The organism is Vibrio sp. B1-2 (assembly GCF_963888445.1).
Taxonomy (GTDB): Bacteria; Pseudomonadota; Gammaproteobacteria; order Enterobacterales; family Vibrionaceae; genus Vibrio; species Vibrio anguillarum.
Genome location: NZ_CAWPJH010000045.1, coordinates 1 through 57,671 on the forward strand (window position 1 = coordinate 1; position 57,671 = coordinate 57,671).

The 57,671-nt window shown below is 44.0% G+C and carries 48 protein-coding genes and 1 other annotated feature (1 of these 49 running past the window's edge); of the genes, 19 read left to right on the top strand and 29 right to left on the bottom strand.

What is annotated here, in order from left to right:
* Window positions 1–416: 416 nt before the first annotated feature.
* From clpB to rluD, 3 genes are all read right to left on the bottom strand, one after another.
* Entirely contained in the window at window positions 417–2,993 is a 2,577-nt protein-coding gene (gene clpB / locus AACQ75_RS17500) for an ATP-dependent chaperone ClpB (protein WP_170889148.1), read from the bottom strand.
* A gap of 107 nt (window positions 2,994–3,100) precedes the next feature.
* Complete coding sequence (pgeF, locus tag AACQ75_RS17505; RefSeq protein ID WP_094164101.1) at window positions 3,101–3,826, bottom strand: peptidoglycan editing factor PgeF; 726 nt, start codon at window positions 3,824–3,826, stop codon at window positions 3,101–3,103.
* Window positions 3,826–4,800, bottom strand: coding sequence for a 23S rRNA pseudouridine(1911/1915/1917) synthase RluD (gene rluD, locus AACQ75_RS17510; protein ID WP_013857530.1), 975 nt, complete (start codon window positions 4,798–4,800; stop codon window positions 3,826–3,828). The genes pgeF and rluD overlap by 1 nt, the downstream gene beginning before the upstream one ends.
* A 155-nt stretch (window positions 4,801–4,955) precedes the next feature.
* Between rluD and bamD the strand changes: the two genes are divergently transcribed.
* From bamD to yjjX, 6 genes are all read left to right on the top strand, one after another.
* Complete coding sequence (gene bamD / locus AACQ75_RS17515; RefSeq protein ID WP_013857531.1) at window positions 4,956–5,681, top strand: outer membrane protein assembly factor BamD; 726 nt, start codon at window positions 4,956–4,958, stop codon at window positions 5,679–5,681.
* A 448-nt stretch (window positions 5,682–6,129) separates the two neighbouring features.
* A complete protein-coding gene (gene hpf / locus AACQ75_RS17520) occupies window positions 6,130–6,456 on the top strand; it encodes a ribosome hibernation-promoting factor, HPF/YfiA family (protein ID WP_026027341.1) in 327 nt (108 codons plus the stop codon).
* 109 nt (window positions 6,457–6,565) lie between these two features.
* Window positions 6,566–6,684: a sequence feature (Phe leader region), on the top strand.
* 12 nt (window positions 6,685–6,696) lie between these two features.
* A complete protein-coding gene (pheA, locus tag AACQ75_RS17525; protein ID WP_026028348.1) occupies window positions 6,697–7,875 on the top strand; it encodes a prephenate dehydratase in 1,179 nt (392 codons plus the stop codon).
* Between the two features lie 215 nt (window positions 7,876–8,090).
* Complete coding sequence (locus AACQ75_RS17530) at window positions 8,091–9,137, top strand: polyamine ABC transporter substrate-binding protein (protein WP_047690217.1); 1,047 nt, start codon at window positions 8,091–8,093, stop codon at window positions 9,135–9,137.
* Window positions 9,121–11,475 (top strand): putative bifunctional diguanylate cyclase/phosphodiesterase, encoded by a 2,355-nt coding sequence (locus tag AACQ75_RS17535; protein ID WP_115339561.1) that lies wholly within the window; start codon window positions 9,121–9,123, stop codon window positions 11,473–11,475. Before AACQ75_RS17530 ends, AACQ75_RS17535 begins: the two co-directional genes overlap by 17 nt.
* Window positions 11,447–11,974, top strand: a complete 528-nt coding sequence (yjjX, locus tag AACQ75_RS17540; protein ID WP_170889178.1) for an inosine/xanthosine triphosphatase — start codon at window positions 11,447–11,449, stop codon at window positions 11,972–11,974. Before AACQ75_RS17535 ends, yjjX begins: the two co-directional genes overlap by 29 nt.
* A 24-nt stretch (window positions 11,975–11,998) precedes the next feature.
* Here yjjX and trpR read toward each other — a convergent pair whose 3' ends face one another.
* Both trpR and AACQ75_RS17550 read right to left on the bottom strand, forming a co-directional pair.
* The gene (gene trpR, locus AACQ75_RS17545; protein ID WP_013857539.1) at window positions 11,999–12,298 is read right to left on the bottom strand and encodes a trp operon repressor; all 300 of its coding nucleotides are present in this window, start codon (window positions 12,296–12,298) and stop codon (window positions 11,999–12,001) included.
* A 58-nt stretch (window positions 12,299–12,356) separates the two neighbouring features.
* The gene (locus tag AACQ75_RS17550; protein WP_170889149.1) at window positions 12,357–14,306 is read right to left on the bottom strand and encodes a transglycosylase SLT domain-containing protein; all 1,950 of its coding nucleotides are present in this window, start codon (window positions 14,304–14,306) and stop codon (window positions 12,357–12,359) included.
* 259 nt (window positions 14,307–14,565) lie between these two features.
* On the opposite strand from AACQ75_RS17550, the gene ettA reads away from it, so the two are divergent.
* Both ettA and AACQ75_RS17560 read left to right on the top strand, forming a co-directional pair.
* Window positions 14,566–16,233 (top strand): energy-dependent translational throttle protein EttA, encoded by a 1,668-nt coding sequence (ettA, locus tag AACQ75_RS17555; protein ID WP_010319161.1) that lies wholly within the window; start codon window positions 14,566–14,568, stop codon window positions 16,231–16,233.
* Between the two features lie 190 nt (window positions 16,234–16,423).
* Window positions 16,424–16,801, top strand: a complete 378-nt coding sequence (locus AACQ75_RS17560) for a PilZ domain-containing protein (RefSeq protein ID WP_115339558.1) — start codon at window positions 16,424–16,426, stop codon at window positions 16,799–16,801.
* Between the two features lie 45 nt (window positions 16,802–16,846).
* Here the strand turns inward: AACQ75_RS17560 and tyrA are convergent, their stop codons facing one another.
* Both tyrA and AACQ75_RS17570 read right to left on the bottom strand, forming a co-directional pair.
* Entirely contained in the window at window positions 16,847–17,974 is a 1,128-nt protein-coding gene (tyrA, locus tag AACQ75_RS17565) for a bifunctional chorismate mutase/prephenate dehydrogenase (RefSeq protein ID WP_017043283.1), read from the bottom strand.
* 11 nt (window positions 17,975–17,985) lie between these two features.
* On the bottom strand, window positions 17,986–19,065 hold the full coding sequence (locus AACQ75_RS17570; RefSeq protein WP_017046289.1) for a 3-deoxy-7-phosphoheptulonate synthase: 1,080 nt from the start codon (window positions 19,063–19,065) through the stop codon (window positions 17,986–17,988).
* A gap of 375 nt (window positions 19,066–19,440) precedes the next feature.
* Between AACQ75_RS17570 and AACQ75_RS17575 the strand changes: the two genes are divergently transcribed.
* On the top strand, window positions 19,441–21,120 hold the full coding sequence (locus AACQ75_RS17575; protein ID WP_026028347.1) for a sensor histidine kinase: 1,680 nt from the start codon (window positions 19,441–19,443) through the stop codon (window positions 21,118–21,120).
* Window positions 21,121–21,129: 9 nt separating this feature from the next.
* A complete protein-coding gene (btsR, locus tag AACQ75_RS17580) occupies window positions 21,130–21,846 on the top strand; it encodes a two-component system response regulator BtsR (protein WP_017046291.1) in 717 nt (238 codons plus the stop codon).
* Window positions 21,847–21,900: 54 nt separating this feature from the next.
* Here btsR and nagZ read toward each other — a convergent pair whose 3' ends face one another.
* Window positions 21,901–22,887: a beta-N-acetylhexosaminidase gene (gene nagZ, locus AACQ75_RS17585; protein WP_170889150.1), complete on the bottom strand. Its 987-nt coding sequence runs from the start codon at window positions 22,885–22,887 to the stop codon at window positions 21,901–21,903.
* 98 nt (window positions 22,888–22,985) lie between these two features.
* On the opposite strand from nagZ, the gene AACQ75_RS17590 reads away from it, so the two are divergent.
* Complete coding sequence (locus AACQ75_RS17590; RefSeq protein ID WP_026028077.1) at window positions 22,986–24,098, top strand: anhydro-N-acetylmuramic acid kinase; 1,113 nt, start codon at window positions 22,986–22,988, stop codon at window positions 24,096–24,098.
* A 15-nt stretch (window positions 24,099–24,113) separates the two neighbouring features.
* Complete coding sequence (gene murQ / locus AACQ75_RS17595; protein ID WP_013857549.1) at window positions 24,114–25,043, top strand: N-acetylmuramic acid 6-phosphate etherase; 930 nt, start codon at window positions 24,114–24,116, stop codon at window positions 25,041–25,043.
* Here the strand turns inward: murQ and AACQ75_RS17600 are convergent.
* Window positions 25,040–26,836, bottom strand: a complete 1,797-nt coding sequence (locus tag AACQ75_RS17600; RefSeq protein WP_094149661.1) for a cation:proton antiporter — start codon at window positions 26,834–26,836, stop codon at window positions 25,040–25,042. The genes murQ and AACQ75_RS17600 overlap by 4 nt on opposite strands.
* A gap of 51 nt (window positions 26,837–26,887) precedes the next feature.
* The gene (locus tag AACQ75_RS17605; RefSeq protein ID WP_170889151.1) at window positions 26,888–27,229 is read right to left on the bottom strand and encodes a DUF2799 domain-containing protein; all 342 of its coding nucleotides are present in this window, start codon (window positions 27,227–27,229) and stop codon (window positions 26,888–26,890) included.
* Window positions 27,230–27,472: 243 nt separating this feature from the next.
* On the opposite strand from AACQ75_RS17605, the gene AACQ75_RS17610 reads away from it, so the two are divergent.
* A complete protein-coding gene (locus AACQ75_RS17610; protein ID WP_017043277.1) occupies window positions 27,473–28,957 on the top strand; it encodes a carbon starvation CstA family protein in 1,485 nt (494 codons plus the stop codon).
* 95 nt (window positions 28,958–29,052) lie between these two features.
* On the opposite strand, the gene ispH is transcribed toward AACQ75_RS17610, so the two are convergent.
* The 6 genes from ispH to murJ all read right to left on the bottom strand — a co-directional run bounded on the left by ispH (window position 29,053) and on the right by murJ (window position 36,660).
* Window positions 29,053–30,015 (bottom strand): 4-hydroxy-3-methylbut-2-enyl diphosphate reductase, encoded by a 963-nt coding sequence (gene ispH / locus AACQ75_RS17615; RefSeq protein ID WP_013857553.1) that lies wholly within the window; start codon window positions 30,013–30,015, stop codon window positions 29,053–29,055.
* A 26-nt stretch (window positions 30,016–30,041) separates the two neighbouring features.
* A complete protein-coding gene (gene fkpB, locus AACQ75_RS17620; RefSeq protein ID WP_013857554.1) occupies window positions 30,042–30,473 on the bottom strand; it encodes an FKBP-type peptidyl-prolyl cis-trans isomerase in 432 nt (143 codons plus the stop codon).
* Window positions 30,474–30,641: 168 nt separating this feature from the next.
* Window positions 30,642–31,151 carry a signal peptidase II gene (lspA, locus tag AACQ75_RS17625; RefSeq protein WP_026027447.1) on the bottom strand — a complete coding sequence of 170 codons (510 nt, stop codon included), beginning with the start codon at window positions 31,149–31,151 and terminating at the stop codon, window positions 30,642–30,644.
* A gap of 17 nt (window positions 31,152–31,168) precedes the next feature.
* The gene (gene ileS / locus AACQ75_RS17630) at window positions 31,169–34,027 is read right to left on the bottom strand and encodes an isoleucine--tRNA ligase (RefSeq protein WP_170889152.1); all 2,859 of its coding nucleotides are present in this window, start codon (window positions 34,025–34,027) and stop codon (window positions 31,169–31,171) included.
* Window positions 34,028–34,090: 63 nt separating this feature from the next.
* Entirely contained in the window at window positions 34,091–35,026 is a 936-nt protein-coding gene (gene ribF, locus AACQ75_RS17635; RefSeq protein ID WP_026028079.1) for a bifunctional riboflavin kinase/FAD synthetase, read from the bottom strand.
* 71 nt (window positions 35,027–35,097) lie between these two features.
* A complete protein-coding gene (gene murJ, locus AACQ75_RS17640) occupies window positions 35,098–36,660 on the bottom strand; it encodes a murein biosynthesis integral membrane protein MurJ (RefSeq protein WP_170889153.1) in 1,563 nt (520 codons plus the stop codon).
* 257 nt (window positions 36,661–36,917) lie between these two features.
* On the opposite strand from murJ, the gene rpsT reads away from it, so the two are divergent.
* A complete protein-coding gene (gene rpsT, locus AACQ75_RS17645) occupies window positions 36,918–37,178 on the top strand; it encodes a 30S ribosomal protein S20 (RefSeq protein WP_026027444.1) in 261 nt (86 codons plus the stop codon).
* Between the two features lie 152 nt (window positions 37,179–37,330).
* Here the strand turns inward: rpsT and AACQ75_RS17650 are convergent, their stop codons facing one another.
* Together AACQ75_RS17650 and nhaR are read right to left on the bottom strand one after the other, a co-directional pair.
* Window positions 37,331–37,624 carry an ArsR/SmtB family transcription factor gene (locus AACQ75_RS17650; protein ID WP_026028082.1) on the bottom strand — a complete coding sequence of 98 codons (294 nt, stop codon included), beginning with the start codon at window positions 37,622–37,624 and terminating at the stop codon, window positions 37,331–37,333.
* A gap of 274 nt (window positions 37,625–37,898) precedes the next feature.
* A complete protein-coding gene (nhaR, locus tag AACQ75_RS17655) occupies window positions 37,899–38,789 on the bottom strand; it encodes a transcriptional activator NhaR (protein ID WP_026027442.1) in 891 nt (296 codons plus the stop codon).
* A gap of 371 nt (window positions 38,790–39,160) precedes the next feature.
* Here nhaR and AACQ75_RS17660 point away from each other — a divergent pair, with 371 nt between their 5' ends.
* Window positions 39,161–40,306 (top strand): Na/Pi symporter, encoded by a 1,146-nt coding sequence (locus AACQ75_RS17660; RefSeq protein WP_170889154.1) that lies wholly within the window; start codon window positions 39,161–39,163, stop codon window positions 40,304–40,306.
* A gap of 103 nt (window positions 40,307–40,409) precedes the next feature.
* Here the strand turns inward: AACQ75_RS17660 and AACQ75_RS17665 are convergent, their stop codons facing one another.
* Genes AACQ75_RS17665 through rppH form a run of 5 tightly spaced genes read right to left on the bottom strand, consistent with a single transcriptional unit; the run spans window position 40,410 to window position 45,691 of the window.
* Window positions 40,410–41,261 carry a thymidylate synthase gene (locus AACQ75_RS17665; protein ID WP_170889155.1) on the bottom strand — a complete coding sequence of 284 codons (852 nt, stop codon included), beginning with the start codon at window positions 41,259–41,261 and terminating at the stop codon, window positions 40,410–40,412.
* 15 nt (window positions 41,262–41,276) lie between these two features.
* Window positions 41,277–42,080, bottom strand: coding sequence for a prolipoprotein diacylglyceryl transferase (gene lgt / locus AACQ75_RS17670; protein ID WP_013857591.1), 804 nt, complete (start codon window positions 42,078–42,080; stop codon window positions 41,277–41,279).
* Between the two features lie 43 nt (window positions 42,081–42,123).
* Window positions 42,124–42,915: a sulfite exporter TauE/SafE family protein gene (locus AACQ75_RS17675; RefSeq protein ID WP_013857592.1), complete on the bottom strand. Its 792-nt coding sequence runs from the start codon at window positions 42,913–42,915 to the stop codon at window positions 42,124–42,126.
* 8 nt (window positions 42,916–42,923) lie between these two features.
* On the bottom strand, window positions 42,924–45,170 hold the full coding sequence (ptsP, locus tag AACQ75_RS17680) for a phosphoenolpyruvate--protein phosphotransferase (RefSeq protein WP_170889156.1): 2,247 nt from the start codon (window positions 45,168–45,170) through the stop codon (window positions 42,924–42,926).
* Window positions 45,171–45,172: 2 nt separating this feature from the next.
* Window positions 45,173–45,691 (bottom strand): RNA pyrophosphohydrolase, encoded by a 519-nt coding sequence (rppH, locus tag AACQ75_RS17685; RefSeq protein WP_010319133.1) that lies wholly within the window; start codon window positions 45,689–45,691, stop codon window positions 45,173–45,175.
* A gap of 605 nt (window positions 45,692–46,296) precedes the next feature.
* On the opposite strand from rppH, the gene mutH reads away from it, so the two are divergent.
* Both mutH and AACQ75_RS17695 read left to right on the top strand, forming a co-directional pair.
* On the top strand, window positions 46,297–46,962 hold the full coding sequence (gene mutH, locus AACQ75_RS17690) for a DNA mismatch repair endonuclease MutH (RefSeq protein WP_026028083.1): 666 nt from the start codon (window positions 46,297–46,299) through the stop codon (window positions 46,960–46,962).
* Window positions 46,963–47,096: 134 nt separating this feature from the next.
* Window positions 47,097–48,131: an NADP(H)-dependent aldo-keto reductase gene (locus AACQ75_RS17695; RefSeq protein ID WP_013857595.1), complete on the top strand. Its 1,035-nt coding sequence runs from the start codon at window positions 47,097–47,099 to the stop codon at window positions 48,129–48,131.
* A gap of 37 nt (window positions 48,132–48,168) precedes the next feature.
* On the opposite strand, the gene AACQ75_RS17700 is transcribed toward AACQ75_RS17695, so the two are convergent.
* The 5 genes from AACQ75_RS17700 to brnQ form a co-directional block, all read right to left on the bottom strand.
* Window positions 48,169–48,420 carry a hypothetical protein gene (locus tag AACQ75_RS17700; protein WP_170889157.1) on the bottom strand — a complete coding sequence of 84 codons (252 nt, stop codon included), beginning with the start codon at window positions 48,418–48,420 and terminating at the stop codon, window positions 48,169–48,171.
* Between the two features lie 500 nt (window positions 48,421–48,920).
* Window positions 48,921–50,255 (bottom strand): cyclic-di-GMP-binding transcriptional regulator VpsR, encoded by a 1,335-nt coding sequence (vpsR, locus tag AACQ75_RS17705; RefSeq protein ID WP_013857597.1) that lies wholly within the window; start codon window positions 50,253–50,255, stop codon window positions 48,921–48,923.
* A 262-nt stretch (window positions 50,256–50,517) separates the two neighbouring features.
* Window positions 50,518–52,050 (bottom strand): lysine--tRNA ligase, encoded by a 1,533-nt coding sequence (lysS, locus tag AACQ75_RS17710; RefSeq protein WP_013857598.1) that lies wholly within the window; start codon window positions 52,048–52,050, stop codon window positions 50,518–50,520.
* A 33-nt stretch (window positions 52,051–52,083) separates the two neighbouring features.
* A protein-coding gene (prfB, locus tag AACQ75_RS17715) for a peptide chain release factor 2 (RefSeq protein WP_096000859.1) occupies window positions 52,084–53,182 on the bottom strand; the annotation gives its coding sequence in 2 pieces (ribosomal slippage) (window positions 52,084–53,106 and window positions 53,108–53,182; 1,098 coding nt in all).
* Between the two features lie 170 nt (window positions 53,183–53,352).
* Window positions 53,353–54,666, bottom strand: a complete 1,314-nt coding sequence (gene brnQ / locus AACQ75_RS17720) for a branched-chain amino acid transport system II carrier protein (protein WP_170889158.1) — start codon at window positions 54,664–54,666, stop codon at window positions 53,353–53,355.
* Window positions 54,667–54,974: 308 nt separating this feature from the next.
* On the opposite strand from brnQ, the gene AACQ75_RS17725 reads away from it, so the two are divergent.
* A complete protein-coding gene (locus tag AACQ75_RS17725; protein ID WP_170889159.1) occupies window positions 54,975–55,697 on the top strand; it encodes a tRNA1(Val) (adenine(37)-N6)-methyltransferase in 723 nt (240 codons plus the stop codon).
* Window positions 55,698–55,789: 92 nt separating this feature from the next.
* Window positions 55,790–57,025, top strand: coding sequence for an ATP-dependent RNA helicase SrmB (gene srmB, locus AACQ75_RS17730; RefSeq protein ID WP_013857603.1), 1,236 nt, complete (start codon window positions 55,790–55,792; stop codon window positions 57,023–57,025).
* A gap of 102 nt (window positions 57,026–57,127) precedes the next feature.
* Here srmB and prfC read toward each other — a convergent pair whose 3' ends face one another.
* Window positions 57,128–57,671, bottom strand: the 3' end of a protein-coding gene (prfC, locus tag AACQ75_RS17735; protein WP_026028084.1) for a peptide chain release factor 3. 1,046 nt of this gene lie beyond the right edge of the window; the window shows 544 of its 1,590 coding nt (coding positions 1,047–1,590); its start codon lies off the right edge, out of view — the gene reads right to left on this strand; its stop codon occupies window positions 57,128–57,130.

A 57,671-nucleotide genomic window follows, 5' to 3' on the forward strand; every position in this document is an offset into this window, starting at 1 on the left:
AATGAATTGACTGTGCCAAAATCAAGTAAACTTGATTCTGATTGGTCACTCAGTTCATTGATAAATCTTTTTTGATTATCATCAACGAGTGCCCACACAGATTGATAGGTTTATATTGTTAAAGAGCTTGCTTGGATGCTTATCTAAAAGCATTCAAAGCGGACGAACATTCTAGCGATATAACCTTAAGTGTCAAACACTTTATCGATTATTTCTTTTAAACAAGTGTCCATCTGTTATCAGCAGAAGTAACTAGCACTGCCCTGACAACGAGGCGCATTATAGGTAGTTTAGAGAAGGACACAAGTCTTAAAATGAAACTTTCTCATAAAAACGAACTGACAGCTCACAAAAGAACCAATGAGAGTAATTTTCAAACAAAAAGGGCCATTTCTGGCCCTTTTGAATGTAAATGTTTAGTCTTGATGAGCAATAATTTGGTCATTGCTAACAACTAGCTTAACTTTTTTATCCGGTAGGATTCTTCCTGCCAAGATTTCTTTCGCTAATGGATTTTCAACGCTTTGTTGAATCGCGCGTTTCAATGGTCTTGCTCCGTAAACAGGATCAAACCCAACTTGAGAAATCAGCTCTAACGCTTTTTCAGATACCTCAAGCTGATAACCTTTCTCTTCCATTCGTTTACCAAGACGGGCTAATTGAATAGAAGCGATCGATTTAATTTGTTCTTGCGCCAACGGATGGAATACTACACTTTCATCCACTCGGTTTAAGAACTCTGGTCTAAAATGTTTACCTACAATCTCCATTACCTCTTTTTTAATGCCTTCATAATCCAAGCTTGCGAATTGTTCTTGAATTTGCGAAGACCCTAAGTTTGAGGTCATAATTACCACTGTATTACGAAAATCAACTGTGCGTCCTTGTCCATCAGTTAAGCGCCCATCATCTAATACCTGTAGTAGGATATTAAAGACATCAGGGTGTGCTTTCTCAACTTCATCCAACAAGATAACCGAGTACGGTTTACGACGAATAGCCTCGGTCAAGTAGCCACCCTCTTCGTAGCCCACATAACCTGGAGGCGCGCCGACTAATCGCGCTACTGAGTGTTTTTCCATAAACTCAGACATGTCGATTCGCACCATGGCATCTTCACTATCAAACATAAAGTTTGCGAGTGTTTTACACAATTCAGTTTTACCCACACCAGTTGGCCCTAAGAATAAGAAGGAACCAATCGGTCTATTTGGATCAGATAACCCAGCTCGGCTACGGCGAATCGCATTTGATACCACTTCGACGGCTTCAACTTGTCCGATAACTCGTTGATGCAGCGCATCCTCCATTTGCAGCAGTTTTTCTTTCTCAGCTTCCAGCATTTTAGAAACTGGAATACCAGTTTGCTTTGAAAGCACTTCCGCTATTTCTACATCAGTTACTTTGTTGCGCAGTAAAGTCATCTCTTGCATTTCAGCTTGAGTTGCAAGGTCGAGCTGCTTTTCAAGTTCAGGAATTCGGCCATATTGAAGTTCTGACATACGGTTCAAGTCACCCGCTCTACGTGCGAAATCCATATCCATACGCGCTTGCTCTAATTCGGACTTAATATGCTGTGTACCCGAAAGAGCTGCTTTTTCCGCATTCCAAACTTCTTCCAGCTCGGCAAACTCGCGCTCTTTCACTTTTAACTCTTCGTTTAACACCTGTAAGCGTTTTTCACTCGCTTCATCGTGTTCATTCGTTAGCGCTTGTTGCTCAATTTTCAGCTGAATAATTTTGCGCTCAAGCTTATCTAAAGATTCTGGCTTTGAATCTATTTGCATTCGAATACTTGAAGCGGCTTCATCGATCAAGTCAATCGCTTTATCGGGCAACTGGCGATCAGAAATATAACGGTGCGATAAGCTCGCAGCAGCAACAATAGCGGGATCGGTGATCTCCACATGGTGATGGAGCTCATAACGCTCTTTCAAACCACGCAAAATAGCTACTGTGTCTTCTACGCTAGGCTCATCAACCAGTACCTTTTGGAAACGTCGCTCAAGTGCCGGATCTTTCTCTATATATTGACGATATTCGTCCAAAGTCGTCGCACCGACGCAGTGTAGATCTCCTCGAGCCAGAGCGGGCTTAAGCATATTCCCCGCATCCATTGCGCCTTCGCCTCGACCTGCACCGACCATAGTGTGCAACTCATCAATAAAGAGGATGACATTACCCTCTTCTTTCGCTAGCTCGTTAAGCACCGATTTTAAGCGTTCTTCAAATTCACCACGATACTTAGCCCCTGCGACCAAAGACCCCATGTCTAATGACAATACTCGACGACCACGTAGACCTTCTGGCACTTCATTATTAATAATGCGCTGCGCTAACCCTTCCACAATCGCCGTTTTACCTACACCGGGCTCACCAATAATCACGGGGTTGTTTTTGGTCCGGCGTTGCAATACTTGAATGGTGCGACGAATTTCATCATCACGCCCGATGACAGGATCAAGTTTGCCTTGTTCCGCTCGTTCAGTTAGATCTATTGTGAATTTCTCAAGCGCTTGTCTTAGCTCTTCTGCATTTGGATCATTCACTTTCTGACCTCCACGCACTTTTTCTATTGCTTCAGAAACTTTTTTCTCGGTAAGCCCTATTTCTTTGAGTAATTGACCAAGCGCGCCCTTATCTTCTAGTGCGGCTAGCAAAAACACTTCCGAAGAAATGTAGGAATCTTGCCGTTTTTGCGCGAGTTTATCGCACAAATTGAACATAGTACCCATTGCGCTAGAAAGCTGAACATCACCACCGATACCGCTAACTTTTGGCAAACGGTCTAATATCTCACTGAGCTTCGAGCGCAACTGCATAACGTCCACACTTAACATAGTAAGAAGTGGACGAATTGGACTGCCATTTTGATCGAGCAATGCCACCATCAAATGAACAGGCTCGATATATTGATGATCACGGCCTAATGCCAATGATTGAGCATCAGAAATGGCAATTTGAAATTTGCTTGTAAATCGATCAAGACGCATACCAACTTTCCTCACCTTAATTGAGAAACTAATCTTACGTAGCTAAAGATGGCTACGCACTAGTGCTTTTTCAAGGGGCAAGTCAGGGAAGATTGATCTTGCGTAAGTTACTCTTCGATCCAAATAAATGAAGCTTGGCGACCTGTGATTCCGTCGCGTCGATAGGAATAAAACTGATGAGGATTATGGAAGGTACAAAGGCCGCTATCTGATATTTCTGAAACACCGCATTGATGCAACCTTAACGTGGCTAACTGTGCAATATTTGCTAGCCATTTTCCATTCTCTTGAAGAGAAAATGCGGCCTTTGCTTTGGTATTTTGATCAACAAAGGCATGGTATACATCATCACCGACTTCAAATGCCGTAGGACCGATAGCAGGACCGAGCCAAGCTAGGATATCACTAGAAAATTTGGCGAGCGCATTTTCGAGTATCCCATTAGCTAAACCGCGCCAACCAGCATGAACTGCAGCCACTTCGCTGCCTTGGTGATTAGTGAGTAGAACAGGTAAGCAATCAGCGGTCATTACAGAACAAACCACATTATGCTGATGGGTAAAAACACCATCGGCACTCAGAATCTGCTGAGTAGGTTGAGTAACCTCTAGCACTTGTGTTGAATGCGTTTGTTTAAGCCAAATAGGTTTAGAGGGCATCGCCGCTTGCTGCGTTAGCCATTGGCGATTTTTTTCAACGGATAAAGGATCATCCCCAACATGCATGCCTAAATTCAGCCCTTGATAAGGAGCTAACGAAAAGCCACCGACTCTAGTCGAGGAGAAAGCTTTTACATGTTTAGGTGCATTCCAGTTAGGGATGATCTTCTGCATTAGAACTCGTCTTTTTTATTCAACTTAGTATCTACGCGTAAAGCTTCCGCCATAATGATCATATCGTCAGGTACTGGCGCATGAAATTCTAGCATTTCACCAGTCACAGGATGCTCAAGTCGAAGCATAACGGCATGCAAAGCCTGACGATCAAAACCACGGATCATATCGGTCAGCTCTTGCGTTGCCCCTTTCGGAATCCTAGCGCGGCCACCATAGGCGGTATCCCCAAGCAAAGGATGCTGTAAATATGACATATGCACACGAATTTGGTGAGTACGGCCCGTTTCTAAACGCAAACGAAGTCGCGTATGTTCACGAAAATGCTCGGCCACACGATAGTGAGTTACCGCTGGTTTACCCATCGGGCTTACCGCCATCAATGTACGTTTTGTTGAGTGGCGGCCAATCGGCTTATCGATCATCCCACCAGCAGTCATAGTACCGATCACAATCGCTTCATATTCACGCGTAATCTTACGCTTTTGCAACGCTCGAACTAAGTGTGTTTGTGCAGGAACCGTTTTAGCGACCACCATTAAACCAGTCGTATCTTTATCCAAACGATGCACAATCCCCGCACGAGGTACTTCTGCAATAGCTGGATAGTGGAACAACAGTGCATTTAAGACTGTGCCATCTGGAGTACCCGCGCCTGGATGAACGACAAAATCTCGTGGTTTGTTGATGACCATAATATCGTCATCTTCATACACGATATTTAAAGGTATATCTTGCGCTTCCCAACGCTCTTCATCTTCAAGCTCGGCTTGGACCGTAATGATTTCTCCCCCCATGACTTTCGTTCTTGGTTTAGTGATCACCTCACCATTGACCTGAACTTTGCCTTCTAAAAGCCACTCTTTTAGACGTGAACGAGAGAAATCTGCGAATAATTCAGCGACAGCTTGGTCTAAACGTTGACCTAACTGGCTATCTTTTACTGTATTTGTTAATTCAATCTGCTGAGCCATATCGAACTTTTTTAAAAACCGTGAGACTAATAGCGTCTAGTATGGATAAAATATGGCGTCATTGTATCTGTTACTGCTAAGAAAGTAACGAAACGATTTGTAAAGCGATTACGCACTCAATTAAGAAGCATTAATTCAAGGAAACGACTCCTGTCATGAAACACCACACTTTATCAGGCTTACTCGCATTATCACTGTTATTTGGCTGTTCAAGCAGCGAAGAGATTGTCCCTGATGTGCCGCCTTCTGAATTATACTCAGAAGCACAAACCTCACTGCAAAGTGGTAACTGGTTAACGGCCATTCAAAAACTTGAGGCGTTAGATTCACGTTATCCCTTCGGCGCGTATTCAGAACAAGTTCAACTTGACCTTATTTACGCTTACTACAAAAACGATGATCTTGCGTTAGGTTTAGCGACCATTGAACGCTTTACCCGTTTGAATCCAACCCATGAAAAAATGGATTGGGTACTCTACATGCGTGGTTTGACGCATATGGCACAAGATCGCAACTTCATGCATGACCTATTTAATGTCGATCGCGCGGATCGTGATCCAGAACCGGTAAAAGCTGCGTTTGCTGATTTTAAGAAACTGCTGCAACGCTACCCAACAAGCCCTTATGCAGAAGATGCTCATAAACGCTTATTCGCGTTAAAAAATAGGCTGGCTGAATATGACCTTGCCACAGCTGATTTTTACTTACGCCGTGAATCTTGGATTGCGGCCATCAACCGTGCTCAGGAGCTACAAAAAACGTATCCAGACACTGAAGCGGCTCGCAAATCATTACACATTCAGTTGGAAGCGTATAAACAGCTCAAACTGAACGATGCCATTGCCAGAACTCAAAAGTTAATTGCACTCAATCCACAATAGTTTGCAATAAGCTTAGGTACGCCATGAAAACCACTCACGCTTTGAGTGGTTTTTTTATTTGGAGTCGATGGGAATAATAACACGCCAGCAAAAGACGGCTGGAAAATGAGTGGTGCAGGGAAAACTGAAATAAAAAGGGAGGTGCTCAAAACATCGTTAGAATAAAGATCACAAAAAACACTTGAATAAGAAATGAGCAGCGCTCTTTTTAGGCCGCAAAAACACCCTAAAAATGGGAAATTCTTAGCTTGATCCTTTAACCAATCTATCCAGATTGATAGGAATCACAAGCTTTTTCTTTACTCTTTGTCAGCACTCTTTGCGTGAGATCACGTTTAAACTCGCCCTTTGAAATCACATTCAATAAAGTGATCTATATCACATTACTTTAGTATTAAATCAGTAATCTGAAGTTAACCCATGAGGGATGCAACAGAGGAAAACATCTATGAAAGTAACTATCACTGGTAAAAATATCGACATCACCTCTGCAATCCGCACTCACATTGAGAGCAAATTTAAAAAACTAGAAAAATGGCAAGTGGATATCATAGGATGCCAAGCTAGCTTTAGTGAAGAGCCCAATAAACAAAAAAGATTCGAAGCTATTATCACGGTACCCAAAGGACAATTAGTCGCTTCTGCAACCCACGAAGATCTTTACGCAGCTATCAATGAGGTAGAACAAAAATTAGAACGCCAACTTAACAAACTGCGCCATAAACCGGAAGCTCGTCGTACCGACAAACCGGAAGTAGAAGAAGAAGTTGAATAAAGTTTAATATGATGAAAAATAGCGCTTTCAAGCGCTATTTTTTTGCTTGACGCTCTACGGTTGCTTGCTTATTGTGTCTTTACATTCAAAGAGGAATCACCTTCTTATGCACTTAACCTCACTGTTCTTTTTTGACTTCTTTTTTCTCCAATAACCTTGGAGGCATGCTCGTTGACAGAAGATAAGTCAAAAACGAACAGGAAGCCTCCCACTGGGAGGCTTTTTTACAAGGACATTTTTATGACTGAAAAGCACTATTCACTTGAAGAGATCCGCTTGCGACTGAACGAGCTTGATGATCAACTGCTGAACCTACTGGCAGAGCGTCGAAAGTTCAGCATTGAAGTCGCTAAAAGCAAAGTGGAAACCGCAAAACCAGTGAGAGATGCAATACGTGAACAGCAACTTTTAGTCAAATTGATTAATACTGGTAAAGAAAAATACAATTTAGATGCTCAGTACATTACTAAACTATTTCATACCATCATTGAAGACTCCGTCTTGCTACAGCAAGCATACTTGCAGAATCTAGCCAATCCGCAACTGAGCCGTAAACCGCTGGCAAGGGTTGCTTTTTTAGGTGCTAAAGGTTCTTACTCCCATCTTGCAACCCGTGAGTACTTCAGTCGTAAAAATACAGAGTTGATCGAACTCAATTGCGATCAGTTTAAAGAAGTCACTAAAACAGTTGAATCGGGTCATGCCGACTATGGGGTATTGCCGATTGAAAATACCAGTTCAGGTTCAATTAACGAAGTGTATGATTTGCTGCAACATACTACCTTGTACATTGTCGGTGAGCTCACTTTACCGATTGAGCACTGCTTGGTCGCCACCTCTGAATTACGTTTGGAAGAGCTTAAAATCCTTTATTCACACCCACAGCCCCACCAGCAGTGCAGCGAATTTTTAAGCCGCCTAAAAGGCGTTACACTTGAAACCTGTGCGAGCACCGCTGATGCGATGCAAAAAGTACAGCAGCTTAATCGCAACGATGTTGCCGCAATTGGCAATGCCTCCAGCGGTAAACTGTACGGCTTACAATCGATCAAATCTAATATCGCCAATCAAACAGAAAACCAGACTCGCTTTATTGTTGTTGCGCGAAAACCCGTGGAAGTCTCTACTCAAATTCCAGCGAAGACGACATTAATCATGTCGACATCGCAACAAGCTGGTTCACTTGTTGAAAGCTTATTAGTGCTGCAACGCTACGGGATCAATATGACCAAATTGGAATCGAGACCTATTATGGGTAATCCTTGGGAAGAAATGTTCTATGTTGATCTTGAATCTCATCTTGATTCCATTGAAATGCAGCAAGCATTGAATGAGCTAACAAAAATCACTAAGCATTTAAAAGTATTAGGCTGCTACCCAAGCGAAAATGTTAAACCGACCCAAGTAAAACTTCAATAATCACATTTAAGTCAAATATTTGACATAAGTCAGCTGACAGACATCAACATAGTTCATATAATGCCCAATCATTTCACACATAATTAATCACTATGTTTTGGGCTGTCAGCTTACTTTGAATTCACGGAATATATTCCACACGTCATAAGATATCTGTGACACTTTCATTGTGAACGATGCCCTTTTCCAATAAATAAGGTTCATCTACTTATATCATGATGAAAATCCATCCTTTGGCTTTAATGCTATTTCTGCTAGGCATTTCAGCGCACATTCGAAGCTCAGAGCTCAATATTTATTTGTGGGAAGACACTATGTCACCGCAAATCGTTGATCAATGGCGGCAAAGCAGCGGCATCGATATTAATCTATATCATTTTGATAATGACGATGAACGCAGTCTATTGATGGTCAAAAGTGTCCAACTGCCTTTTGATATTGTAGTGTTAGATAACGTATCAGCTCTTATCTACTCTCAGCTCAACACCTTTGAAGATCTGAGTACTCTGCCCAATAGAAAGCATAATGATACGAAATGGAATCAAGCTTGCGGTAGCCACGCCGTTCCCTACTTTTGGGGAACCGTAGGCATAGTCTACAAAAAAAGTAAATTTCCAGCCAAACCCAAAAACTGGGCTGATCTCATCGACATGCCACCAGCACTCCAAGGCCATGTTGGGATGCTTCACGATACCGTTGAAACCCTGTTGCCAGCATTGTATGCCCAACAACAATCGCCAATTACAAATAACGATAATGCACTGAAACAGGCTTATCAAAAGATGCTATCCGTGAATCACAACATCTTAACCTATGAATATATATTGAGTTACGTCCGAAGCCATCCTGACAGTGATAGCTTAGATATGGCACTCGCATACAGCGGTGACCAATTTTCATTGAATAAGTATTTTGGCAGCAATGATTGGGATTTTGTCACCCCGCAAGGCCGACCCTATATTTGGGTGGATTGTTTAGCCATCAACAGCAATTCAAAAAATAAAGAGCATGCAAAAGAGTTTATAAACCACTTATTGAGCCCAGAAGTTGCCGCAATAAATGCAAAAGATATTAAAGCTGCGACACCAAACTTAAGTGCCCTAAATTTAATGACAGATAATTACCGAAATGATGCATCATTATTTCCAAACCCAGCTTTGTTAGAACAAGGCATTATTGATAGCGAATTGCTCCCTGCCGATATTAGTTTGAGAGCAAAAATCATTAACAGTATTTTGGAACAACATGAAGCTCAACAATAGAATTCTGTTGCTGATAACACCGGTTATTCTTCTCAGTGCAGTGGCATCTAGTTACATTATCTACTCCAATCAAAAAGATGCTTTGCTGAAAAGAGAAGAAAGCTATCTTCAACTGAGTATGGAAAAACTCGCGGGTCACTTTCGTCAAACCCAATACCTGGTGAATAGCTACGCTTACACCCTAACGAAAAGCGATATCATTCGTCATTACGTTGCACATGAGCGCAACCCTTATCGAGAGTTAGAACTGGTTGATAACTTTCAGCAAACATTGGACATTCTCCAATCACAAGAGAATAATTTCATTGCGTTATCGATTTTGGATGGCAGCAAAAATGTTCTTTATTATGCCGAAAATAGTGGTGATCCCTTCGCCAAAATCGATACAAAAATTCTCAACCACATACAAGACACTTTCGATAGCACACAGAAAACCTCTTATGTTGACTATACGACAAATTCCAGCGGTGAAGGTATTCTAGTTCGGTATGATGTTTTAGATACTCAAACACTTACGACACCGCTTAGCTATAACCGCGATAAAATTTTCTTTGTTGTTGTTTTCGTCGTACTCGAACCCTTTAATCGACTGATGAAGAAAATAGAATTTGATAACCGAAGTACCATTTTTTTCACTGACGCAGCGGATATTAAAAAGGTAGGATTAACACAAACTGTTGAATTAAAATCAGATCTTTATGCCACGCTTGATCCTGCACAGTATCTAATTAACGACAAACTTTATGCCATTAAAAAACGGTTAGCGTTGTCGTTTGGAATATCGACTCTAGTGACTGTGTTGCTGCTTTTGTATTTATTATACCGATATGTAATCAAGCCCATATCCCAATTAGATCAACAATTGAAAGAAGTAGAGAATAAGCAGCGTGACAATATCGAAACTCTCAAGAGTAACGATGAAATTGGCCGGCTATCCTCTCGTTTTTACGATATGTATCAGGAGCTTGATACCACATATAAGAAAACAAAAGCACTTGCAGAATACGACCACTTAACAAAACTTGCCAATCGCCACCACTTTCAACAATCAGTAGAAAGAGTGCTAGCAAACGCAAGACACACCGATAACATCTGGGTTTTGTATATTGATTTAGATAATTTCAAATACGTCAATGATAAATATGGACATCAGGTCGGTGATGCATTATTAGTCAACTTTGCACAGCATATTGGCTCATTGCGCAACTTTTTCTTTGAAAAGTATCAAGTAAAAAGCCTAGCAGCGCGACTATCAGGGGATGAGTTTTCAATTTTTATTTCTACACCTGATAGTAGTTTTATACAAGCGGCAAGCGAATTTGCCACTCAGCTACTGATCCCATTACAAAACCAGCATAACTCACCACTCGGAAATTTCCCTATCACAGCAAGTATTGGTATCGCTACCTACCCAACCGATGGCTATACCTTAGAAAAATTATTATCTAATGCTGATACGGCCATGTATCAAGCAAAAAATGCTGGGAAGAACCAAATAGCTTACTACTCGCCAGAGCTCAATAAGGGTGTTCTGCGCAGAGCCAATATTGAGCAAGCATTACGCCGAGGTGATTTTGATCAGGAATTTAGCTTGGTCTACCAACCTTATTTAAATCGTGCTGGCAATACAGTCTCAGGATTTGAAGTTTTACTTCGTTGGGAATCCAAGCTGCTCGGTACGATTTCACCAAAAGAATTTATTCCGATAGCCGAACAAACCGGGTTATTTGGCAACATTGATCGCTGGGTCGTCCGTTCAGCTTTCGAGGAGTTCCATGCACTACAAGCGATGTTTGAACACCCTGTTCAGTTATCGATTAACCTTTCATCAGCAGAATTAAACTCTTTACAGTTAGCTCATTACATTCATAAACATGCGCAGGAGAATGCAGTTCCTCCCCATTTGATTGATTTTGAAATTACAGAAACTTTTTCTGCCAATTCAAAAGGTTTTCCACTGCTTCACGAACTATCGCATTTAGGCTACGGATTGGCGATTGATGATTTCGGTTCTGGTTACACCTCCATTACTCAATTGGTGCAATATCCAGTACAAAAAATCAAGTTCGATCGGCTTTTTTTAGATACACTCATCACCACTGACAATCACAAGATCATTAAGCCTTTGATCGAACTTTGCCACTCTCAATCAATGCAAGTCACAGCTGAAGGTATTGAAAGTAAAGAGATGCATAATTGGCTTGCTGATTACCAATGTGATTTCATGCAAGGCTATTATTTTGCCAAACCAATGCCATTAAATGCGTTGGTTTCATGGTACCAACAACAAAAAGAGTTAAATGCTGTTTATGAAAAATGTGATCATTGCCTCTCTTAACCCGGCCAAAATCAATGCAGTCAAAAGTGCATTTGAAAGTACCTTTCCGCAGGATACTTTCTCATTTAAAGGGGTGAGTGTGCCCAGTGGTGTCGCGGATCAACCGATGACAGATGAAGAAACCCACCAAGGCGCACTTAACCGAGTACGAAATGCGAAAGAACAAGATCCCACGGCAGATTATTACGTCGGGTTAGAAGCGGGCATTGAGAATACCGTGACTTTTGCGTGGATGGTGATTGAATCCGCCACTCATAGAGGAGAATCGCGTTCAGCCAGCTTAATGCTACCACCTCAAGTATTAGAGCTATTAAGTCACGAAAATGAGCTAGGTGATGTGATGGATAAACTGTTTGACTGCGAAAATATCAAACAGAAAGGCGGTGCGATCAGCCTACTCACTCATAACCAACTCACTCGCAGCTCTGTCTATCATCAAGCACTGATCCTTGCTCTGATCCCTTTTATCAACACAGAGCATTTCCCTGCTAATTTATAAAAAGTTAGCGAACTCAAGGGGTCACTAAGACACCTTGAGTAGCAGAGCGGCTAATTGCGACTTTTCTTGTTCTGATTTACTTTTGAGCTCATTTGAGCCACGCGTAATGGTCGCAATTCCCACTCCGAGCAATTGGCTAATCTGCCGCTGTGATAACTCCCCTTTGAGTAGCTCACATAAGATGTTCGCACGCGCCACGAGCGCATCTCGCTCATCTGGGGTCATCATCATGGTGAGTAGCATTGCGTGCTGCTCTTGCTCTGTGGCTGATTTAACCAATTCCATTAGCTGCTGCCAATCAGTGTACTCAGGTTGGTGTGGCATGAATGTACTCGCAAAGTGATACGTTCCGCTATTGTAGAACTTTCACTTCGTATTGGAATTAATATTTTGTATTGAGCTCATCTTGGTTGAGAAATTCACCTTCAATCCCCATCAAATCTCGATAGTAAGTCTCAAACATCAAAATATTTTGCACATACCCGCGGGTTTCCCGAAAAGGGATCGCTTCAATAAAAGCGTAAGCATCTAACTTGCCTTGTGTTTTCTCTCGCCATTGATTGACGCGATTTGGCCCAGCGTTATAGGCAGCAAATGCAAAAATTCGATTGTCGCCGTATTGCTCTAATAATCCATTTAAGTAATGGCTGCCTATTTCGATATTTTTGCCCACCTCATATAACTCTTGCTCATCGTTATAGGTCAGCTGATATTTTTTAGCCGTATACTTAGCCGTGCTCGGCATAATCTGCATGATACCACGAGCGCCAACGGGCGATTGAGCCTCAACATCCATTCCACTTTCTTGACGAGCAAGTGACATCAGCATAATTGGGTCAATGTCGTGTTTTTGGCCATAGAAGTTAAACCACCATTGATGGGCTAATGGAAAACGCAATTGCATGTTGTCCCACATCCGCGCCGAAATAGAGGCTGTCACAGTTAAACTATACCAACGTTGGGAGTCGGCGTAGGCCGCTAGCATCTCTTTTTCTTTTGTATCTGCACGATCGAGTAACCATTTCCATTCACTTTTTGCAGCAGCGATTTTATCTCGTTCAATCAGCTCTTGGATCCGTACTAAGGCTTTTTTATACGGCGTCAATAAATTGGGATTAAGCTTAATCGATGTACTGGGATAATTTACTGACTGTTTCACCATATTAGCGGCCGCGACACTGTAGAAATTACGTTGCCCAATCATCGCATTTAAACGTTGTAATCCTTTGGCTTCATCACCCAACGCAATATCAGCGCGCCCAAGCCAATATTGCCAACGTAAGCTGGCTTTTTCATCAGCGGGGAGCTGCTCTGTCCAGAATTTAACTTCATCCCAACGACCAACGGTCAGTGCCTTGCGGATCCTCTGCTCGAGCAAAAGACTGTTTGAGCTTTGCGCTATCACACTATCTCGCCAGTTTGCGAGTACTTGCTCCTCGGTATCAAGCAATATTCTGGCTATATATTCTGCAATAGGACGCTGATAAGCATCCGCCAGTATTTTCTGATCGAGAAGAGTTTGGTACACACTTTGCGCAAGCTTTGCATCTTGGCGTGCTAGCTTTTCTAATGCAAATTGAATCGACTGCTGATTAAAAGTGCCATCGGTGTATTGTTTAGCAAAAGTCAGCACATTTTCTGGCGAGCGGTAGAGATCGATCATCGCTTGCGCTGTCGCCTGTGATTTTGGCTTAACTAATTTTTTCTGTAAGTATTTCATTAGCGTTAAATTACGCCCATCAAACGCCAATAACATTCGTTTAAGCAACCAATCATCGGTTAACCCGCCTTGCTCACTCCATGCGGTGAAGAGTGGATCACAGGCGTCAGAAATGCTACTGCCACTGAGCCATAATTTTTGTGCGCCTTTGAACGCAATATCTCGCTGGCCTGTTTGGTAATGCGCGTTGTAATAGTGGCAACGATAAGGCTCATCATTCGGCTCCGCTTTTTGAAAATCAAGCAAGGTGGCCCATTTTCCTTTCGCCGCCAACGCATCTAAATACGGTGCTCGAATGCGGTTTGAAAACGGGAAATCTTGATGTGTATCGATAAAAACCTGAACCGCTAATGGCGGTTTATTACCAATATCGACCAGCAGAGATCGATAATCCAGATAAGGCGTCAATGGATAGTTTTTGATCTTATTTCTAATTTTTTTAGCTTCATCAACTTTATCTTCATCAAGCCACCTCTGAGCTTGATCGTACAGCTCTCGTTGACTATCCAAATCCTCTATTGCGCCTGAAAACGCGGTGCCGCACACCAAGGAGCTCAACGCTAATATTGATGATAACAATCGCTGCGGTCTTATAAAATGCATGAGCGCCATGTGCTCTCGTCCTATCCAAAGCAAGGGAATTTCCGTTTCATTACGCTGATTCTAGATAAAAAAGTAAAGGCCATAGATGTAAATAATATTAAATTCATAAAAGTGCGACATATGAACTTAGTAACTTAATGTTTCGTTACTTTTTTATCGATGAAAAACACCATCTAAGCTCTAAAAATTAGGTACCTAGTAACAAATGCGATCGCTTTGGTATAAAATGACCACTTTCTTCTGTTACTAAGATTAGGAACAATCGGCAATGGCTGAATACGTATATACCATGTCGCGGGTGAGTAAAATTGTCCCGCCTAAGCGTCAAATTCTCAAAGACATCTCTCTGAGCTTTTTCCCTGGAGCTAAAATCGGTGTTTTAGGTCTCAATGGTTCAGGTAAATCCACCCTGTTACGTATCATGGCTGGCATCGATACTGATATTGATGGGGAAGCACGCCCGCAAGCAGGATTGAAAGTCGGCTACTTGCCTCAAGAACCAGTACTGGATGAATCAAAAACCGTGCGTGAAGTGGTGGAAGAGGCCGTTTCTGATGTGGCTGGCGCACTAACTCGCCTCGATGCTGTTTATGCGGCATATGCAGAACCCGACGCCGATTTTGATGCGTTAGCCAAAGAGCAAGGTGAGCTCGAGGCTCTGATTCAAGCCAAAGATGGCCATAATTTAGAGAACGCTTTAGAACGTGCGGCCAATGCACTTCGTCTACCAGAATGGGATGCTAAAATCGCCGTTTTGTCTGGTGGTGAGCGCCGCCGTGTGGCGATCTGCCGTTTGCTACTTGAAAAACCAGACATGCTGCTGCTTGACGAACCAACCAACCACTTAGACGCGGAATCTGTTGCTTGGCTAGAGCACTTCCTTGTCGACTATTCAGGCACAGTCGTCGCCATCACCCACGACCGTTACTTCCTTGATAATGCTGCTGGTTGGATTTTAGAACTTGACCGCGGTGAAGGCATTCCTTGGCAAGGTAACTATACCTCGTGGCTCGAACAGAAAGATGAACGCTTAAAACAAGAATCATCTCAAGAAAGTGCTCGTCAAAAAACGATTGAAAAAGAGCTGGAATGGGTTCGTAAAAACCCGAAAGGCCGCCAAGCAAAATCCAAAGCACGTATGGCACGCTTTGAAGAACTTAATAATACTGAACATCAAAAACGTAATGAAACCAACGAACTCTTCATCCCGCCGGGCGAACGTTTAGGTGACAAAGTATTGGAAGTTCGTAACTTAACCAAATCGTTTGGTGATCGCGTACTGATTGATAATTTATCATTTAGCATGCCGAAAGGAGCGATTGTCGGCATCATCGGTGCTAACGGTGCGGGTAAATCAACACTGTTTAAAATGCTAAGTGGCGTAGAGCAACCAGATTCTGGTGAAATTGAATTGGGCGCAACCGTGAAATTAGCCTCGGTTGATCAGTTCCGTGACAGCATGAACGACAAAAATACCGTCTTCCAAGAGATCTCTGAAGGGGCGGATATTATCAAGATCAACAATTTTGAAATTCCTGCGCGTGCTTACTGCTCTCGCTTTAACTTCAAAGGCGTCGATCAACAAAAAGTGCTTGGTCAACTATCGGGCGGTGAGCGCAACCGTGTTCACTTAGCCAAATTGCTTAAAGCTGGCGGTAACGTCCTATTACTCGACGAACCAACCAACGATCTGGATGTTGAAACGCTACGCGCATTGGAAGAGGCGCTGCTGGAATTCCCAGGTTGCGCCATGGTTATCTCGCACGACCGCTGGTTCCTAGACCGTATTGCGACCCACATTCTGGACTACCGTGATGAAGGTGAAGTGAAGTTCTATGAAGGCAACTACAGCGAATACACTGAGTGGTTAAAACAGACGTTGGGCGCTCAAGCGGCAGAACCACACCGCATTAAATACAAGCGTATGACCAAATAACTCTGTATTTGAAGTCTCTGGCCGCAATCTATTGCGGCCTTTTTGTTACTTGTACATCACGCATCACACAACAAGATGCAGGATTCGCGACACTGCCTTCAATTAGGTCTAAACTTAATGGGTATAATTTTTCAATGATCGATACAGAGCCGAAGCTGGCACAGGTCAACGCTCAACAAGAGAGAGTACCATGATTGAAAGACGTCGCTTTTCACGCATCATCTATCAGATGCCTGCCACCTTATTGCAAGGTAAACATACCGTCACCACAACGATTCAAGATTTGTCGCTGCATGGGTTATTGCTCTCATGCCCTGACGCGGACAAATTAGTGCTCAATGAAATGGCACAAGTCCATTTCACACTGCCAGACAGCGATGTCACTATTAATCTGGTCGCCAAGTTGATCCACATTCAAAACAACATTATTCGTGTCAGCATCAATCACATTGATATTGAAAGTATTGGCCATTTGAAACGTTTAGTTGAATTGAACATGGGTGATGAAAGTTTGCTCCATCGCGAACTGGAATACTTGTCTGATTTAGGGAATGAACCGGAAGAATGAGCGGCGGCCGTATTCACAACAACCGCACTCGCCGTTCAGACAGCCTTAAACACGATGAATGGCATCGTTCGCTTGTTTTAACAGGTTTTGACTTTCAAGCATAAATTGTTGTGAATAACTGCCAAACCAATCACTCACTTTGCTAAAGTTTTCCACAAAAGCTTGCTTCTCACGCCCGTCAAGTAAGGTTAACGCCTCGCCAAAACAAGCATGAAAACGTTTTATCATCTCAACGTTCTCTTCCGATGAGAAAATGATATCGCCATACAAGTGAGGGTCTTGACCAAAAAGCCGTCCAACCATCGCCAGTTCTAAACGATAAATCGGTGAACTCAGCTGCAGTAATTTTTGGATATTCGGATTTTCTTTAGAAAGATGTAAACCGTATACAAATGAAGTGAAGTGACGCAGTGCTTGGATCAAGGTCATGCCGTGATCGTGTTCTGCGGCATCAATCTGGCACAAACTCGCTCCCCATATCGAAAACTGTTTTAGCAACCACTGATAACTCTCTTCTCCTCGCCCATCGCAATAGACGATCACTTGCTTGGCCATACTAGGGACATCTGGGCCAAACATTGGGTGTAATCCAACCACTGGGCCAGAGTGTGTTTTAAGCATCGCCTGTAGCGGCTTAGACTTAATCGATGTGAGGTCGCACAAAATACAATCGGCAGGCAAATGAGCAAGTTTTTCAATCACACCGACGGTTAAGTGAATAGGAACCGTCACCACAACCAAACCGGCATCATGCAGTATCTCATCGGCTTGATGCCAATCTTTACTGCCTAATACTTTCACCTGATAGCCCGACAGTTTGAACATACGGCCAAATAAGCCACCAAGTTGACCATGACCGCCAATAATCACCACAGAGCGCAGCTCTGGGTTTAAGCACTTAAAGCCAGAATCCTTTTCACTGGCATAAGATTCACGCATAGTACGGCGCAAAATATCTTCAATCAGTTGTGGCGGGACGCCTTTTCTTTCCGCTTCAGCGCGGCGAGAAGCCAGCATCGCCGCTTCTCGATCGGGAGCATAAATCGGTAGACCATGTCGGCTCTTGACTTCCCCCACCTTTTCAACCAAAGCTAATCGGCGTGCAAGCAGCTCGACCATTTGTTTATCGACAGCATCAATTTGATCACGTAATTCGTTAAGTTCAACAGCCATGGCACTTCCCTTTATTCACCTTTTTTTAGGCGATTTTCTAAGAACGGAACGAGCTCTTGATGAGCATGTCGTAATAGTGCCTCAGTTGATGGCCAATTAATACAGGCATCCGTAATCGATACACCGTATTCCATTTCGTTGCGAGGAAGGTCAGAAGATTGATTACCTTCATTGAGGTGACTTTCAATCATCAAGCCAATAATAGACTGATTTCCTTCACGAATTTGATGAATCACATCTTCAGCGACTAACGGCTGACGACGGTAATCTTTACGTGAATTAGCATGGCTGCAATCCACCATTAACGAGGCATCCAATTTATGTTTTGCCATCTCTTGCTCACACTCGGTGACCGACACTGAATCGTAGTTGGTTTGCTTACCGCCACGTAAAATGACATGCCCATTTGGGTTGCCTTGAGTGGTAAGTAAGGCCACTTGCCCTTCACTATTAATGCCCATAAAGCGGTGGCTGGATGACGCCGCCTGCATCGCATTGATTGCCGTTGCTAAATTGCCATCGGTGCCGTTTTTAAACCCAATCGGCATCGACAAACCACTTGCCATTTCTCGGTGTGTTTGGGATTCCGTAGTGCGTGCACCAATCGCAGCCCAACTGAATGTATCGGCTAAATATTGAGGGCTGATCGGATCAAGCGCTTCGGTCGCCAGAGGGATCTCCATCTCCGCTAGCTCAACTAACAATTGACGACCAACGTGTAAACCATGTTCGATATCAAAACTGCCATCAAGATGAGGATCGTTAATCAGACCTTTCCAGCCAACCGTTGTACGCGGCTTTTCAAAGTAAACACGCATGACAATGTACAGTTGATCCCTCAACTGCTCTGAGAGTGATTTCAAGCGCTTTGCGTACTCTTTTGCCGCATCAATATCATGAATAGAGCAAGGACCGCACACCACCAGTAAACGGTGATCTTTTTTATGGATAATATTGGCAATTGTCTGACGAGAGTGTTGAATGAACTGGCGAGCTTGATGACTGAGCGGCAGCTTAGCTTTTAATTGTTCCGGAGTGATCAGCACTTGCTCATCACTGATATTAATATTACTTAGTTCACTTTTTTGCATCTCATCACCTGTAATTATTTGTTTACAAAAAATCTTATTGCATACCTAAACACCAATAAAAGACAAATTAACAGGCTTTAAAAACATTTCAAGTGTAAATTTAAAAAAACATTATGTGTAAAAATAAAATTACATGTGTATTTATCTTCTATTAAAGCAAAAAATATAAGCTGACGCGTATTTTATTCTCTCTATCTCACCTAAAATAGTGAGGATGAATCGTAAATCATACCCAAAGAGATTGGTGTTACAGTCTGGCCATCCATACATAAATCCTAATGTATATAGAAAACTCTACGCTTAGGAAAATGAACAAAGCCAATACCACTGTAGCTTCAAGTGAAAAGGGGATCACCAAACCAACGGGTTTTTGACATGGATTTAATTCTTTCCTTACTGCAACAGATGTGTGTTTACCTCGTTCTCGCTTATATGTTGAGCAAAACACCCATTTTCTTGCCGCTGCTTAACATTTCCAGTCGAATTAGCCACAAAATCAGTACCTATGTTTTGTTTTCCCTCTTTTGCATCATGGGCACCTATTTTGGTTTGCAGATCAACGATGCGATTGCCAATACGCGGGCGATAGGTGCCGTCATGGGTGGGTTATTTGGTGGCCCCATTGTGGGGTTTGCGGTTGGATTTACTGGCGGTATGCATCGCTACACTTTAGGCGGTTTTACCGATGTGGCATGCGCCATTTCAACCACTGCAGAAGGGTTGATTGGTGGATTGCTCCACACCTATTTACTGAGAAAGGGCAAAGGGCGACTCCTGTTTAGCCCCAGCATTGTCTTTGCCGTAACACTGTTTGCTGAGATAGTGCAAATGTTGGTAATTTTGTTAGTCGCTAAACCGTTTGTTGATGCATACGCCTTAGTCTCGACCATCGCCGCGCCCATGATCATCGCTAACTCAGTCGGCGCGGCGCTATTCATGAGCATTTTACAAGACAGAAAAACCATTTTTGAAGAGTATTCCGCCACCTTTTCTCGTCGCGCACTGAATATTGCTGAGCGTTCAGTTGGCATTTTGGCCAACGGTTTTAATCCACACAATGCAGGTAAAGTCGCTCGAATTGTTTACGAAATGACCAATGTTGGCGCAGTATCCATCACCGATAGAGAAAAAATACTCGCGTTTATCGGTATCGGTGATGACCACCACAAACCCAATACGCCCATCTCATCACAAAGTACACTCGATGCGATCACCAAAAACCGCATTATTTACCTCGACGGAAAAGATTCCCCTTATCAATGCTCACTCTCCAAAAGCTGCAAACTCGGTTCAGCGTTAATTATTCCACTTCGAGCAGGTGATCGCGTAATTGGAACCATAAAGCTGTACGAGCCGAAGCGTAAGCTTTTTTCAACAATTAACATGTCAATGGCGGAAGGGATTGCACAATTACTGTCGAGCCAAATTCTGTACGGCGAATACCAACAAAAGCAGATGCTGCTTTCTCGCGCCGAGATCAAACTGCTGCATGCTCAAGTCAACCCCCACTTTCTGTTTAATGCGCTCAATACCATTAGTGCCATCACCCGCCGTGATCCCGACAAAGCGCGAGAACTTATCCAGCATCTTTCGCACTTCTTTCGTAGTAACCTCAAACAAAATATTGAGACAGTGACTCTTAAAGAAGAATTAGCACATGTCAAAGCCTACTTAACCATAGAACAAGCGCGTTTTGCCGATCGCCTTGAAGTGGATATTGCCATCGATGATGCATTACTGCTTGAGCGCAATGTACCCAGTTTTACTCTACAGCCACTGGTAGAAAATGCGATAAAGCACGGCACCTCTAACTTGTTAGAAGGCGGACGGGTACGAATCTACAGCCAAGCGCAAACGGAAGGATACAAAATTGTAGTGGAAGATAATGCGGGCAGTTACCAAGCTCCGAATGAAGATTACGATGGTTTAGGCATGCAAATTGTCAATAAACGCTTAACTAATAAATTTGGCGAACAAGCCGCACTAAAAACGGAAGTATTGGCTAATCAATACACACGAATGAGCTTTCTCATTCCTCATCAAGGATTTAACTAAGGGAATAACATGCTATCGGCACTGGTTATTGATGACGAACTGCTCGCTCGGGAAGAACTGACTGAGCTACTAGAAGAGACGGGCGATGTTGATGTGATTGGTCACGCCAGTAATGCGATCGAAGGGTTAAAAAAAATCAATCAGCTAAAGCCAGACGTGGTGTTTCTCGACATCCAAATGCCACAAGTTACTGGCATTGAGCTGCTAGGGATGCTTGACCCAGATACGATGCCCAATGTGGTGTTTGTCACCGCTTATGATCAGTATGCGCTGCAAGCGTTTGAGGAAAATGCATTTGATTACCTACTCAAGCCGGTTGACCCTGAGCGCTTAAAGAAAACGCTGCAACGTTTAGTTCGCCAAGGGCACAAAAAGCAGGATTTTTCAATTTTATCACCAGCAGGGTTAGATCAAGTTCCCTGCATTGGATTAAATCGAATTGTGATCATTGCCACCAAAGATGTCGAGTTTGCTTTGAGCGACATCAGTGGTGTTCATGTGCAAACTCATTTACAACGAGCCACCAGCCAATTAACGCTCAAAATTTTGGAAGAAAGAACGCCACTGGTTCGTTGTCACCGCCAGTATTTAATCAATACTAGGGCGATTAAAGAGATCAAATTATTGGACAATGGGCTGGCGGAAATCATCACCCTTAGTGATCACAAAGTGCCCGTCAGTCGACGTTATCTAAAAAATTTAAAAGAAGTTCTGGGTTTTCACTAACCGCAACGAATAGAAAATAACGGCGCTGAAGCTTTCACGCACAGCGCCATTTTTTTACTCACCAAGCAGTCGTTTCATCGCTTCTGAAGCTTGCTTCCACTGTTCAGTACTTTGCAGTTGAGGAAGATTAAAAGCACGACGTTTGAGTAGAGACTCAGCCGCTGGCACATCCAAAATCGGCAAATTATCCAACACTTCAATTTGAGCTGCGCGTTGATTGCACACTAAAATCATGTCACATCCAGCGGCTAACGATTGATGCGCGCGCTCGGCAGGACCGCCCATGACAGATGCTCCTTCCATTGTTAAATCATCAGAAAAGACTAATCCTTTGAACCCTAACTGCTGGCGAAGTACTTGCTTCAACCAAAACGCAGAACCGCTGGCAGGTTGATCATCATAGTGAGGATAAATCACATGCGCAGGCATCATGGCATCGAGCACTCCAGCTTCAATCTGCGCTTTGAATATTGCCATGTCCTCTTCCATTACCGTGCTGCGCTCATCATAGGGCGTCTCAAGATGCGAGTCAGCGATTACCCCGCCGTGACCGGGAAAGTGTTTACCTGTTGTTGCCATGCCAGCCTCTTTCATGCCTTGCATATAGGCTGAACTGTGGCGAATGATGCTCTGTACATCATCGCCAAAAGCACGATTACCAATCGCTTTACATGCATGACCTTTATCCAATACAGGAGCAAAGCTGAGATCAATATCATGAGCAATCAACTCCACCGCCATCAGCCAGCCACCTTGGCGAGCTAATGCTTCACCATTATTCTGCTTGGCATACTGCTGCACGGCAGGGATCAGCGAAAACCCATCACGAAAACGTTGTACTCGCCCACCTTCTTGATCGACACCAATCAAAATCGGACGTTTTGCTGCGTGGCGAATCGCTTTATTAAGCGCAAGCAACTGCGCGTTATCGTGATAATTACGCGCAAAAAGAATGACCCCGCCGACAGTGGGATGCTCAAGAATCTCTTTGTCTTCAGCGCTCAATTCACAGCCTGCCACATCTAGCCACAACGGTCCCATGCTCACTCCAAAAATTTACTTAAACAGTTAATTTAACGAGGTTATTCGCTTTGAATTTCTATTACAATGATTTTGTTTTTGAGTTGAAGGAGAAGCGAATGAAGAGCATTGAACGCTACATTGGTGTGATGTCTGGCACCAGCATGGATGGTGTCGATACAGCGCTGGTCGAAATGGATGGCAACCAAATTCGTTTATTGGCTCACGCTGATTTCCCAATGCCAGAAGATCTCAAACAGCGTTTGCTGAATGTCTGTATTGGGCAATCAACCAATGTGCAAGAGATTGGCGAGTTAGACCACTTGCTCGGCCATCTGTTTGCTGATGCAGTCATCGCTTTACTGGCTCAATCAGGCTATCAAGCGTGCGATATTCGCGCGATTGGCTGCCATGGCCAAACGGTTTTTCATCAACCCAACGGCAATACGCCTTTTACGATGCAACTCGGTGATGCCAATATTATCAGCAGCAAAACTGGCATCGACACGGTGGCTGATTTTCGGCGCAAAGATATGGCGCTCGGCGGCCAAGGAGCGCCATTAGTCCCTGCATTTCACGACACCATTTTCAAATCAACCGATTCGAGCGTTGTAGTACTCAATATTGGTGGCATCGCTAATATTTCGGTACTGCGGCCGCAGCAAAAAGTATTAGGCTACGATACGGGTCCGGGCAATATGTTGATGGATGCGTGGTGCTTTGAACAGACAGGCCATAAATTTGATGACAATGGCATGTGGGCGAGATCGGGAAAGGTACACCAACCACTACTCGAACGTCTCAATCAAGAGCCGTACCTTGCGTTGAATGCACCGAAAAGTACAGGTCGCGAGCTGTTTAATCTCCCTTGGCTTCAGCAGATATTGGCTGAGTTTTCGTTAGCAGCAGAAGATGTGCAACGTACACTCTGTGAATACACAGCACTCACCATCGCCACGCAAGTCGCACACTACCAATGTGGGCCAGCGCCGGAATTGCTGCTGTGTGGGGGCGGTGCCCGTAACCCGCTATTGGTTGAACGTTTGCAGGCCCATTTAGCACACTGGCGCATCATGCCCACCAGCGATAAAGGGGTGGATAGTGACTACATGGAAGCGATGGCTTTTGCTTGGCTTGCTCAACGTCGTCTGCATAATTTACCCAGCAATCTACCAGAAGTAACCGGAGCAAGCGCTCTCGCTTCGTTGGGTGTGGTCTATTTTACTCATTAATAAGTAAGGAATGGTATGACTAATGACGCGCTGCTCTCTGCGCTTTCTCACCTTATTTCCGAAGGTCGCAACCCTGACACAATGGATATTGACCTACTATCAGCACAAGAAATTGTAGAACGGCTCAATCAACAAGATAAACACGTTCCGCTGGCCGTCGAAAAAGTCATTCCGGAGATCGCCTTAGCCGTGGATCGAATTACCTATGCATTCAAACATGGTGGTCGATTAATCTACATTGGCGCAGGAACCAGTGGTCGATTAGGCGTTCTTGATGCATCAGAGTGCCCTCCAACATTTGGGGTTAGCGATCAGATGGTGATTGGTTTGATTGCCGGTGGGAAAGAGGCCATGTTCAGTGCTAAAGAAGGGGCGGAAGATTGCGCAGAACTCGGCATTCAAGATCTCAAAAGTATTCATTTTACGGATCAAGATGTGGTTGTTGGCATTGCCGCTAGTGGGCGAACACCTTATGTCATCGGTGCCTTGGAGTATGCTAATGATTTGGGCGCGACAACCATTGCCCTATCATGTAACCCGGATTCCCCGATTGCAGAATTGGCGCAAATAGCCATTAGCCCTGTCGTTGGGCCAGAAGCTCTGACCGGTTCAACGCGCTTAAAATCCGGTACAGCGCAGAAGCTGGTACTCAACATGCTCACCACCGCTAGCATGATCCGTCTTGGTAAGAGTTACCAAAATTTAATGGTCGATGTTAAGGCCACTAACCGAAAACTCATCGCCAGAGCGGTGCGAATTGTGATGCAAGCAACCGACTGTGAACGCGCTGAGGCTGAATACTTATTAGCCCAAAGCAACAACAATGTAAAAGTAGCGATATTGATGCACTTGACGGGGTTAAGTTATGCAGAAGCTATGGATAAATTGACTGAGTCTGATGGTTTTCTTCGCCGGGCAATGGAAAGTGAACACGAGAGCCACTAGTGGCTCTGGCTCTGTTTGATCAACGAGACGACTATTTCACCTTCCGTAGGTAAAAACTCCTGAATAGAATGGTGCATCTGGATACGGCCTTTGACGTTCACCATAAACAGTGGCAAAACAAAATGTTCTTTGTTCTGCTGGAGATAATCTTGGTAGGTGAAACTTTCGCTCAGTTTTGTGTGCTTAATTTCTGCACCTTGGTTGATCAAACTGGCTAATTTTTTATAACTCACTTCACCATTAAAAAGTGATAAACCGTGATATTCCTGAGCCACTTTGTGTTTATCGCTACTATTGTCATTGGCATGATCGTTCAAACAAAATACGCGTTTTTCACCGAAATCACTGAGAAAATGCATGCAAGCCATAATATTGAAATGCTTATCAGGGCTAAGTGCAACCACATGACCAATACCAATCAAATCTAAATATTCATCGGCGTGGCTTGATATCGGATTACCATAATAATTGGCTAGCCCCGCCATTCGCGCCTGACTAATGTAGTCCCAGTTAGAATCGGTGAGCACAACGCGACAATCATATTTCGCAAACGCCTTTCCAAGCGCTCGAGCGACGTCATTCGCACCAATAATCAAAAAACCACGCGGAGCAGGTTCTGCCACCTTCAATGCCATTGCAATAGGACGCGCCGTCGCACTTTGTAAAATCACCGTTCCAATAATGACCATAAACGTTAAAGGCACTAATAGTGTCGCTCCCTCTACACCTGCCGCTGTCAGTTTGATAGCAAATAGAGAAGAAATAGAAGCAGCCACAATACCGCGAGGCGCCACCCAAGCCAAAAAAGCTTTCTCTTTGAAAGATAATGAGCTGCGCACGGTTGCAATAAAAATGGACATCGGACGGGAAACTAACTGCATTACCACCAACAACAGCAATGCACTCCACCCTAATGCTTGGAAATCAGCCAGCTCGATGCGTGCAGCCAAAAGGATAAAGAGGCCAGTGATTAGCAAAATAGTCAGGTTTTCTTTGAAATGAAGAATATGCTGAATATTGACGTTTTTAGCATTTGCCAGCCACATCCCCATCACCGTCACCGTCAGTAAGCCAGACTCTGACTCGATGGCGTTAGAAGCGGAAAAGACGCCAAGTACCACAGCCAATACAGCAAAAGGCTGTAAATATTCAGGCAACATGCCTCGCCTCAATATGACAGCGACGGCTTGGCCAGCGGCCGCTCCTATACTTAAACCAACACCAATAATTAAAGAGAAAACGTATAAGCTATGCGCTTCACTGCTAGAGATAATAAACTCATACACCATCACCACAAACAGTGCACCCAACGGGTCGATGAGTATTCCTTCCCAGCGCAATATATTGGAAAGTCGAGCATTTGGCCGCACGGTACGTAGCAGCGGTACTATGACGGTCGGCCCGGTAACTACGGTCAAACTGCCAAACAGCAGCGCAAGTGACCAATCAAAGTCCAATAAATAATACGACGCAACGCTGGTTATTCCCCATGAAACTAGGGCTCCAAGCGACACAATGCTCCACACAGTGTGGTTGACGCCGCGAATATCTTTGAAGTTGAGTGTGAGGCTACCCTCAAACAAAATCACCGCAACCGCAAGAGAAATCAAAGGGAATAATAATTCTCCCAATAGCTGCTGAGGTTCTAACCACCCAGTCAACGGACCAACGACAATGCCCGCAATTAATAAAAATAAAATAGCAGGAAGACGCAACTTCCATGCTAACCACTGGCACGTCAAACCAAGAACGCCAATGGCTGCAATAGCTAAAGCAATAAACTCTTCATGCATATATTTTCTCTAATAGCGATATCTTAAATGGATAACCCATCAATAGGTGGGTTAATTAGAAAACTCATTCCAACCCCGTTGCCATTCCATGCGAAAGCGCTGTGCTTGCTCGGTTCCTTCGCACGCACCTTCATAATATAGTCCTGACAATCCAATTTGATAGGCGAAATTGGGGTTACAATACTCGCTTAGCCCTTTAACGTATCCCGCTTCGTAATCGGCTTGTTGCACCGAACCCAGCTCAGAAAGCTTTTTATAGCTGCGCTGAGTATGACCTGTGACTCCATCTTGATAACCAATTTGTTGCCAATCTCCGTTTTGTGCTAATTCAGCATCAGAGGCCGCACACCCAATCATCAATATAGCAGCGCACAATACACTTAATTTTTTCATTGTTGTCCTTAAGTTCTTATTTTCATTCAATTAGCCTAGCAGATTGCTTGTAAGATGCCACTCATTGCCTCCCAGCAGCAAAGCATTATTGATCCAGATGATGAGACGAGCCCTAAACCACTTATTGTGTGAAATAGCCACTTAACTGGCTATAGTGCCGCTCACTGGAAAAGCAGATGTTTCTCGTCACAGAGCCCTTTATTATCCACAGTGAGCTTAATTCATTCATAAAGGACAATTGCTATGATGTGGTTTCTTACCTGTGTCGCAGCCCTACTGGCCGGATACTTTATCTACGGCGCTTTTGTAGAAAAAGTATTTGGTATTAACGAGAACCGTAAAACACCGGCCCACACCATGAGTGATGGCGTGGACTATGTTCCTATGTCGACCAAAAAAGTCTACTTGGTACAATTGCTTAATATTGCTGGCGTAGGCCCAATTTTCGGCCCAATCATGGGCGCACTCTATGGTCCTGCAGCAATGTTGTGGATTGTCGTTGGCTGTATTTTTGCAGGTGCGGTGCATGACTACTTTTCAGGCATGTTGTCGGTACGCAATGGCGGCGCTTCAGTGCCCACCATTACTGGCCGTTACCTAGGCAATGGCGCCAAACATTTTATGAACATTTTTGCCATTGTACTGCTACTGCTTGTGGGGGTTGTTTTCGTTTCTGCGCCTGCGGGGATGATCACCAATCTGATTAACGAGCAAACGAGTCTAACGGTGAGCATGACCTCAATGGTGGTGATCATTTTCGCTTACTACATTCTCGCCACCATCGTTCCTGTCGATAAAATCATCGGCCGTTTCTACCCACTGTTCGGCGCATTGTTAATCTTTATGTCGGTTGGCTTAATGACCGCGATTGCACTTTCCAGTGAACACACTGTGATGGGCGGTTTTGAAATGAGCGACATGTTCAGCAACATGAACCCGAACGACCTACCACTTTGGCCAGCGCTCTTTATCACGATTGCTTGCGGTGCTATCTCTGGTTTCCATGCAACTCAGTCGCCATTGATGGCTCGCTGTATGGAAAATGAAAAAAATGGCCGCTTCGTGTTTTACGGTGCCATGATTGGTGAAGGCATTATCGCACTTATCTGGTGTGCGATTGCACTCTCTTTCTTTGGTTCATTGGAAGGATTATCAGAAGCGGTGAAAAACGGCGGCCCGGGTAACGTTGTGTACAGCGCATCCTTTGGCTTATTAGGTGTGTTTGGCGGCATCATCGCCTTCTTGGGTGTGGTTATCCTACCCATCACCTCAGGCGATACTGCATTTCGCTCTAGTCGTTTGATCTTAGCTGAATATTTCAATATGGAACAAAAAACGCTGCGTAATCGCTTGTTCATGGCACTGCCGCTGTTTGTTTTGGGTGCCATTCTCACTCAAGTGGATTTCGGTATTATTTGGCGCTACTTCGGTTTTGCCAACCAAACCACAGCAGTAATGATGCTTTGGACCGCTTCCGCCTATTTACTACGCCACAACAAACTGCATTGGATTGCGACTATCCCCGCGATGTTTATGACCACGGTTTGTGCCACCTTCATTCTTAATAACAGTGCATTAGGCTTTGGCTTACCGATGCAAGCATCAACCATTGCCGGTATTTTGTTCTCACTGTCCGTAACCATATATGTAATTAGAATCTCCAAAGGTAAAGGCGACATCGAACTTACCGATGAAGAAAAACCGAAAGCAGTCACAGAAACTGCATAGTGTGAATGACGCTTCGCTTGCGTTATAGAAAAGGGCTTCCATTTGGAAGCCCTTCTTCTTTTATTGGTACGTCTAATTCAAATACTTTTTATTGACTAGTCGATTTGCTTGATTTGCAGCTCTTTGGGCACTTCAAAAAACATGTTCTCTTCTCGTCCAAGCACTTCTTCAACCGATTGAGCACCAAGCTCTTTAATTCGATCTAGGATCTGATTCACTAATGCTTCGGGTGCCGATGCGCCGGCCGTGACGCCAACGGTTTTCTTACCATCGAACCACGTTGGATCAATATCTTCAGGGCAATCAATCAAGTAACCCGGCGTTCCGAGCTTTTCCGCCAATTCTTTTAAACGCGTAGAGTTTGATGAGTTTTTCGAGCCCACTACCACCACCAAATCAACATCCAATGCAAGTTGACGCACTGCATCTTGGCGGTTTTGTGTCGCGTAACAAATATCATCTTTACGTGGTCCCTGAATATCCGGAAACACTTCACGCAATTTATCAATCACATCGGCTGTTTCATCCACCGACAAGGTGGTTTGGCTAACATAATGTAAATTAGTCGGATCTTTAACGATAGCTTTTAGTGATTCAACATCTTCCGGTTTTTCAACCAAGTACATGCCACCTTTTTTACTGGCGTATTGGCCCATGGTTCCTTCCACTTCAGGATGACCTGCATGGCCAATCAATACCACTTCCATACTGCGGCGACTGGCTCGAGCCACTTCCATATGCACTTTAGTCACCAAAGGGCAAGTGGCATCAAACACGGTTAATGCACGCGCTTTCGCTTCAAGTCTCACTGCTTGCGAAACGCCATGAGCAGAAAAGATTACAATATTGTCATCAGGTACTTCGTGTAAGTCCTCAACAAAAATGGCCCCGCGCTGCTTCAGCCCTTCCACCACAAAGCGGTTATGCACCACTTCATGTCGTACATAAATCGGAGGCTGATATAGCTCAAGTGCGCGTTCAACAATGCTGATCGCACGATCAACACCGGCGCAAAAACCACGAGGGTTGGCTAACAATATTTTCATTTCATTGCTCATTGAATAGGGTTATCGCAAGTTGCCAATTATTCTACAGACAAAATTTCAACATCAAAAATGACATCTTGTCCTGCAAGTGGGTGGTTAAAATCAACCGTTACCGAATCGCCCGCAATAGCGGTGATAATGCCAGGAATTTCTAAGCCATCGCGGCCACTAAACGCCATAATCGTGCCAACTTCCACCTCAGTATTACCGGCAAATTTGGCGCGATCCATATGGTGGATGTTATCTGGGTTAGACAAACCAAACGCGTCTTCGGCTTTTAACTCAATGGTTTTGGATTCTCCGGCACTCAGACCGATTAAGCACAACTCAAAATTGTCGCTTAGACTGCCATCACCAATAACCAATTTCGCTGGTTTGCCCATATTATGAGTGCTATCCGCAATAGAGCCATCTTTTAATTTAATGGTGAAGTGTAGGGTTACCGCACTGTTTGCTTTTATTGTCGTCACGTGATTTCTCTTTATTTATTTTAGTGTGGAGACAAGGCATCCATAACGACATAAAAATGCCCGTTTTTAGTACGCCTATCGCCACCGTATTTTTAGAGATGAAGAGTAAACAAAAAGCGCCACCTGAATCAACAGACAGCGCTTAGGGTTATTCAACTATTTTAGCCATTATGAGTGCGCATCGTCTTTTTTACGAAAGCCATCAAGGATAATCATTGCTGCACCAAGGCAAATGGCACTGTCAGCCAAGTTAAACGCTGGCCAGTGATAATTACCCCAGTAGAAATCAAGATAATCAACCACAAAACCGTGCACGATACGATCAAACACGTTGCCGATTGCGCCACCAATAATCATGGCATAAGCGATATTATGCCACTTCTCTTGCGCAGGCAGCTTACTCATCCAGTAAGTGAGGAGCCCCGTCACTGCAAAGGCGATAGCGGTAAACAACCAACGTTGCCAACCCGCTTGATCGCCTAAAAAGCTAAATGCCGCACCATAGTTATGTACATAAAGTAGGTTAAAAAAAGGCATTACTTCGATGCGATTTGCCCAACCATACTCCATGTTATCCATGACCATCAGCTTTATGCCGACATCAAGGGTAAATATCAGAAGCGCTAGCCATAGCCAGCGGACTCCTGATTGTTTCCAAGTAAGCGTCTGCTCTGTCATATTGAATCCCAATATTATTAAGCGAACTTACGAACTTCGCCTTCACCATCGACGTTTGACACACAACGGCCACAAATAGTTTCATGACCAGTGATAGTGCCTACGTCAGGAGTATGATGCCAACAACGATCGCACTTCTCTGCTTCCGTTGCGCTCACCAACACAAACAAACCTGCAGTTTCCGTTGCTTGTGCCGCATCGCTTTTCTCAGCCAGAGGCTTCACTATCGCTTTTGATGTCAGCAGTACAAAACGCAATTCATCTTCAAGCTTGTTTAACTGAGCCACTAAAGCATCATCAGCAAACAGCACCACTTCAGCTTGTAATGAGCCACCAATGATTTTTTCACTACGAGCGGTTTCAAGCAACTTGTTCACCGAGCTACGAACTTTTTGCATCTCTGCCCAAAATTCATTGTTCAACTCTTCGCCTTCAGTTAAGCCAAACAGACCTTCAAACCACTCACCCGTGAAGACAAACTTTTCACGCGGCTCGCCATTAGCTTGCATCGCTGGCATTTCGTTCCAAATTTCATCAGCCGTAAATGACATGATCGGTGCCATCCAACGAACCAAAGCCTCAACGATGTAATACAGCGCCGTTTGACAGCTACGCTGTGCATGTGCACCTTGTTTAGCCGTGTATTGGCGATCTTTAATCACATCAAGGTAGAACGAACCCATTTCAATTGAGCAGAAGTGCATCAAGCGTTGGATCACGCCATGCGTATTATACTCTTCATATGCTTTGACAATTTCTTGTTGCGCCGCAAAGGCACGGCCTACGGCCCAGCGATCCAGCGACACCATCTCGTCTGCTGCAACCATATCCGTTGCTGGGTTAAACCCATTGAGGTTAGCTAAGAAGAAACGTGCTGTATTACGGATACGGCGATAAGCATCCGCCGAACGTTTTAGAATTTCGTCAGAAACCGCCACTTCGCCAGTGTAATCAGTCGATGCAACCCATAGACGCAGGATGTCTGCACCCAGTTTATTGGTGACATCTTTTGGCGCAACCACGTTGCCGATTGATTTTGACATCTTGCGGCCATGACCATCGACCACAAAGCCATGCGTCAATACTTGTTTGTAAGGCGCAGCACCTTTCATTGCTACCGATGAAATCAATGAAGATTGGAACCAACCACGATGCTGATCTGAACCTTCAAGGTACAGATCTGCACCGTGGCCATTGAACTCTTCACGCTTATCAACAACGGCGTAGTGAGTCACACCAGAGTCGAACCACACATCCAGTGTATCGAGTACTTTTTCGTAATGCTTGGCATCGTCCTCGCCCAAGATCTCAGCAGTGTCGACATCCCACCACGCTTGAATCCCTTTTTGTTCTACCAATTGCGCCACTGTTTCAATCAGCGCAGGGCTATTAGGATGAAGTTCTGCCGTCTCTTTATGCACAAATAGCGCAATCGGTACACCCCAAGTACGCTGACGAGAAATACACCATTCAGGACGACCTTCAATCATTGCTTCGATGCGGCTTTGACCCCATTCCGGCATCCATTGTACGCCTTTGATCGATTCTAGAGCTTGGGCGCGCAGACCGGCTTGTTCCATAGAGACAAACCATTGTGGTGTTGCACGGAAAATGATTGGGGTTTTATGACGCCAGCAATGAGGATAACTATGCTCGTAGGCATGGTGGTGCAACAAAGCACCTTTTTCTTTCAGTACTTCAAGTACAGAGTCATTCGCTTTAAACACATGTTGACCAGCAAATAGCTCGGTGTCTGCTAGATATACGCCGTTTGAACCGACAGGGTTGGCTACTTCAAGACCGTATTGCTGACCGACCACGAAGTCTTCTTGACCATGACCAGGAGCAGTATGAACGACACCAGTACCCGATTCAGTAGTTACGTGCTCACCCAAAATCGCAGGTACAGTAAATGCGTAAAATGGATGATTAAAAGACATTAGTTCTAGGTCTGCACCTCGGCAAAAACCAAGATTGTGGTAATGACTGATACCAGCACGATCCATGACACTTTTTGCAAGTTCTGACGCAACGATAATGCGTTCAGCAGGGCGTTCACCGTCTGCTTCAATTTGCAGCAAAACATATTCAAGATCATCACGTAAGCAGACTGCGCGGTTAGCTGGCAAGGTCCAAGGTGTGGTTGTCCAAATTACAATCGACACTTGACCGTGGCCGGCGTGATCAGCCGCGAGCGTGAACTTTTCAAGCAGCGCCGCTTCATCGGCTGCTTTGAATCGTACGTCAATCGAAGGTGACACTTTATCTTTGTATTCAACTTCCGCTTCAGCCAGTGCTGAACCACAATCAGTACACCAGTGAACGGGTTTGAAACCTTTCAGCAGGTGGCCTTTATCGGCAATTTTACCCAATGCGCGAATAATGTTCGCTTCGGTGGCGAAATCCATGGTGCGATAAGGTTTATCCCACTCACCCATGATGCCCAAACGCTTAAAGCTCTCTTTCTGGCCTTCCACTTGACCTGCTGCATATTCACGGCATTTTTCACGAAACTCAGCCGCGGTCACTTTCTGGCCCGGTTTGCCGACTTTTTTCTCTACCATCAATTCGATAGGTAGGCCGTGACAGTCCCAACCTGGGATGTAAGGCGCGTCAAAACCAGATAAGGTTTTCGATTTGATAATAATGTCTTTAAGAATCTTATTCAGTGCGTGACCAATATGAATATCACCGTTGGCATAAGGAGGGCCATCGTGCAATACGAAAGATTTTTTGCCTTTTTTGGCTTTACGGATTTCGCCGTAAAGATCTTCTTGATACCAACGCTTTAACATTTCTGGCTCACGTTTAGCCAGATCGCCACGCATTGGAAACCCTGTTTCAGGTAGGTTCAGGGTATCTTTATAATCACTCATCGATTCTTAATTCCGTTATATTGGGCGACGTTAGACATGATATTAATCGGTGGAATAATCCGACTAATTCTTTAGCTGATGCAACCACACCCTTGCCGCATCAGCATCCAATTCAATTTGTTGCTTTAACGCTCCAAAAGATTCAAATTTCTTTTCATCTCGAAGCTTATGTAAAAGTGCCACTTCTAGCTGTTTGCCATATAAATTGGCATGAAAGTCAAACAAGTGTACTTCAAGTTGTTGGCGAACCCCGTTGACTGTTGGCCTATTACCAATATTGGCAATTCCTCCGATAGGCGAGTTATCAAGGCCATAGACATTGACGACGTAAACACCAGAGACCGGTGAAACACAGCGCTTAAGCGGAATGTTCGCTGTAGGAAAACCAATGGTTCGCCCTAACTTTTGACCATGCGACACTCGACCACTGATACCGTAATCACGACCGAGCATCTGCTTAGCTAACACTAAGTCATCGCTTGCTAAAGCGTTACGAATAGCAGTACTACTCACTCTTTGTTGTTGCAAGCAAAAACTGTGGGTACTTACCACCTCAAAACCAAACTGTTGTCCAGCTTGCTGCAGCATACTGAAATTACCTTGGCGATTTTTACCAAAACAAAAATCATCACCAATCACCAGAAACTTAACACCCAACTGAGCGACCAACAAGTCACGAATAAAAGCTTCTGCCGTTAAATTAGCAAAGTGCTGGTTAAAATTCACACATAACAATCTGTCAACCGACTGCTTGTTCAATTGCACAAATTTATCACGTAATCGAGTTAATCGAGCTGGTGCATTGTGCTTGGCAAATAATTCTAATGGCTGCGGTTCAAACGTCATGACCACCGAAGGTAAACCCAATAATTGCGCTTTCTTGGATACTTGCTTCAAAACTTGCTGATGCCCTAAATGAACACCATCAAAGTTTCCGATGGTTAATACACAGCCATGATGCTGTGGCTTGATATTGTGAATGCCGCGAATCAATTCCATTAGAAAATGCTTAAAACCTATAGTTCTCAATTAGCAAGGTGCGAAACCGACGGATTATATACTAATCACCATTAATCTGTCGCCGCTTTTAAGTCTTTTAAACGCACGCCAAGCACGGCTAGGCAAAGCAAATAACTGACCGCACCGATACTGATCAGCATCACCAATGATGTAGCCCTCTGTGTCAGGCTCCACTCTAGCCACGTTGACATTTCTTCCAATTGCCAAACAATGACCACAACCATCGCACTGCTGGCCACCATTAAGCGAATAATAAAACCAATAGTTTTACGGGTGATCTGATACACCCCTTGCACATGTAACCCTCTGTAAAGCAGTGCCATGTTGATAAAAGCAGATAATGACGTAGCTAACGCCAAACCAACATAACTTAAATGCCACGCTAAAAGCGCATTGAAGACCATATTAGAGATCATGGCGATAATGCCATAACGAACTGGCGTTTTGGTGTCTTGCCGAGAGTAGTACCCTGGTGCAAGCACTTTGATCAGCATAAAACTGATCAAGCCCAAACCAAATGCATAGAGTGACAACGCCGTTTGATTGACATCATTCGGGGTAAACTCACCTCGCATAAATAGCACCATAAGCATCGGTTTTGCCAACACAATCAGGCCTAACATCGCAGGAAAACCGAGCAGACAAACCATACGAATACCCCAATCCATGGTTTGCGAAAATCCTTCGCTGTGGGCATCAACATGTTTACGGGATAATGCAGGCAAAATAACGGTAGCGATCGCAATACCAAATAAGCCTAACGGAAATTCTAGCAAACGGTCTGAATAGTAAAGCCAGCTGATGGAGCCCGTTTGTAAGAAGCTGGCAATGAAGGTGTCCAGCAATAAGTTAATTTGACTGACCGATACCCCAAAAAGAGCGGGCAACATCAAGGTGCGAATTTTCACAACCCCCGGTTCATTCCAACCCCATTGAGGCCAAACCAATAAACCTGCTTTGAGCAAAAATGGAATTTGAAATAGAAACTGGACCAATCCCCCAAGAAGGACGCCAATCGCCAAGCCAATTTCCGGTTGTTGTAAGTGCGGCGACAAAAACCAAGCGCAACCGATGATCATCACATTCAAAAATACAGGGGTAAAAGAAGAGACGGCAAACTTGCCCAAGGTATTGAGAATCGCTCCTGATAAAGCAACAAAAGTGATGAACCATAAGTAAGGAAAAGTGATTTTTAATAATAAACTCGCAAGCTCAAACTTATGCGCATCAGGACCATCATTAAGCCAATCTAAAAACCAACCAGCCCCAAACAGTGCCGTGACCGCACCAGAGCATAAGATCCCCACAACAGTCACCAAAGTGACAATAACCCCCAATGTGCCAGATGCTTTAGCAATCAGTTCGCGTGTTTCATTGATATCTCCGGATGAATGGTATTCGGTCAGTACTGGAACAAACGCTTGAGAAAAAGCCCCTTCGGCAAATAGCCGACGTAAAAAGTTAGGAATTTTATTAGCAAAGAAAAAAACATCGGCACTCGCACCTGCCCCCATCAAATTCGCAACAACTACGTCACGAACTAGACCCAACACACGAGAAATCAACGTCATAGCACTGACAATCAAGCCAGATTTGAGTAGGCGTTTGCTCACTATTACCTCGAAAAACAAGCCAAAACGTCATTATCCACAGCAACACATAAGGAATGTCAGTGCGAGATCAGATAAGTATTAGCATTGGAAAAAAAATACTGTTAGAATCCCCGCATCTTAACCGCGATGACCTTCCTATACCAAAATTTGTTTGGCCTAGAACGGTTTTTGCACAAATCATTTGACAATTGAGAGCAAATAAGGGATATTCCCCGCCCTTAAATTGTCACCGAACTAAGTTTTTGGGAGTTAGACCCTTGGCAAATAGTAAATCTGCTAAGAAGCGCGCTATCCAAGCCGAGAAACGTCGTCAGCATAATGCTAGCCGTCGTTCTATGATGCGCACTTACATGAAGAAAACCATCGCAGCTATCGCAGCTGGCGATAAAGAAGCTGCAACTGCTGCATTTGCTGCAGTTACACCAATCCTTGACCGTATGTCGACTAAAGGTCTTGTTCACAAGAACAAAGCTGCTCGCCATAAGTCTCGTTTCGCTGCAGCAATCAAAGCTCTATAATTTAGACTTGGTTCCACGCGAAAATAAAAACCGGCTAAGGCCGGTTTTTTTATATCCGCAGTGTCAAGTAAAGTATTTACTCTAATTTTAATATAAAAAAATCCGAACTATGTTACTGAAACATAATTTCGGATTGTGTATTTTTCAAAACACTAGCGGCAGTATAAACCGTGTAACAACTCAATCATCGCCTTGATCTCATGGCTGCTGAGTGTGTAGTAAACCGTCTGAGCTTCTTTTCTTGTATCCACTAACCCATCTCTTCTTAACCAAGCAAGATGCTGCGAAAGTGCCGATTGACTCAATTCTAATTTCCCACATAGCTCACCAACCGACAGTTCTTGATTGTGTAATAAACACAATATTTGTAGGCGTCTTTCGTTAGCCATAGCCTTTAACAACACCACTGCTTTAGCGGAATTTTTTTCCATTTCTTGTAGGTTCATGAATAAGCTCCCTTGGAACAACTTCTTACATCAAACGCATCACAAGTTTGCATCTTCCTTAACCCAACAGGTTATGAGTTTATAAGTAAGGTTAGTACCTTTTTCTACGTAGTTTAATTGTTATACCGTTTATGACGGCAACCATTCAATAGAGCGTCAATAACGGCATCAGAAGGCGTATAACCAGTTTAGATTAGTATTACTTGGCAAGCGATAATTAATAATATTGCTAGATAATGAGATAATAATCTATTTATCGTTAGTAGTGAAAGCATCATACAAACAAATTATTAAAATCTGCATCGCAAACATTTTTCACTGCCGGATGTTGGATCATCCTCTCAGCAAAAATGACGTAGTACTCTTCTTTTAAATCATCAATCTGACCGATGAGTTGCAAAGGAAGATCATCACCAACTTCAGTCACATAGATTGAGGGCGCTAAAAAAATTGCATCATGATGATAACGCGCAAAAGCTTTCATCAATGCCGCATCATCAAACTCCCCCAGAATATTCGGCTTCAGGCCTTGACGGTCAAACCATTGCAATAGATTACGCCCCATCGCGGTTCGGCTTCCCGGTATCAACAACTTTCTCTGCTCTAAAATGGCGGGAAAAGAGACATTTTCAACCTTGCCTGAACAAAAAAAACTCATGTGACTCTCACCCAGTTTTTTGCTGAACAGGCCCGGGCTTTGGCTGGAATCGACGGGATAATCAGAGAGAATCATATCCAATTTGTGTTGTGAAAGTTGCTCTAACAACATTTCATGGGTCGATTCAAAACAACGCAAGTGGATACTGCTATCGGCCGGGACTGTCGTCATCAGTATTTTACTGACAAGCCGTTTAGAGAGGGCATCCGCCACTCCTACATCAAACAGCAGATTAGAGCGCTGACTATAATTGACAATATCGAGCATCTCATAACTTAAGCCGAACATCCGGTCAGCATATTTAAAAACCAGTTGCCCAAGTTCTGTCGGTTCAATGCTACGACCATTACGCTTAGTAAGCTTACCATCCATGCGCTCTTCAAAAGCCTTAATTTGCCCAGTGACGGTTTGCGGAGTCAAGAAGAGTGCTTCTGCAGCTTTAGTGACCGATCCCTGCTTGCATACCATCCAGAAGTAGTAAAGATGATTGTAGTTGAGGTGAAACATGATAAGGACACTCAATTTTATCTGGTCGTTGTTTATAACAAACCCAAATCAAATGAGCAATTAACTCGGAAAAACCGAACTTAAGAACGTTAGCTAATCTTAATAACGAGCAGTTGGAGTTCAAAAATGACAACTTCGTCATAAAATATCTAAAACTAGCGTCCCTCGCTCTCCTCCTCCACGTTGTTAAAATCGCATAACATCATGAAAATTCAATAAATAAAGAATTAAAAGTCACCGCGAAACTTGTTTTTATCAGAGTTATCAATGAGAAACTCGCTGTCATATAAATGAAATAATTATTCTCTACTATCTCGCTCAGATTCAACAACAGACCGAACAACACTCAAAAGGTCAATGGAGAAAAGAAAATGAACCAAGCGACAACTACTGCTGCACCCATTGCGAGTACCACTCGTTGGCTGCGTTGGGCGAACTTGGCATTCATGCTCTACCTACTGCTACTTGCAGTGGCGATGGTAGGTAGTGGATTTAAATGGGCGACAGGTGATCAAGCTAAGGTACTGTTTGAGTTTGCCTCACACCCAATAGCGGGGTTGATGATAGGGTTAGTCGCCACAGCATTGATTCAATCTTCAAGCACCGTAACCTCTATCATTGTCGGTCTTGTGGCTGGCGGATTACCTGTTGAAATGGCGATCCCAATGGTTATGGGTGCCAATATTGGCACCACAGTAACCAACACGCTTGTTAGCCTTGGACACGTTCGTTGCCAAGTCGAATTTAAACGCGCTTTTGCAAGTGCAACAATTCACGACTTCTTTAATCTTTTGGCGGTACTGATTTTCCTACCGTTAGAGATGATGTTTGGTATTTTAGAGAAAACTTCTCATTGGCTTGTGTCACCTTTGCTCTCTACTGGTGATATGAGCATGAAAGGACTCGATTTTATCAAACCTATCACGAGCCCAATTATCACGGCACTAAAAGGCCAGCTGATCACTTTTGGTGAAGTTGTAGGTGGCGTGATGTTGATTGTTCTTGGTATTGCGACCATTTTTGTGGCTATCACTGTCATGGGTAAGCTCATGAAGAGTTTGATGGTGGGTCGTGCGAAAGAGATACTCAAAGATGCCATTGGGCGCGGACCGCTGCACGGTATCCTTTCAGGTTCAATCGTCACTGTATTGGTTCAATCTTCTTCAACTACCACCAGTTTAATGGTTCCGCTGGTCGGCACTGGTGTATTGAAAGTACGCGATGTTTACCCATTCACTTTAGGGGCTAATATTGGCACTTGCATTACCGCCCTACTCGCGGCAACGGCCGTTTCTGGTGAGTTTGCGGTATTTGCCTTGCAAATTGCTTTAGTCCACTTAACCTTTAATGTATTAGCCACTGTGTTGATCTATGGTGTTCCGTTTTTACGTGAACTGCCAATTAAAGGCGCAGAAATGATTGCTGAGATGGCAACAAAGAATAAAGCGGTCGTTGCGGGTTATTTACTATCGGTCTTTATCATTATGCCTGGCGGTATACTGGCACTAACGGCTTAAGTAACGAACAAACCACACGACAGATCAAAAAAAATCCCCGAGCAACGCTTCGGGGATTTTTTACAACTAGAAAACAGTACTTTTTAATAATGCGAGAGAGCAACTAAACCGAAAACGGGTACTGGATGGCATCATGACATTGGTAGCCTTCAATCCAGAAATCATCCAAGGTAACCCAAGTTTCAAGATCTTCTAGCGTTTTAATTTTCGGGTTGATATGAAACTTCGCCATAGGTAGTGGATCACGCTTAAGTTGTACATCTGTCATCAACGCCAGTTGGTCTTCATAGATATGCGCATTGACGATCTTATGGTAGGCCACGCCCGCTTTTTTGCCGGTAATTTGCGCCATAATTGCGAGGAACACGTAGACCTGAACCATATTAAAATTCAAGCCAAGCGGGACATCACACGAGCGTTGCGTACTATTGAGATACAAAGTATCACCCAACAACGAAAAGTGATGACTGTACATGCAGGGGCGCAAGCAACCCATATGAAACTCACCTGGGTTGTAAAAGTTTAGGATTTCGCCTCTATCATCAACGCCACGTGAAAGATCATCAACAATCTTACGCAGTTGATCAATCTGCCCACCATCCGCCTTGGCCCACGCACGTCCTTGAACGCCGTACACGCGGCCCATATCATCTTCACCTTTACGGTATGGATTGTTAAGCCAAGCTGCATTTAAATTCGCATTCGCATCCCACGTTTTGGTTCCTAAAGCGCGAAAATCGGCTGCATTATCGTAGCCACGAATATAACCAAGCAGCTCAGCAACTGCGGCTTTCCAGAAGCTTTTACGCGTTGTCACTAACGGGAATTGATTCTGACCTACATCGTAGGTGAGATCAGCGTTAACCACCGTTAGGCAGCGTTTGGCGGTACGTTCATTTTCGATCCAAACGCCCTCATCAACAATTCGCTGACAAAGTTCAAGATACTGTTTCACAAACTATCCTTAACACTATTGAGTCACTTTATGGTTAACCTTGTACGCCCATACCATCATCAGCGCACCGACAATGATCATCGGTAGCGACAGGATTTGCCCCATGGAGATAAATCCAGCGAACAATCCTAATTGTGCATCAGGTTCACGAACATATTCGACAAGGAAACGGAATGTTCCGTAGCCTATCAAAAATAGCCCTGAGACTGAACCAATTGGCCGATTTTTGCGGATAAACAGGTTCAATATAATAAACAGCACAATCCCTTCTAAGAAAAACTCATAAAGCTGTGATGGATGGCGAGGCAAAGGCCCGCCGTTCGGAAAAATGATCGCCCATGGAACATCGGTTACTCGCCCCCACAATTCACTGTTCATGAAGTTGCCTAATCGTCCCATACCTAAACCAAATGGAACCAAAGGAGCCACAAAATCGGCGACACCAAAAAACGTTCGGTTATTTTTCCGTGCATACCAAAACATTGCACTGATCACGCCAAGTAGACCACCATGGAAAGACATCCCGCCTGTCCACACTTTAAAAAGATAGAGCGGGTCTTGGAGAAACAGATCAAAATTGTAAAACAACACATAACCGACACGACCACCAATGACCACCCCTAAAAATCCAGCAAACAGCAAATCCGAGACTTGCTCACGAGTCCAGCCACTATTTGGTTTGTCCGCTCTGCGATTGGCAAGCCACATCGCAAAAACAAAACCAACTAAATACATTAAGCCGTACCAGCGAATGGATATAGGGCCAATCGCAATCAGCACGGGATCAATATTTGGGAACTGTATAAAACCCTGAGACATAAACGTGTTCTCTTACTAAAAATGAGGTGAAGATAATAAGTGATTAAAACAGCATAGTTGCCGCTATAACCATCAGAAAAACGGAGAATATTTTTTTCAATACCGCCGTCGGTAACTGAGTCGCGTAACGCGCTCCTAATCGAGTAGTGAGAATTGAGGTCGAAGCAATGGCGACTAACGCAGGTAAATAGACATAGCCAATGCTGTAAGGTGGTAAATTCTCCACTTGATAACCGTGCAAAATAAAACCAATCATGCCAGAGATTGCGATCACACACCCACAGACAGAAGAAGAACCGACGGCTTTACGCATTTCAACGCCATGACGATTCAAAAAAGGAACGGAGAGCGAACCGCCACCAATTCCCGCTAAACTAGAGACAATACCAATACCACTGCCGCATAGCATGGTCACCCACGCACCGGGCATCGATCTTTGCATTTGTGCTTTTATCGATAAAAACATTTGAATCGCCAGGCAAAAAACAATCACGCCAAATACTTTCGGTAGATATTGAGTCGGAATCACATCTGCGATCATTGAGCCAACAAACCCACCGACGATAACGCCGGGCATGAGCCACTTGACGACAAACATATCCACATTGCCCAATTTAAGGTGATTTAATGCCGAAGAAGCCGAAGTAACAATGATGGTCGCTAGCGATGTCGCTAACGCTAAATGCATACTAAGTTCGGGGGAAATACCTGCCTTGGGAAGCAAAAGAAGCAACGCCGGAACGACAATTAAACCACCACCAATGCCCAGTAAACCAGCCATAAAACCAACGACTGAGCCCAATAACACCAGCAACACCATCAACTCAAAATTCACATTGGTTCCTATTTTTTTCCTGCGCGGATAAAGCCAGCAAAGCCTTTATCTTCAAAGTATGAGTGCATCATATTATAAATGTCGTTGCCGTAAGGTTGCATCAACGTTTTGTCAGCAAGTTGCCGTAACTGTCCTAATTGAGAGTGCCTCACTAAATATTTGACCTTGGCTACGTTGGAGGTATTCATACTTAGCATGCGATAACCCAAACCAATTAATAACAGTGAACCGATAGGGTCTCCGGCCAACTCACCACACACACAAACAGGTATACGATAAGACTGGCAAGTCTCTAAAATCTGTTTAAGCGCCATCACCACCGCTGGATGCATGGAGTCATAGACATCAGCAACATGTGCATTGTTCCGATCAACGGCCAACAAATATTGGGTTAAATCGTTGGTTCCAACCGAAACAAAGTCCACTTTGCTCGCAATCAATGGTAGAAGATAAATCATCGATGGTACTTCAATCATAATGCCAACCTTGGGCATTATGATCCGATCATCAACGCTAGAAACTTCTCGATACGCTTGCTCAATCAACCGCATTGCGTCGTCTAACTCTTTCGTTCCTGAAATCATTGGCAATAAAATGCTGAGATTTTGGTTATCGCCGCTGGCACGCATCATCGCCCGCAGTTGAATCAAAAAAATATCGGGATGATCGAGCGTAAAACGAATGCCTCGCCAGCCAAGAAAGGGATTGTCTTCTTCAATGGGTAGATAAGGCAGTGCTTTATCGCCACCAATGTCTAACGTTCTCATCACCACCCGTTTATCAGGATAAGCGTTCAAAACGCTGCGATACTGCTGCACTTGTTCTTCTTCTGATGGAAAGCGATGTTGCAGCAAAAAGGAAATTTCGGTTCGATACAGCCCGACACCATCAACCCCTTGGTTAATTGCGATGTTGGTATCCGCACTTAATCCAGCATTGAGCATCACTTCAATACGTGTACCATCTTGCGTAAAAGGAGCTTCTGCAATGGTTTCATTAACCATTTGAGAAAGTTCGCTTTCTTCATAAGCTAAAGCGCGATATTCCGCCAGAATTTGTCTATTTGGTGAGATAAAAACCTTGCCGCTATAACCATCGACAATGCCCTTTTTACCGTTGATCTCCTTGAGATTAAGTGAAATTCCCATCACTGCGGGAATGCCCAAGGCCCGTGACAATATTGCTGCGTGGGAATTGGCAGCCCCTTCTAAAGAGACCACCGCCAGTAATTTATCTTTAGGAATAGCGGCGAGAATTGAAGCAGTAAGTTCGCGTACCACCAAAATAATCGGTTTATCAAGTTGCTGCTGATCATGCTCAGTGTTGTGCAAAAAAAATAGCAGTCGCTGACCTAGCTCACGAATATCCTGTGCACGCTCACGTAAGTAAACATCTGACATCTTCGCAAAACGGTTGGAATAACTCTCCACAACTTGCCGTAATGCCCAATCTGCACGATCGCCTTTTTGGATCTGGCTTTTCAGATCGTTGCGTAGCATCGGATCATTGAGTAGATGAGTAAAGAGATCGAAGATGGCTAACGCATCTTTATTAATATCACTATCGAGTTTTTTTCTTAAACGACGAAAATCGTTCAAGGCGCTTTCTACCGCCAGCACTAGCCATTCTTGTTCTCGTTCAATATCGAGCGTTGAGGCGGGGTAAACATCAGACAGTTGAGGTTGGGTGTCATCCCACCAAAACTCACCAATCGCGATGCCAGATGACGCAGCAATGCCACTGGTGGATAACTGCTTTTTCGAAAGCAGCCACTGCCCTTGTGTTTGAGCATGAGCAATAATCACGGCTACTTGCGCCGCCAGAGTGACAATAAAAGACTCTTCCATCTCACTAAATAAGCGAGGTGTTTTTTGCTGCACGACCAAGATACCCAGTACTCGCTTGCGATGAATAATCGGCGTACCAAGAAAGCTTTGATACACCTCTTCGCCAAGCTGTTTGAAGTATTTAAAATTAGGATGTTTCGACGCTTCAGCAATGTTGATTGGCTCAGCTGAACGTTTCACTAAGCCCACTAAACCTTCGTCAAAACCGATGTGGATTTTGTCGCCTTTGAACTTTAAGCCTTGCGTTGCCATCAGTTCTAGACGATGTTTTTCTTCGTTAGCAAGATAGACAGTGCAACACTCGGTACTCATCGCATTGCACGTTTGCTTAACCAAAATATCCAAGGCTTGGTGTACATCTTCTACCTTGGATACTTGTTCAACTATTTCCCTTAGCTGAGAGAGCATGTCTATCCTCTTTTATTTTTGCGCTTACCTTTGTTATTACGTTCTTTAAATGGCATCGCGAATGATGCAAACTCTTTCATGGCGCGACGATAAACATCTCGCTTGAAAGAGACTACTTGCCTCACTGGATACCAATAACTGACCCAACGCCAACCATCAAATTCAGGGGTACTGCCGCGCTGCATGTTGATTCTTGATTCATCACACTCTAAGCGCAGAAGAAACCATTTCTGTTTTTGCCCAATACAGACAGGTTGAGAATCCCAACGAACGAGCCGTTTTGGTAATTTATATCTTAACCAATGACGGCTTGTTGCTATGATTTTCACATCTTTCTTTGTAAGCCCAACCTCTTCGTAAAGCTCTCTAAACATCGCTTGTTCAGGAGTTTCATCGTCGTCAATTCCACCTTGTGGAAACTGCCAAGAGTGTTGTCCGTATCGTTTCGCCCAGAATACCTGACCATGGTTGTTACAAATCACAATACCAACATTGAGTCGGTAACCATCGCCATCGATCACTGGCCAACCTCTAGTAAAATCTTAATTGCTTTGATTTTTCCACATATCCCCAATAGGAGCAAACTTACTAGTGTGATTAACACGAGATTTATGTATTCCTAATCATTAATTGGATAACTTTTCATCAAATTTAAAGTTATCAACAAAATAATGCGACACCAGCCACATTTATTCACCTTTTCTGTGAGTAACTATGTGAAGAATCTCTAGATAGCGACTCACTTCCCCAAAAAGCAAAAGAATACGGACCAATATAAAAAAGATAATAATAAATTAAATACATTAAAAACAATGAATTAATTGGATTTTCCATTATTCACATTACGTTGCGATTAACAAAAAATTGATCCTTTCACAACATGCTCAAAGATCCACCAATTAGCTCGTTATCCACACCCCCACTCTAGTAGAAATAAGATTTACTGATTAAGAGACCCACTCTCTCAAGCAAAATCCTGTAAATGCATACAGACAAACAAAAAATGGAATATTTTCCCGATCAACCTGTGGATAACTTGAATTGCGATGATCTTTTAAGCAAAAGAAACGACAGCACATTGTGTATAAGAATTTGCTACAATCGCGTTTTTATCATTCAAAGTATCATGAAACCTGCACCTAAAACTGAACATGAATTAATGCTTAGAGCCCAAGACATTGCAGGCTTAAGCTTTAGTCAACTAGCCGAAGAAGCCAAGATGACCGTGCCCCCTGACTTAAAAAAAGATAAAGGATGGGTCGGTCAGCTATTAGAGTGGCATTTGGGTGCAACAGCAGGCAGCAAACCTCAGCAAGATTTCGAGCAATTAGGTATCGAGCTCAAAAGTATTCCAATCAGTTACACTGGAAAACCGCTCGAAACAACGTTTGTGTGTGTGGCCCCACTCACCGGTGTTCATGGTTTAACATGGGAGCAAAGCCACGTGCGAAATAAACTCTCTCGAGTACTGTGGATCCCAATAGAGGGTGAGCGAGAGATCCCCCTAGCCCAGCGCCATGTCGGATCGCCATTGCTATGGAGCCCTTCTCCTGCACAAGAACAGCAGCTAAAAAATGATTGGGAAGAACTGATGGAGTTCATCGTTCTTGGCAAAGTTGAGCAGATCACCGCTAAGCACGGTGAAGTATTACAGCTCAGGCCAAAAGCGGCAAACGGGCGAGCATTAACCGAAGCCTACGGTGCTAATGGCAAACCTATCAAAACCCTGCCACGAGGCTTTTATCTTCGAACTCAATTTACCGCGAGCATTCTTGAGCAACACTTTATTTAAAAGTGCTCGTTATTGCTCATGAAAAAACGTAACCGTTTGATCTTTCACTGCACAATTCGTTTCCGTTTCACTGCCATCTTCGCTTATAGTAAAAACGTCACACACTCCACCAGCGAGAGCATCAAGGAAGGAATATGCAATACACCAAACTGCCTCATTCCACACTGGAAGTGAGCAAGATCTGCTTAGGTACCATGACTTTTGGTGAACAAAATAGCCAACAACAAGCCTTTGAGCAGCTCGATTACGCCTTAGACCAAGGTGTGAATTTCATCGATACTGCGGAAATGTACCCAGTTCCCCCCAACGGTAAAACCCAAGGTCTGACCGAAAGCTATATTGGCAACTGGTTAGAAAAATCAGGTAAACGTGAAAAAGTGGTGTTAGCGACTAAAGTGGCAGGCCCGCGTAACGTGCCTCACATCCGCGAAAAGATGTCACTCGATAGACGCAACATTCATTTAGCGATTGATGATAGTTTAAGACGCTTAAAAACAGACTATGTCGATTTGTATCAATTACATTGGCCTCAACGCCAAACGAACATGTTCGGCCAACTTAACTACCCTTATCCTGATCAGCAAGAAGAAGTCACTTTAATCGAAACGCTCGAAGCGCTTAATGATCTCGTCAAGGCTGGAAAAGTGCGTTACATCGGTGTGTCAAATGATACCCCGTGGGGTGTGATGACGTTGCTAAAATTGGCAGAAAAACACGATCTAGCAAGAATTGTCTCTATCCAAAACCCTTATAATTTACTGAATCGCAGCTTTGAAATTGGCTTATCTGAGATTAGCCACTTCGAAGGTGTTCAACTGCTGGCTTACTCGCCACTGGCGTTTGGTTGCCTGAGTGGTAAATATTTAAATGGCGCAAGACCTGACGGTGCTCGGTGCAGCCTATTTGAACGCTTTTCTCGCTATTTTACGGCGCAAGGTGTACAAGCCACTCACGCTTATGTTGAGCTTGCTAACCAGTATGGCCTTGATCCAGCACAGATGGCATTGGCGTTTGTCAATCAACGTCCGTTTGTCGCATCCAATATCATTGGCGCGACAAACCTAGAGCAGTTGAAAACAAATATCGATAGTTTAGATGTCGTACTCAGTAATGAATTGCTTCTTAAAATTCAAGAGATTGGGACGACTTACTCCAACCCTTGTCCGTAGATATCTTCGGGGCTAGCGAAGCCACTAGCCCCTCGTTTTACGTTGTTATTCGCATACTTAACACACGGCGAAGATGACGAATATGACGTTCAGCTTTAGTTGAGTCAGGGACTGAAACGCCAATAGCGCGTCCATCACTTTCTAAGCCAATATCTTTAAGCAAGTGTTGGCTATTAAAAGGCAGCTCAAAAGCATGACGGCGAACATTTCGTTGCCATTGACGCTCTTCACGGCGTAAATCAGCACGGACCAGTAAAGTAGCAAGTTGTAAATAAATTGAATGACGCATGAGTATTCTCCAGTAGTAAACTAAACGTTGACGGCTGGAAAAATGGGGGCAAACAAGGTGGATCAACACTTTGATAAGCTGCCATTTTTCCGCAGCCTATCTCAAGGTTACGGATTAACTAAAAATCGGTGCCTTTTTTATCATCAAACATACGACAGGCGTCTGTAGTAAGAGACGATTTAGGCGCAGTAAGATCGATAGAAACGCGAACAGTATGAACAAAAACGAAATGATTCATGTTGCGCCTCCAAGCAAATAGTTAATCCAAAGTGAAATGAGTGTGTGAGCACGGCTCACGGTTAAATTCTATGCAACTGAGGTGATTATTCAACTCTTAATTTTCAAACAATTAAAAAACAATGCATTAACCTAAAATGAAAGCCGATGACAGCAAATAAGTGACATATTCAGCTAGAGAATAACTTATTCGCAAAAGATATGATTATAAAAAATGGCCACATGGATTAAATGTGGCCATTTTTACTTGAAGAATCATCAAGTTAATAGGTATTTTCAGTGATTAAGTTATGTTTATTAAGCAAGCGATACATAGTAGCTCTAGATACACCTAGCTCTTTGGCGGCCATTGATACTTGCCCTGAGTTCGATTCTAAAACCAGTAATAGCGCATCTCGCTCTGAACGCTCACGAATGCTTTTTAGGCTGCGCTTACCATCACTGCGTTTTGGTAAGTCGAGTTGCAATTCATCCAACATGACTGAATCGGACATCAGCACCACACGTTTGATCTGATTCATCAGCTCACGAACGTTACCCGGCCAGTGATAACGAGCCAATGAACGCGCCGCTTCTTCAGTAAAACTGCGCGCCTGCGCGTTAAACTCTTTTGAATACTCCTGCAAGAAGTGTCGTGCCAGTAAAGCAATATCACCCGCCCGCTCTTTTAAGCTCGGGACATTAATACGCAATACGTTGATATAGTGGTACAGCTCTTCGTTAAAATTGCCATCAATCAGCGCTTTTTCAATATCGGAAGAGTTGGCGGCCAAAATACGCACATCCACCTCTTTGACACCCGTTGAAGTTTCTATCGTTCCTTCTTGCAGGAAGCGCAAGAGGTTAGCTTGTTGGCTTTTAGGTAGCGTGAGAATATCTTTAAGTAGGATCGTCCCACCATCTGCCCGCTCCAATAATGAAGTTTGAGATGAGTCTTCACAACCAATACCGAACAGCTCACATTCAAAGCGGCTCTCCGATAAAGCTCGGCAATTCACTGAAATAAAAGGTTTTTGTGCGCGAGACGACGTTTTGTGTACCGCTCTCGCGACCGTCTCTTTGCCCGTTCCATTTTCCCCATAAATGAGGATACTGACATCTGTAGGGCCGATTCGTTTGATCTGATCACGCAAGCGCTTCATGGGGGTGGACTCACCAATTAAACCAATATCCCCTGTTGCTCCATAATGTGGCCATACTTTTTTCTCTAACTTAAGCATTCCAAGTTGGTGTCCAATGGTGCTCAGTAGTTGCGCATCGGGAATCGGCGCCGTAAAAAAGTCGATACAAAAGTTAACAATGAATTGGCAAATCGTATCCGAGCTCAACTGTGATTCGCGAATGAACGCCAACCAACGTACTTGTTTATGGTTGCTGACCAAATTTGCAATGCCATTGAGGCTGAATTCATCATGGCTCAAATCAACAATACCAATGCATGGGCCTGTTTCTGCAAACAAGGCATCCGCTTTACGTAAATCTGCGCATTGTGTACAACGCCAACCAACCTGTTCAAGTACAGATAACCAAGGCTCGTATGTCCCACCAACGACGACAAGCGAACCAGGGACAGAATCCATTCGGAATTGAGTGCCCATCTATTATTCCTTATCTTTAAATTTATATGCAGTGCTACTTTTGGCACATTAAACGGCTGTTACATTAACGAGACTTGGCGCTGTAGTCTGTCTCAATCATAAGACTAGACAACAAATAAGCACTTTACCATTTAATATAGGGAACTATTTCATAATCCTTTCGAAATTGTTGTCTGTTAGTCCACGCTAGTGAACAAAATTTTTCAAACTAATGCAAAAAAAAACCGCCTATTTAGGCGGTTTATCGGAACGAAAGTAGCAATTACTGCTGTGGGCGCATCGCAGGGAATAGGATAACGTCACGAATCGTATGGGTGTTGGTGAGTAACATCACCAAACGGTCAATACCAATGCCTTGACCCGCCGTTGGTGGGAGACCGTGCTCTAACGCAACAACATAATCAGCATCGTAGAACATGGCTTCATCGTCGCCAGCATCTTTGGCATTCACTTGCGCTAAGAAGCGCTCGTCTTGATCTTGAGCATCATTAAGCTCAGAGAAGCCATTGGCGACTTCACGACCACCGATGAAGAACTCAAAACGGTCGGTGAAGAATGGGTTGTTATCGCTACGACGCGCCAATGGTGAAATATCCGCAGGGTATCCAGTGATGAAGGTCGGTTGCATCAACTTAGGTTCGGCCGTTTCACCGAAGATCTCTTCAAGCAGTTGGCCGCAAGTCCAAAAAGGTTCAACGTCTACATGAACTGATTTCGCGATAGATACCATGAGCTCACGGTTTTGCAGATCCTGTTCAGTTAACGCTTGGATTTGAGCGTGCTCTGGGTTGTAGTGTTTGATGGCTTCAAACATACTCATGCGAGCATATTGACCACCAAATTCTACCGTTTCATCACCATAAGGCATTGAAGTCGAACCTAAAACTTCCTGTGCCACAGTGCTTAATAACTCCTCGGTAAAGTCCATCAGATCATTGTAATCTGCGTACGCCATATAGAATTCCATCATAGTAAATTCAGGGTTATGGCGAGGAGAAAGACCTTCGTTACGGAAGTTACGGTTGATTTCAAACACGCGATCAAAGCCACCCACAACTAAACGCTTAAGGTAAAGCTCAGGTGCGATACGCAAGTACATTGGCATGTCGAGCGCATTGTGGTGAGTGATGAATGGACGCGCACTAGCACCGCCAGGGATCACATGCATCATTGGCGTTTCTACTTCCATGAACTGTTTTGAGATCATGAAGTTACGAATTGCAGTCATTACTTTAGAGCGAACAATGAACGCATTACGTGAACTTTCATTAACAATCAAATCCACATAACGTTGGCGGTAGCGCATCTCTTGGTCAGTCAAACCGTGGAACTTCTCTGGTAATGGACGAAGTGCCTTTGTCAGCAATTCGTACTCTTCCATATTAACGTAGAGATCGCCTTTGCCAGATTTGTGCAACGCACCTTTCACGCCGATGATGTCACCAATGTCTAGACCTTGGTATTTTTCCTTCAGCTCAGTTTGAACCTCTTTTGAAGCATAAGCTTGAATACGACCAGAGGTTTCTTGAATAACAAGGAAAGGGCCACGTTTCGCCATGATACGACCTGCAATCGCCACAACATGGTTTAAGGCTTCTAACTCTTCTTTGCTCTTTTCACCGAATTGCTGTTGAAGATCACCCGCAAGGCTGTCACGACGAAAGTCATTTGGGTGGCCATTCGCTTTACAGCTCTTACGGATGTGATCCAGCTTGCTGCGACGCTCTGCGATGAGTTTGTTCTCTTCTTGCGCAATTTGCTCTTGATTCATTTCGTTTTGAACAGCATCAGTCATTTTACATGTACCTTATATGTCGGTAAAAAAGCATTAAAGGCCTGATTTCAGGCTTGCTTCAATAAATTTGTCTAAATCACCATCTAATACCGCTTGGGTATTACGGTTTTCAACGCCAGTGCGTAAATCTTTGATTCGGGAGTCATCCAATACATAAGATCGGATTTGGCTTCCCCAGCCAATGTCAGATTTCGCATCTTCATTGGCTTGCTTTTCTGCGTTCTGCTTTTGTAACTCAAGTTCAAACAGTTTTGCACGCAATTGTTTCATCGCTTGGTCTTTGTTTTTATGCTGCGAACGATCGTTTTGGCATTGAACAACGGTATTGGTTGGAATGTGCGTAATACGCACCGCCGATTCGGTGGTGTTAACGTGCTGACCACCCGCTCCCGAAGCGCGATAAACATCGATACGAAGATCGGCTGGGTTGATGTCGATAGCAATATTTTCATCAATCTCAGGATAGATAAACGCAGAGGCAAAAGAGGTATGGCGGCGGCCACTCGAATCAAATGGGGATTTACGAACCAAGCGGTGTACGCCAGTTTCGGTGCGCAGCCAACCATAAGCGTAATCACCGATAATTCGCACGGTTGCACCTTTTAGGCCAGCAACATCACCTTCAGACACTTCAATCACTTCAGTCTTAAAGCCTTTCGCTTCTGCCCAACGTAAATACATGCGTAGCAGGATTGATGTCCAGTCTTGAGCCTCGGTGCCGCCCGAACCAGACTGCAGATCAATATAGCAATCTGAAGAATCGTGATCGCCAGAGAACATACGGCGAAACTCAAGCTGTTCAAGCTTAGTTTCCAGCTCATCCAGTTCAGGGCCAATTTCATCGAAGGTTTCTTGGTCTTCTGCTTCAATAGCCAGTTCCAGTAGTCCTTCCACATCATCCACACCTTGATCTAACTGATCAATGGTATCGACAATGGCTTCGAGCGAAGCGCGTTCTTTACCTAGCGCTTGTGCACGCTCAGGTTCGTTCCAGACGTTGGGTTGCTCGAGTTCTGCATTCACTTCTTCTAAACGCTCTTTCTTAGCGTCGTAGTCAAAGATACCCCCTCAGGATATTTGTGCGCTCTGACACATCCTGAAGACGGTTTTTAATAGGATTGATTTCAAACATGTTTGCTCAACATTTATGAGTAGAATTTAACCGAAGAATTCTACTTAAAAATGTGACGAAGATACAGGAAAAATTCGTTTGATCTCTTGGAATAAAAGCTGGCGCACGCCTAAAAAAAGAGGCTGAACAATCGTGTTCAGCCTCTTTAATGCTTACGGGTAAAAACGCGATTATGCCGCTTCTTTAACCACACTTTGTTGAACGGTAGTTGCAATAAAGAACATGCAAATCATCGCAGCGAGTGTAGGAAGTAACCACCCCATGCCGACCTCAAACAGTGGCAGCATATTGAACGCAGACACATCAACGCCAGCCACTTTTGCCGCGTCGATCAACGCAAAAAGAAAAGAGACAAGTAGCACTACACGGTATGCCACTGCTGGGTTTGGTAGTTTCCCTCTCAAGAAGGTCAACATAATCAAGGCAATCGCGACTGGATAAAGCGCATACAGTGCGGGGATAGAAAGCGAGATCAATTGCGATAAACCAACGTTTGCCACGATAGCGCAAGCAACACCAATAATGATCACCCAAGATTTATACGCAATTGGAGTCAATGTGCAAAAGTAATCTGAACATGCTGAAATCAAACCAATTGCCGTGGTTAGGCAGGCTAGTAGCACGATGACAGAAAGCACGATCTGCCCATAAGGGCCAAACAGCGCTTGCACATATTGACTAAGCACCGCACCGCCATTTTCTGCACCAAAAGCGACCACAGAGCTTGTCGCACCAAGATAAAACAGTGAAATATAGACAAAAGCTAAACCAACCGCCGCAATACACGCCGCGCTGATTAAATACTTTGTGGTTGCCGCGCGCTCTGTAATGCCTTTGCTACGCAGTGCATCAACAATTAACATCCCAAACATCAGTGCGCCAAACGTATCCATGGTGTTGTAGCCTTCAAGGAAACCTTTCGTCAACGGCTGAGTCAGGTATTCGCCTTGTGCAGTCACCATCTCACCTTGCGGGTCAACAAAAACCGCAACGGCTAAAATAATTAATCCAACAAATAGAGCAGGAGTTAGCACTTTACCAATGATGTCAATGAGCCGACCTTGAGACCAGGCAAAAAACATCGCAACGACAAAAAAGAGAATCGAAAATAGTGTCAAATGCGATTGTTTCGCATCAATGAAAAATGGTTTCACTGCCATTTCATACGCCACAAGGCCGGTACGCGGTGCTGCAAAGGCAGGACCAATGATGATAAAGATCATCACTGCCATGATAGTTGCAGCTTGTTTAGGCAGATCTTTGGTTAAATGCTCCCAAGAACCACCCGCGACAGCAATCGCAATAATCGTCATCAATGGTAAACCGACAGCGGTAATGAGGAAGCCTGTCATGGCTGGCAGTAAATGCTCTCCAGCAAGCTGGCCAGCGATTGGCGGAAAGATGATGTTACCAGCACCCAAGAAAAACGCGAAAAGCATAAAGCCGACCGCGATAATATCTGTTAGTTTTAACGTCTGCTTCACAGATAACCCTTAATTATTATTTGATAAATGTTGTGTATGCATTGTTGATGAGGTTGAAACCGCATCTAAATCTAAAAATTAAGGGCGAATAATGACGAAACACTCAAGACTTCGCAAGGGCAAAGCAAAAAACGCTACATTAATTTATAATATCGGTGAAAAACCAGTTTAAAACTCTAAATGTTAAAAAATAGAAAGAATGATGTGTTGATCATTTTATCATACACTCTCATAACAGATAGAAGAATAATCCGAACAAATAGATAACAATAGTGGTTATCACTTAATTAGAGCTATATTTTGAAATAATGATGAAAAGTCACACGCCCAAAAATAAGCGTTTCAAATTTAAACAATTTTCCATTGACGGTGGACAAGCGGGAATGCCTGTCAGTACCGATGGGGTTCTATTAGGCGCGTGGGCTTTCACGCACCATCCCAAAACCATTCTCGATATTGGCACCGGTACTGGGTTATTGGCATTAATGTGCGCACAACGTTTTAGCGATGCACAAATTACGGCCGTCGATATCGATGCCTTTGCCTTTGAAGCGGCCCAATACAACAGTAATGCTTCTTCATGGGGGCTACGCATACAGGTTTTACAAGGTGATATTTTAGACACCTCTTTTACGCCGTCCTTTGATGCAATTATTTGTAACCCACCCTATTTCAACAGTGGTGAACTGTCTCATGATCCCCAGCGAGCTACTGCTAGGCACACCAATCAACTTGCTCATCACGCTTTATTAGTCAGAGCAAAAAGTCTCCTCAACGATGAAGGGCAAGCTTGTTTTATTTTGCCCGTGTATGAAGGGGAACAATTTATCGAGCAAGCACTCACGCTCGGCTGGCATCTTAAGCGTCGCTGCACTGTACAACCCGTAGCACACAAACCCGCTCATCGGCTATTGGTTGAACTAAGTTTAGCCTCGGCTTCTGTGATTGATTCATCGTTGGTCATTCACTCATCAAGTGGTTATAGCGAAGCCTTTATTGCCCTAACTCAAGATTTTTATCTCAAGATGTAGAAATAACATGTGATCCTAATCACCAATCCCCCTATAATGTTCGACCTTAATTTTATAGCCAAATAAGCCTAACGGCTTGTGGAGTACTCACTGTGATCAAAACCTTTGCTGACCTCGATCTTGACCCTTGCATCATTGCGGCCATTGAAGATATGGGCTTTGAACGTCCCACCCAAGTTCAAGCTGAAGCGATCCCACAAGCCCTAGATGGTCGAGATATTCTTGCCTCTGCGCCAACGGGAACCGGTAAAACCGCTGCATTTGTTTTACCCGCGCTACAATATCTTTTAGATTTTCCGCGCAAGCGAGCCGGCCCTGCACGCGTCTTGATTCTGACCCCAACTCGTGAATTGGCGATGCAAGTGGCGGATCAAGCTCGTGAACTGGCGAAGAATACTCGCCTCAATATCGTCACCATCACTGGCGGCGTACAATATCAAGAGCACGCCGACATCTTAGCCAAAACGCAAGATATTGTGGTGGCAACGCCTGGTCGCTTGATGGAATACATTGAAGGCGAGCGTTTTGATTGTCGTGCAATTGAATGGCTTATTTTGGATGAAGCTGACCGCATGCTGGACATGGGCTTTGGCCCAATCGTCGATCGTCTCGCTGCGGAATGTCGCTGGCGTAAACAGACCTTGCTCTTCTCTGCAACACTGGAAGGTCATGGTGTGGAAGGTTTTACTGCCGATCTCTTAAAAGAACCAGCAACAATCAATGCCGATCCTTCTCGTCGTGAACGCAAAAAAATCACTCAATGGTATCACCGCGCCGATACCATGGTGCACAAAGTTGAGCTATTGAAGAAAATCCTCACCGAGCAAGCCGAACGTTCTATCGTGTTTATCAAAACTCGTGAGCGCTTAGCTGATTTGCGTACAGAGCTAGAAAAAGCGCAAATTCCTTGTGCTTGGATTCAAGGCGAAATGCCACAAGATCGTCGCAATAACGCCATTACGCGATTCCGTGAAGGCGCAGTCAACGTACTACTGGCAACCGACGTGGCCGCACGCGGTATTGACTTACCTGACGTAAGTCACGTGATCAACTTTGATATGCCACGCTCAGCGGATGTGTACTTACACCGCATAGGTCGTACGGCTCGTGCTGGTAAAAAAGGCAATGCGATCTCTTTGGTTGAAGCCCATGATCAAGTGATGATGGACCGCGTCGCGCGTTATGTCGACGAGGAGATAAAAGAGCGCTTCATTAAAGATATGCGCCCACAGCACAAAAAGCCGGTATTCAAAAAGAAAAAGAAAACCGATGACAAAAAAGTCAAAGTGGTTTCGAAGAAGAAGAAAGCGAACAAAAAGAAAAAATAGTGTTCCAATACCACCTATAAAAAAAATGCCGATACTGAAATATCGGCATTTTTTATCTTTAACGTTTGAAGAGAGTATCACTCTCTTCAAACTCACCAAGGTTTAATGTTCGCGTGTCGCACGGAACTCCACTTCAGGAAAACGCTCTTTGGCCAGATTCAAATTGACCATAGTCGGCGCGATGTAAGTCAGGTTATCCCCACCATCCAGTGCGATGTTACTTTGGTTTTTGCGCTTAAACTCTTCGAATTTTTTATCATCTGCGCACTCAATCCAACGTGCTGTTGCAACGTTAACACCTTCGTAAATCGCCTCGACGTTGTATTCAGATTTTAAACGAGACACCACCACATCAAACTGCAGCACACCCACTGCACCCACAATCAAATCGTTATTTTGTAGTGGGCGGAAGACTTGAACCGCTCCCTCTTCCGACAACTGCACTAAACCTTTAAGCAGTTGCTTCTGCTTCAGTGGATCGCGCAAGCGAATACGACGGAACAGCTCAGGAGCAAAGTTAGGAATACCTGAGAATTTCAACGATTCACCTTGGGTAAAGGTATCACCAATCTGAATCGTTCCATGGTTATGCAAACCGATAATATCGCCAGCATAAGCATTTTCAGCACGAGAGCGATCGCCCGCC

What these genes read in the sequence shown, in the direction of transcription:
- clpB (WP_170889148.1), bottom strand. Translation starts at nt 2,993, where the DNA reads ATGCGTCTTGATCGATTTACAAGCAAATTTCAAATTGCCATTTCTGAT.
- pgeF (WP_094164101.1), bottom strand. Translation starts at nt 3,826, where the DNA reads ATGCAGAAGATCATCCCTAACTGGAATGCACCTAAACATGTAAAAGCT.
- rluD (WP_013857530.1), bottom strand. Translation starts at nt 4,800, where the DNA reads ATGGCTCAGCAGATTGAATTAACAAATACAGTAAAAGATAGCCAGTTA.
- bamD (WP_013857531.1), top strand. Translation starts at nt 4,956, where the DNA reads ATGAAACACCACACTTTATCAGGCTTACTCGCATTATCACTGTTATTT.
- hpf (WP_026027341.1), top strand. Translation starts at nt 6,130, where the DNA reads ATGAAAGTAACTATCACTGGTAAAAATATCGACATCACCTCTGCAATC.
- pheA (WP_026028348.1), top strand. Translation starts at nt 6,697, where the DNA reads ATGACTGAAAAGCACTATTCACTTGAAGAGATCCGCTTGCGACTGAAC.
- AACQ75_RS17530 (WP_047690217.1), top strand. Translation starts at nt 8,091, where the DNA reads ATGATGAAAATCCATCCTTTGGCTTTAATGCTATTTCTGCTAGGCATT.
- AACQ75_RS17535 (WP_115339561.1), top strand. Translation starts at nt 9,121, where the DNA reads ATGAAGCTCAACAATAGAATTCTGTTGCTGATAACACCGGTTATTCTT.
- yjjX (WP_170889178.1), top strand. Translation starts at nt 11,447, where the DNA reads ATGAAAAATGTGATCATTGCCTCTCTTAACCCGGCCAAAATCAATGCA.
- trpR (WP_013857539.1), bottom strand. Translation starts at nt 12,298, where the DNA reads ATGCCACACCAACCTGAGTACACTGATTGGCAGCAGCTAATGGAATTG.
- AACQ75_RS17550 (WP_170889149.1), bottom strand. Translation starts at nt 14,306, where the DNA reads ATGGCGCTCATGCATTTTATAAGACCGCAGCGATTGTTATCATCAATA.
- ettA (WP_010319161.1), top strand. Translation starts at nt 14,566, where the DNA reads ATGGCTGAATACGTATATACCATGTCGCGGGTGAGTAAAATTGTCCCG.
- AACQ75_RS17560 (WP_115339558.1), top strand. Translation starts at nt 16,424, where the DNA reads ATGATTGAAAGACGTCGCTTTTCACGCATCATCTATCAGATGCCTGCC.
- tyrA (WP_017043283.1), bottom strand. Translation starts at nt 17,974, where the DNA reads ATGGCTGTTGAACTTAACGAATTACGTGATCAAATTGATGCTGTCGAT.
- AACQ75_RS17570 (WP_017046289.1), bottom strand. Translation starts at nt 19,065, where the DNA reads ATGCAAAAAAGTGAACTAAGTAATATTAATATCAGTGATGAGCAAGTG.
- AACQ75_RS17575 (WP_026028347.1), top strand. Translation starts at nt 19,441, where the DNA reads ATGGATTTAATTCTTTCCTTACTGCAACAGATGTGTGTTTACCTCGTT.
- btsR (WP_017046291.1), top strand. Translation starts at nt 21,130, where the DNA reads ATGCTATCGGCACTGGTTATTGATGACGAACTGCTCGCTCGGGAAGAA.
- nagZ (WP_170889150.1), bottom strand. Translation starts at nt 22,887, where the DNA reads ATGGGACCGTTGTGGCTAGATGTGGCAGGCTGTGAATTGAGCGCTGAA.
- AACQ75_RS17590 (WP_026028077.1), top strand. Translation starts at nt 22,986, where the DNA reads ATGAAGAGCATTGAACGCTACATTGGTGTGATGTCTGGCACCAGCATG.
- murQ (WP_013857549.1), top strand. Translation starts at nt 24,114, where the DNA reads ATGACTAATGACGCGCTGCTCTCTGCGCTTTCTCACCTTATTTCCGAA.
- AACQ75_RS17600 (WP_094149661.1), bottom strand. Translation starts at nt 26,836, where the DNA reads ATGCATGAAGAGTTTATTGCTTTAGCTATTGCAGCCATTGGCGTTCTT.
- AACQ75_RS17605 (WP_170889151.1), bottom strand. Translation starts at nt 27,229, where the DNA reads ATGAAAAAATTAAGTGTATTGTGCGCTGCTATATTGATGATTGGGTGT.
- AACQ75_RS17610 (WP_017043277.1), top strand. Translation starts at nt 27,473, where the DNA reads ATGATGTGGTTTCTTACCTGTGTCGCAGCCCTACTGGCCGGATACTTT.
- ispH (WP_013857553.1), bottom strand. Translation starts at nt 30,015, where the DNA reads ATGAGCAATGAAATGAAAATATTGTTAGCCAACCCTCGTGGTTTTTGC.
- lspA (WP_026027447.1), bottom strand. Translation starts at nt 31,151, where the DNA reads ATGACAGAGCAGACGCTTACTTGGAAACAATCAGGAGTCCGCTGGCTA.
- ileS (WP_170889152.1), bottom strand. Translation starts at nt 34,027, where the DNA reads ATGAGTGATTATAAAGATACCCTGAACCTACCTGAAACAGGGTTTCCA.
- ribF (WP_026028079.1), bottom strand. Translation starts at nt 35,026, where the DNA reads ATGGAATTGATTCGCGGCATTCACAATATCAAGCCACAGCATCATGGC.
- AACQ75_RS17650 (WP_026028082.1), bottom strand. Translation starts at nt 37,624, where the DNA reads ATGAACCTACAAGAAATGGAAAAAAATTCCGCTAAAGCAGTGGTGTTG.
- nhaR (WP_026027442.1), bottom strand. Translation starts at nt 38,789, where the DNA reads ATGTTTCACCTCAACTACAATCATCTTTACTACTTCTGGATGGTATGC.
- AACQ75_RS17660 (WP_170889154.1), top strand. Translation starts at nt 39,161, where the DNA reads ATGAACCAAGCGACAACTACTGCTGCACCCATTGCGAGTACCACTCGT.
- lgt (WP_013857591.1), bottom strand. Translation starts at nt 42,080, where the DNA reads ATGTCTCAGGGTTTTATACAGTTCCCAAATATTGATCCCGTGCTGATT.
- ptsP (WP_170889156.1), bottom strand. Translation starts at nt 45,170, where the DNA reads ATGCTCTCTCAGCTAAGGGAAATAGTTGAACAAGTATCCAAGGTAGAA.
- mutH (WP_026028083.1), top strand. Translation starts at nt 46,297, where the DNA reads ATGAAACCTGCACCTAAAACTGAACATGAATTAATGCTTAGAGCCCAA.
- AACQ75_RS17695 (WP_013857595.1), top strand. Translation starts at nt 47,097, where the DNA reads ATGCAATACACCAAACTGCCTCATTCCACACTGGAAGTGAGCAAGATC.
- AACQ75_RS17700 (WP_170889157.1), bottom strand. Translation starts at nt 48,420, where the DNA reads ATGCGTCATTCAATTTATTTACAACTTGCTACTTTACTGGTCCGTGCT.
- vpsR (WP_013857597.1), bottom strand. Translation starts at nt 50,255, where the DNA reads ATGGGCACTCAATTCCGAATGGATTCTGTCCCTGGTTCGCTTGTCGTC.
- lysS (WP_013857598.1), bottom strand. Translation starts at nt 52,050, where the DNA reads ATGACTGATGCTGTTCAAAACGAAATGAATCAAGAGCAAATTGCGCAA.
- AACQ75_RS17725 (WP_170889159.1), top strand. Translation starts at nt 54,975, where the DNA reads ATGATGAAAAGTCACACGCCCAAAAATAAGCGTTTCAAATTTAAACAA.